We start from the raw sequence: 57,671 nt of genomic DNA on the forward strand, positions 1-57,671 counted from the left end.
GGGTGAAAACCGTCAGTTCCCTCTCCTGGAGGAGAGGGCTAGGGTGAGGGCGTTCTAAGCTAAAACTTAGTTATCAATACCTTTACTGCGCAGGTAATCTTCATAGCCGCCGGTAAAGTCAACCACACGCTCTGGCGAAATTTCAATCACGCGGGTGGCCAGCGAGCTCACAAATTCACGGTCGTGAGAGACAAAGATCAGCGTGCCCGGGTACATTTCCAGCGCCATGTTCAGCGATTCAATGGATTCCATATCCAGGTGGTTGGTTGGTTCGTCCATGACCAGAACGTTCGGACGTTCCATCATCAATTTACCAAACAACATACGGCCTTTCTCACCACCGGACAGCACCTTCGCAGGCTTTTTGATATCGTCCTGGCTGAACAACAGACGACCCAGAATGCTGCGCACCGCTTGCTCGTCGTCACCTTCTTGCATCCACTGGCTCATCCAGTCGAACACGGTCAGGTCATTTTCAAACTCGTATTCGTGATCCTGCGCGTAATAGCCGATTTGCACATTCTCAGACCATTTAACTGTACCTGCGTCTGGAGCCAGTTCGGCAACCAGCGTTTTAAGCAGAGTGGTTTTACCCACGCCGTTGGTACCCAGAATGGCGAGTTTCTCACCCACTTCCAGCAGCATGTTAACGCCTTTGAACAGCGGGCCGTTGTCAAAACCTTTCGCCAGTGATTCCACTTCAAGCGCATTACGGAACAGTTTCTTGTCCTGCTCGAAGCGAATGAACGGGTTCTGACGGCTGGAGGCTTTAACTTCGTCGAGTTTGATTTTATCAATCTGACGCGCACGAGAAGTCGCCTGGCGAGATTTCGAGGCGTTGGCACTAAAGCGGCTAACGAAGGATTGCAGGTCAGCAATCTGCGCTTTTTTCTTCGCGTTATCAGACAGCAGACGTTCACGAACTTGTGTTGCCGCCGTCATGTATTCGTCGTAGTTACCTGGATAAACGCGCAGTTCGCCGTAGTCCAGGTCCGCCATGTGCGTACAAACCATGTTCAGGAAGTGACGGTCGTGCGAAATGATGACCATGGTGCTGTTACGTTCGTTGAGAACCGTTTCCAGCCAACGAATGGTGTCGATGTCGAGGTTGTTCGTCGGTTCATCGAGCAGCAGGATATCCGGGTTTGAGAACAGCGCCTGCGCCAGCAGCACACGCAGTTTCCAGCCTGGAGCGACTTCGCTCATCGGGCCGTAATGCTGTTCAACAGGGATCCCTACGCCAAGCAGTAATTCACCGGCACGCGCTTCGGCGGTGTAACCGTCCATTTCGCCGTAGAGAACTTCCAGATCGGCAACTTTATAGCCGTCTTCTTCGCTCATCTCTGGCAGCGCATAAATGCGGTCGCGCTCTTCTTTTACAGCCCACAGTTCGGCATGGCCCATGATGACCGTATCGAGAACGGTGAACTTTTCAAAGGCGAACTGATCCTGACGCAATTTACCGATGCGCTCGTTAGGATCGAGTGAAACGTTACCCAGCGTTGGCTCTAAATCGCCACCGAGGATCTTCATAAAGGTAGACTTGCCGCTACCGTTGGCGCCGATCAAGCCGTAACGGTTGCCGCCGCCAAATTTGACAGAAATATTTTCAAACAACGGCTTACTGCCGAACTGCATTGTGACGTTACTGGAAACTAGCACAGAGATGTCCTGATAAAATTGTAATATGTGAGATCGGGCACATTATGCCATAACTCAACGTGTAGATCGCTCTGCTTGTGCGCTGGTGATAAAATAATCAATATGCAAAAAAGTGTGATTTAATCCACATCTGATTTCCCTGTCTGACAGAATGCACATATAATGCGCGCTTAAATCGCTCCGTCTCTTCACTAACTAGCCTGCATGGCCATAAATACTTCGCATAAAATGAATATGAAACTACGCACAATTTTACTGGCATTTGTGGCTGTCGTGGCTTTTAGCAAAACAGCTTCTGCCGTGACTTATCCTCTGCCAACCGATGGCAGTCGTCTGATTGGTCAAAACCAGGTTGTTACTATCCCTGAAGGTAGCACTGCACCGCTGGAAGAATATGCGGCGCGTTACCAGATGGGCCTTTCCAACATGCTGGAAGCTAACCCAGGTGTAGACCCTTATCTGCCAAAGCCTGGCACCATCCTGAACATTCCTCAGCAGTTAATTCTGCCGGATACCGTTCATGAAGGTATCGTGATTAACAGTGCTGAAATGCGCCTTTACTACTACCCGGCTGGCACCAACACCGTTATCGTGTTGCCAATCGGTATCGGCCAGTTGGGTAAAGATACTCCGCTGAACTGGACCACTAAGGTAGAACGTAAGAAAGCAGGCCCGACCTGGACACCAACGGCGAAAATGCACGCAGAATATATTGCTGCCGGTACGCCGCTGCCAGCCGTTGTACCAGCCGGTCCGGATAACCCAATGGGTCTATACGCGCTGTACATTGGCCGTCTGTATGCGATTCACGGCACCAACGCCAACTTTGGTATCGGTCTGCGAGTGAGCCACGGTTGTGTGCGTCTGCGTAACGAAGACATCAAATTCCTGTTCGAGAAAGTGCCAGTCGGTACGCGTGTTCAGTTCATCAACGAACCGGTGAAAGCCACCGTTGAGCCTGATGGCACGCGCTATGTAGAAGTGCATAACCCACTGTCTACTACTGAAGAGCAGTTTAACTCAACTGAGATCGTGCCAATCGCGCTGAAAAGCAACGTGACTGCCATTACCGCTCAGCCAGACGTTGACAGCACCGTGCTGGATCAGGCGATTCTGAACCGTTCCGGTATGCCGGTTCGTTTGAACTAATCGAACTTTCGAGCATAACTAAGCGACCTACGGGTCGCTTTTTTTATGCCTGCAAAATGGGATTTGGCAGATTGCCCAAAACATTCTGGAACGTTCCAATTTGGAATATTTGGTATGCTCATAATTCATGATGTGATCGGTAGCACATTTTCAGCTTTAATTGTATGATGAATGCGTTTCTTAAAGGGTCATCACCATGCGTAATTCGCTCACCGTAATTTGGCAGTACCTGCGTTCATTTGTATTAATTTACATATGCTTATATGTGGGCATTGCTATTGCATCGCTGTTGCCGATCACCATTCCTGGCAGCATTATCGGCATGTTAATTCTGTTTGTTTTGCTCTCTCTGCAAATCCTGCCAGCGAAATGGGTTAAACCAAGTTGCCACCTGCTGATTCGTTATATGGCGTTGCTCTTTGTACCGATTGGTGTGGGCGTCATGCAGTATGTTGATGTGATAAAACAGCAATTTGGCCCGGTGGTTGTCTCCTGCTTTATCAGTACCTTAGTGGTATTAGTTATCGTGAGCTGGAGTTCTCATTTGGTTCACGGCGAACGTAAAGTCGTGGGTGAAAGCGAGGGTGAAACAAAATGATGCATCATATCTGGTGGTCTTTACCTTTAACGCTGGTGACCTTCTTTCTCGCCCGCCAAATCGGAATGCGTTATAAGTCGCCGCTGCTGAACCCGTTACTGGTTTCGATGATTGTTATCATCCCTATTCTGGTGTTTACCGGAACGCCCTATGATCACTATTTCGCTGGCAGTAAAGTGCTGAACGATTTGCTACAACCGGCGGTAGTTGCCCTCGCATTCCCACTGTATGAACAGCTTCACCAGATTCGTGCACGCTGGAAATCCATTATCACTATCTGTTTTATTGGCAGCATGGTCGCGATGATTACCGGTACATCGGTTGCATTATTAATGGGTGCCACACCACAAATCGCCGCGTCAATCTTGCCTAAATCTGTCACCACACCGATTGCCATGGCTGTGGGCGGCAGTATAGGCGGCATCCCGGCAATTAGCGCCGTCTGCGTGATTTTCGTGGGGATTCTGGGCGCGGTATTTGGCCATAGCATTCTGAATCTAATGGGTATTAAAACCAAAGCGTCGCGCGGCCTGTCGATGGGTGCTGCCTCTCACGCCCTTGGGACTGCGCGTTGTGCTGAACTGGATTTCCAGGAAGGCGCATTCAGCTCACTGGCGCTGGTGATTTGCGGCATTATTACGTCGCTGGTTGCCCCATTCTTATTCCCGGTGATTTTGGCTGTATTTGGTTAAAACTTGCGAGAGATCGCGCAATTTCATTCTTTATTTCATAAGTTGCATTTGTAATTAGAGAAAGATCACATATAAAGCCCATACAGAACCGTAAACTACGGTTCAATTACTTGTTATGAGGCTACGATCCATGCGCTCACGTTTTCAGGCTGCTCTCGCACAACTCCCGGCTTCACTGCAAGCCGCTTTGCAACCCTTGATTGCTGATGCCCACTTCCCGGCGATGTTTAGCGCTACTGAAGTGGAATCATTGAAAACCCAGACCGGGTTTGATGATGACGCGCTGGCATTTGCTTTGCTGCCGCTTGCAGCAGCCTGTGCCCGCGCGGATTTGTCGCAGTTCTATGTGGGTGCGGTAGCGCGTGGCGTCAGCGGAAATCTCTATTTCGGCGGCAATATGGAGTTTCTTGGCTCCACCATGCAGCAAACCGTTCATGCCGAGCAAAGTGCAATTACCCATGCGTGGATGCGTGGCGAAAAAGCCCTCGCCGCGATTACCGTCAACTATACGCCGTGTGGCCATTGCCGCCAGTTTATGAATGAACTGAACAGCGGCGTGGCATTGCGCATTAATTTGCCGGGCCGCAAGCCTGCAACTCTTGGCGACTATCTGCCAGACGCATTTGGTCCGCGTGATTTAGAAATCAAAACGTTGCTGCTGGATGAAATGGATCATGGTTTTACGCTGCAAGGCGATGAACTCAGCCATGCCGCCATCACGGCCGCAAACCGCAGCCATGCGCCTTACAGTAATGCGCCTTCGGGTGTTGCGCTGGAAATGCGCGATGGGACAATTTTCACCGGTAGTTATGCGGAAAACGCCGCATTCAACCCTTCCCTACCCCCGCTGCAAGCTGCGCTGAATCTGTTGAGCCTTTCCGGCTACGATTACAATGATATCCAGCGCGCGATTCTGGCTGAAAAAGCCGAAGCGCCATTGACACAATGGGACGCGACAGCCGCCACGTTAAAAGCGTTGGGCTGTATGAATATCGACCGCGCACTGTTGAATTGATGAAACCAATGCGGGCGCAAGAGCGCTCGCATTGGCGATTTTTAGTCCAACCAATTCCGCGAATCTTGCTCTTAACCACCAGGTAAAGTAGCCTTGGATAAAATTCCATCCCTTTATTGAGCCGCAAGTCCATGTTGAAGCGCTTGTTTTATAGCCTGTTGGTGATAATCGGCTTGGCTGTGGTGGCTGCGCTTTGTCTTGACCGCTGGATAAGCTGGAAAACTGCACCTTACGTTTACGACGAACTGCAAGATTTGCCCTATCGCCAGGTTGGTGTGGTGTTGGGTACCGCCAAGTATTACCGCACCGGTGTGATTAATCAGTATTATCAATTCCGAATTCAGGGTGCATTAAATGCCTATAACAGCGGCAAGGTAAACTACCTGCTGTTGAGCGGCGATAATGCGCTGCAAAGCTACAACGAACCCATGACCATGCGTAAAGACCTGATTGCCGGTGGTGTCGATCCAGCCGATATCGTGCTGGATTACGCAGGTTTCCGTACGCTGGACTCTATCGTTCGTACGCGAAAAGTCTTTGATACCAATGATTTTATTATTATCACTCAGCGTTTTCACTGCGAACGCGCCCTCTTTATTGCCCTGCATATGGGCATTCAGGCGCAGTGTTACGCCGTCCCTTCGCCAAAAAATATGATGACAGTGCGTATCAGGGAGTTTGGTGCGCGTTTAGGTGCGCTGGCAGATTTGTATATCTTCAAACGTGAGCCGCGTTTCCTGGGGCCGCTGGTGCCTATTCCTGCCATGCATGAAGTGCCTGAAGATGCGCAAGCTTATCCGGCAGTCACACCAGAACAGTTGCTGGAATTGCAGAAGAAAGAGAAGAAATAGAGTGCATAAAAAAACCCGCACATATCGTCCTGTGCGGGTCTTGGTAAACCGTAGAGATTACTTCTTACGAGCGTATTTCAGTGAATCCAGCGCGACCGCGAAGATAATAATCGCGCCCTTGATAATGTACTGCCAGTAAGGGTTCACGCCGATATACGTCAGGCCGTAGTTGATCACCGTAAAGATGATAACACCAGTTACGACACCTACCACCGTTCCCACACCGCCGCTGAATGACACACCGCCAACCACGCACGCCGCAATCGCATCCAGTTCGTACATAAAGCCGAGGTTGTTGGTCGCAGAACCGATACGGCCCGCTTCTAACATCCCGCCGAACGCGTAGAACACACCAGACAGCGCGTAAATCATGATCAGGTTCAGGGCAACGTTTACACCAGAAACTTTAGCCGCTTCAGGATTACCACCGATGGCGAAGATGTTCTTACCAAAGCGCGTTTTGTTCCACAGTACCCAGACAAAGCCAATCGCAATCAACGCATAGAATGTGATGTACGAGAGCTTAAAGTTACCCATCTTGATAAAGCCCTGGGTAAAGGTCGAGAACCCGCTGTCGAACCCGGCAATTGGCGACGCACCAACAAAGTCGTAATACAGGGAGTTGATACCATAAACGATAATCATGGTGCCCAATGTGGTGATAAACGGCGTCACATTCAGGTAAGCGATGATAATACCGTTAACCAGACCAATGATGGCGCCAATCGCACAGACGATCAGGATAACCACCGGAATAGGCATGGTGCTCATTTCAGGGAAAACTTTGTTCACGTTTTCCATGGACTGCAAAAGCGTTGCTGCAACGACCGCAGCCAGGCCAACCTGACGACCCGCCGAAAGGTCAGTACCCTGGGTCACAATCAGCCCCGCCACACCCAGTGCAATAATAATACGCACTGATGATTGGGTCAGAATGTTACTTAAGTTCATCAAGCTTAAAAACGTGGGATCCTGGAAAATAATAATCGCCAGCAAGACCAGCAAAACGACATAAATGCCGCCTTCTTTCAGATAAGTTAGAAAACTTTTCTTATTTAACGCACTCATTTTTAATAGCCCCTAAATTATCAAAGGTGCACAGACGCAAGACGTAATATTTCGTTCTGCGTGGTTGTTTTAGTGTCTACAATTCCGGCAACAAGACCATTGCTCATGACCAGAATACGATCTGTAATCCCTAACAACTCCGGCATTTCGGACGAAATAATGATGATTCCTTTCCCTTTCTTGGCAAGCTCAGCGATTAACTGATAAATTTCAAATTTAGCGCCGACATCAATCCCACGGGTTGGCTCATCCAGCATTAAAATTTCTGGCTGTGTTAATAACCAACGTCCAATAATAACTTTCTGTTGATTACCACCGGACAGCGAACCAATAGAAGTACGATGACCAGGTGTTTTTACACGCATTGAGTCGATTACCCATTGGGTATCGCTTTTCATGCGCGAATTATCTAATAAACCAACTTTGTTTTTATAATTACGAATATTAGAAATCAGCGAGTTAAAGCCGATATCCAGGTACGCATAAATACCGGTTGAACGACGCTCTTCTGTGACCAACGCAAAACCGTGGTTAATCGCTTCATTCGCCGAATGGTTATTAATTTTTTTGCCGTGCAACATAATGGTGCCGTCAGACTTCTCACGGATACCAAATAACGTTTCGACAATATCAGTACGTTTTGCACCGACCAGACCGGCAATGCCGAGAATTTCCCCTTTATGCAAATCAAAGGAGACATCACGAATCGAAGGCTGGCGCAAAGAAGTGAGGTTGCGCACTTCCAAAATCACTTCACCCGGCACGTTTTCTTTTGTCGGGAAACGTTGGTTCAGGGAACGGCCAACCATCATGGAGATAATTTTATCCATGTCCAACCCTTCTAAAGGTTGGGTGGCAATCCACTGTCCGTCACGCAAGATGGTGATTTCATCACACAACTGGAAGATCTCTTCCATTTTGTGAGATATATAAACAATGCCGCAGCCGCGCTCTTTTAACTTACGAATGATTTTGAAAAGGTGATTAACTTCCTTTTCTGTCAGTGAGGATGTTGGCTCATCCATAATGACGATTTTGGCATTGTAAGAAAACGCTTTAGCGATTTCGATCATCTGCATTTGCGATACTGACAAAGTGCCCACGCGAGCTTTAGGGTCAATATCAATATCCAGTTCATCGAAGATGTGTTTGGTATCGCGGTACATTTTGTCTTGATCGACAAATACACCTTTGGTTGGGTAACGCCCCAGCCACATGTTATCCATTACGGTGCGTTGTAAAACCAGGTTTAATTCCTGATGCACCATGGAGATACCATTTTCCAGCGCCTCTTTAGTGCTGGAAAAGTTAACTTCTTGTCCCTGAAAAAGAATGCTGCCGGAATCTTTGCTGTAGATCCCAAAAAGACATTTTAATAATGTTGATTTGCCTGCGCCGTTCTCACCCATTAATGCGTGAATGGAATGAGGACGAACTTTTAAATTAACATTATCCAGTGCCTTAACGCCGGGGAATGATTTATTAATGTTGGTCATTTCCAACAAATATTCCGACGACTGATTTGTATTTGTGTCAACCATAGTTATACCTGTGTGGCTGATTATCATGCCTGATACCGGGCGAAAATTCGCCCGGATTCGACACACTTAAAGCCATATCCTGAACGGGATACTTATTTACCGACGAATTGAGCCAGGTTGTCTTTATCAACACCAACGTAAGGAATACGGACAATTTTGTCTTCGATTTTCCAGTTAGTGCCTTCTGCTGCTGGTTTGCCAGCGGCCAGGTTTTTCACCAGATCGAAGGTTGCTTTAGCCTGGTTGTTCGCATCGTTCAGAACAGTACCGGCCATTGCGCCAGATTTAACCATTGCCAACGCTTCTGGCAGGGCATCCACACCGAAGACTGGAATAGAAGATTTGTTATGTGCTTTCAACGCTTCTACAGCACCCATTGCCATCGCATCGTTGTTGGCGATAACCACTTCGATTTTGTTAGCATTCGGGCCAGACAACCATGCGTCCATCTTATCTTTCGCCTGAGCGGTGTCCCACATTGCGGTATCTAACTGCAGTTGTTGGGTTTTCAGACCTTTGTTGTTCAGCTCTTTGATAACGTAAGTGGTACGAGCTTCAGCATCCGGGTGGCCTGGCTCGCCTTTGAGCAGAACGAATTGAACCTGACCATCTTTGTTCAGATCCCACGCTGGGTTTGCTGCCCAATGTTTAGCAATCAGGTCGCCCTGAATAACACCGGATTCTTTAGAGTCGGTACCTACGTAGTAAGCTTTATCGTAGCTATCCAGCGCTTTACGAGAAGGCTCTTTGTTGTAAAACACGATTGGTACGTTCTGACCACGGGCTTTTTCGATAACAGTGCCAGCAGCAGCAGGGTCAACCAGGTTGATTGCCAGACCTTTCACGCCTTTTGCCAACAGCACGTCAATCTGATCGTTCTGCTTGGATTGGTCGTTCTGGGAGTCGTTCATCAGCAGTTCTACATCTGGAGATGCTTTTGCGTCTTTTTCGATTGCCTTGCGCACGACCGACATAAAGTTATCGTCGTATTTATAAATGGTCACACCAATACGGGTATCAGCTGCATGAGCGGCTGCGCCAAACAACATGCAGGACATAATGGCGGACAGGGTCAAAACCTTCTTATTCATGGTATCTCCGGTTTTTTTGCAGGGTAGTTCAGTGGTATTCAGGCAGGCAGCATTGTTAAGAAAACGTTACTGAGTGCCGAAAATTTTTCTCTGTTAAAAAAACTCTTCCGTGTTTCGTAACGATCCATAACTGCTTTTTTGATAGTTTTGGCTTAATACCTATACGTAAACTGATTAATCACCGTTACATATAGTTTCAGCTTATAAAACGCTGACATCATAGTCATCGCAATGTTAATTAACTGTGAATTTACTCACAAATTGAAACCGGTTACATAAAAGACTTTATTCAGAGAGTGATCGGTGCCGCAATTTGGCGAGGAGCCACTGAATGACGGCGGACTAATGTCGGCATAAAACAGTGTGTTGCACCATTATCGAGCGTCCCTGCGGCGCCCTGTAACGCCAGTTCAGTCGCCAGACGTGCCATTGAAACAATGGGGTAACGCACCGTTGTGAGTTGCGGATCGGTGTAACGCGCGATAGGAATATCATCAAAGCCAATGATGGATACATGGTGCGGCACGACAATCCCGTTATCTTTCAAGGCAGTTAACGCACCTGCGGCCATGCTGTCGTTGTAGGCAAACACCGCACTGAGTTGCAAATTGCGCCCAAGCAGCTCCACCATCGCCGCTTCGCCACCCTGCATATCCGGCGAACCGACGCCAACCCAGCTTTCCGGCGGGGTGATCCCCTGCTCGGTCATGCCCCGCATCCACCCTTCCCGGCGTTGGGCGTTATCTTCAATTGCGTGACTTGAGGCCAGATAACCAATGCGCTGATGGCCCTGATTAAACAGCATTCGTGTTGCCATTAAGGCACCGCTGACGTTATCCAGCCCCACGCAGCGATGCTCATAACCTGGCACAATGCGATTGACCAAAACCATGCCTGGAATTTGATCAAGGAATTCACCCAGCTCTTGATCGCGGAGCGCTTTAGCATGAACAATCAATGCGTTACAGCGCTGACGAATCAACACTTCAATGGCATGACGTTCTTTTTCTTCCTGGTGGTAGCTATTGCCAATCAGAACGTATTTGTTGTGCTGCTGCGCCACAACATCCACGGCTTTGACCAACGCACCAAAGAACGGATCGGAAACATCCATGACCACCACGCCGATGGTGTCGCTCACCTGCGTGGCTAACGCCTGGGCGTTGGCATTCGGGCGATATCCCAGTTGCGCCACCGCCTGCATTACAGTTTCACGCGTGTCGGCGCTGACTAATGCGCTGTTATTGAGTACGCGGGATACTGTCGCCACGGAGACGCCGGCGATTCGGGCAACGTCACGAATGGTGATCATAGGTATCGACCTGACGCTGGAGGAATAAGTCTCATGGATGCACCCTGTATTTGGCAAGGTGGCTATTTTGGCAGTGAGTTGTGAATGACTACGTGAGGATGATCACATCAATGAAAACGGTTACATACATATCGTTAACGTTTGTGATGTATATCATTATCTTGCTGGATGTTTCAGTGATACCCCTGCGGCCCGTGCGGTGAGTTGCCGCCACAGCCATTCAACAGGCCCCTGGCGGAAGAAACGCAGCCAGAGCATAGAGAAGAGAATGTTAATAACCCACACGGCAGGCACCACGGCCAGCAGGGATAAACGATCAAACTTCATGAACCAGCCCATGCGGAAGAAGAGCGTGGTGCAAATCACCGTTTGCAGTAAATAGTTTGATAGCGCCATGCGCCCAACATGCGCCACGGCATTCACCAGCCACAAACGTGAAAGCTGTGGCCAGTAGCCAAATGCCAGCGCTGCATAACCTACGGTCTGGAACGGCGCGCTCAACTCTCGCGGGGCTTGCAACAAGAAAGCACACCAGCGATACATCCAGCCCACATGCCACTGGGCGTAAATCGCCGGAATGTTAATTAACATGCCCACCACAATCAGCCACAAACCCGTGCGACGATAATGATGCAAACTAAACTCGCCACGCAGCCAGCCGCTGCGCATTAATGCCGCGCCCATCAGCATCATGCCCGCCAGCTGCCAGCCATACTGTGCGCCTAGCGCCACTAAATTCGAGGAGAGAAGATCAATGCGATTACTGATTGCCTCGGTGCCACCGTTTAGCTTCCACCACTGCTCATATTGCAAGTTGGCCGCATCTGGTATCCACGAACGGTTTGGCGCGTCGCCGGAAATAAAGCCCAGCAACAACAGTACGCCCACCCCGGTGAGATAAAGCATCACGCCGGTATTAAACAGGGAACGAATCCCCGGAGCGTCGCGGATCAGCCGCCAGCACACCAGCCCAACCAAGCCGTAAGCCAGCAGAATATCGCCATCCCACAGCAAAATGCCGTGCATAAAGCCGAGCAGAACGAGTAGCGTCAGGCGTGACTGGATCCAGCGTTTGCCGCGATGTAACAACATCTGCAAACCTGCACCGAATAGCAGCGCAAACAACGTGAGGAATTTGACCTGAGCGAAAAGGTCGAGAATCGCCCATGTCCAGGCGTCGCTGTCGGTGACAGAGCCGGACCAGGCTGGATTGAGATACGCCGCCTTCGGTAAACCGAAGGCCACGATATTAAGCAGCAGGATGCCGAGAATAGCGACGCCACGGACAAAATCCAGCGTGATATTTCTCTCCATACACCCAGCTCACTTAATGATTAGTTATGACGCACAGCGCGCAGAAATTCCTGGCGAGTGTTTTGGCTGGATTTAAACAATCCACCCAACGACGTGGTCGTGGTCGCACTTGTCGCATCCTGCACTCCACGCGCTTTCACACAATAATGGACCGCATCAATAGATACCGCCACATTGTTGGTGCCAAGCAGGGTTTGCAGAGCAATCAGGATTTGCTGAGTTAAGCGCTCCTGAACCTGCGGGCGCTGGGCAAAGAACTGCACAATGCGGTTAATTTTCGACAAACCAATCACCGTGTCTTTCGGGAGATACGAAACGGTCGCTTTCCCGTCGATAGTCACGAAGTGGTGTTCGCAGGTGCTGGTCAACGTAATGTTGCGCACCGTGACCATTTCATCAACCTTCATCTTATTTTCGATGACGGTGATTTTCGGGAAATTGGCGTAATCGAGACCGGAGAAAATCTCATCGACATACATTTTTGCGATGCGATGCGGGGTTTCCATCAAGCTATCGTCGCTCAAATCGAGATTGAGCAACTGCATGATTTCCGTCATATGTTCGGCAATCTCGCGCTTGCGGGTTTCGTTATCCAGCTCACGCACAGGTGGGCGCAGCGGGGTTTCTAAACCGCGAGCAACCAATGCTTCGTGAACCAGTGCGGCTTCTGGACTGAGTGATGACATGTTGTTTTCTCCTGCAGGTGTGGCTGACCCCTGCCCTCATAGGGGCAAAGTGTGCGCTCATTGTGCGTGAGCGCGGTCGCATAATCCAGTAGTGCGAACGATAATTATTGAAATCGTCAATACCTTCGCCACACGAGGCCACCGCTAATCAATAACGCAAAACCGGCGACATATAATGCAGGCTCAAGCTGCCCGGTCAGTGACGTCGATAATGCCGAGAGCATCGGCCCAACTAACTGCCCCATCGCATAACCGGTGGTCAGTAATCCTGCCATATAGCGGGTATGTTTTGGTGCCAGCTCGCGCCCGCAGAGTAGCGATAATTGCACCGCACACAAGAAGCCCCCGCCCACCAGCAACGAACCTAACACCAGCCCAAACATACCGGGAATCATATCTGAGGCGAATACCCCAAGGGCTTGTAGCCACAGAACCAGCGCCAGGCGTTGGTGACTTTGCAACAAATGACGCGCAGCAATACCGAGCAAAATACCGCACACTGCCGCGCCACCGAATATCGGCCAGACGAACTGCGCAAACGCGCTGCCAGGGAAACGTGCGCTGGCCATTTGCGATAAAAATGTCGCGGGCAGAATGTAGCCAAATCCCGCCAGGCTATAACTCCAGACCAGGCGTTTAAGCGGCGGCGTTAAAACCAACGGCTCTGGTGCGGTTTCCGGGCGATGTAGTTCGCCTTTGCGCGGCAAGTTGCGGGCGATTAACACAATAAATAGCAGCGCTAAAACGCCATAAACCAACCACGCATGGCTGGCCGATAACCCGTAGCTGTGAATTGCAACCGCCAGCAAACCGCTGATAAATATTCCGGCCCCCGGCCCTGCAAATACCGCAGCGCTTAATCCGGGTTTACCTAAATGCGCCAGTTGTTCGTTCGTCCAGGCCGCAATTAATACCATCGCCCAGCCGCTGGCACACCCAATCAGAAAACGAATTAACGCGTGCCACAGTGCGGAATCTACGGTGGCTGAAAGCAGTGTTAAAATTACCGCCCCCCAGACGCCAGCCATTAATCGCAGCTCGACACGCCGGTGCGCCCGCATGGCATCCCACGCGCCAACCAGATAACCGAGGTAGTTAATCGCTGCTACCAAACCCGCGCTGGTTAGGGTAAGTTGCCCTTCTGCTATCATCAACGGGACTTGCGGCGTGAATGCAAAGCGGCCAATGCCCATTGCAACGACTAACACTAAAAATCCCGTCAACGCGATACGTGCCGCCACACAACCCCCGATTGTTACGATTTCGTTGCCAGCATGATGCAGCATGACTAGACTGGGGAGAAGTGAAAGTTATTCATCGATCTTGAATATAAATAAGGACCTCTGGATGGAACTACTAGAAGAACACCGATGTTTTGAAGGCTGGCAGCAGCGCTGGCGCCATGATTCCACAGTATTGAAATGCCAGATGACGTTCAGTATTTTTCTACCAACGCCGCGCACCACTCCTCCACCGGTTCTCTATTGGTTGTCTGGTTTAACCTGTAACGACGAAAACTTCACCACCAAAGCCGGCGCGCAGCGTGTCGCTTCTGAATTGGGAATTGTGCTGGTGATGCCAGATACCAGCCCACGCGGTGAAAACGTGCCTAATAGCGAAAGTTACGATCTCGGCCAGGGCGCAGGGTTTTACCTGAATGCCACTGAAGAACCGTGGGCCGGGCATTTCCGTATGTACGACTACATTAATGAAGAACTGCCCGCGTTGATCGCTGATAACTTCAGTATTAGCGACAAAGCATCTATTTTCGGGCATTCGATGGGTGGCCATGGTGCATTGAGCATCGCGTTGAAAAACCCAGGCCGCTACTGTTCCGTTTCTGCCTTCGCACCGATTGTGAACCCAACGCGTGTGCCATGGGGGCAAAAAGCCTTTGCGGCCTATTTAGGTGCTGACGAAGCGAAATGGCGTGAATGGGATAGCTGCTGCTTGCTGATGCAGGCTGACGAGAGCAAGTCTATTCCGGTGCTTATCGATCAGGGGGATGCCGATCAGTTCCTGGCCGATCAATTGCAACCGGCACAGTTTGCGGAAGTGGCGCGGCAGAAGAACTGGCCGTTAACGCTCCGCGTCCAGCCGGGTTACGATCACAGTTATTATTTCATTGCGTCGTTCGTTGAAGACCATCTGCGTTTTCATGCGGAGCATTTGGCTTAATATTTTCCCCCCTCACCCCGGCCCTCTCCCAAAGGAGAGGGAGAAAACCGGATGTCCCCTCTCCTTTGGGAGAGGGTTAGGGTGAGGGCAAAAACTTAGAACGTGTAATCCACCGCCATAAAGTAACGACGACCATCTTCGTTGTAACTGTAATCGTCACGACTCAGGTCTTTGTCACCCAGGTTCAGCACACCCGCACGCAGTTTAACGTTTTTCGTCGCCTTCCACGCTGCACCGGTATTCCACACTACGTAACCGCCAGGCGTGGGTTCGCTGCTGGTTGTCGCACGCTGCTCGCCGGTATAGTTGGCAGAAACGTAGAACGACCAGTCATCCAGTGGTACCCAGTCCAGCGTACCGTTTGCGGTATGGAATGGCAGAGAAGACAACGGCTTGTTACCACCATTACTTAAATCACGACCATCGTTATAGGTGTAGTTCAACGTCAATTTCCATTGATCGTTAAACGGCACTTTCACCTCGGTTTCCACGCCGCGAATACGCGCTTTATTGACATTGTAGTATTTGAAGATAGGGTTCCCCGCACTGTCAAAACCCACAAAATTCGAATAGGACGGTGCCAGCGCACGGTTAGCGGTACGGTTGATATCAATCATATCTTCCAGATCGTTCTGGAAGGTGGTGATACTCCCGCTTACGCCATCCAGCAGGCCTTCATCACCGGCGTAATACAGGCCAAGTTCGAAGCTTTCGCTGGTTTCAGGTTTCAAATCGGAGCTGCCGACAATCTTACAAGAGCCACGGCAAGAGTTGCTGGTCCAGTCCGGGCTTAACTGTAATAAAGAAGGCGCTTTAAATGCGGTCGCCCAACCACCTTTTACTGTGACGGTATCCGTCGCGCTATAAACGAGATAGGCTCGCGGGCTCCAGTGGTCGCCGTATGTTTCGTGGTCATCCATACGGATGCCGGTAGTCAACGCCAGCGGCTCGAAAATCCGCCATTCGTCTTCCAGGAACAGTGCGTACTGGCTGGCGGATGTTTCGGAACTGCTGCCACCAGTCAGGTTTACCGGGTCACTTAACTTATCGTGACGCCATTCACCGCCGAAGGTCAGCAACTGGTTGATCTCGCCTAATGGCAGCACCAGTTTGCCGTCGAGGCTATTATTGCGTGAGGTGATTGGCGAGCTATTGCCCGGATTGAGGTTATCAATTTTGTCGCCATAAAAACGCAGCTCGGTATTGCCATAATCCCAACGGCCATTGTGGGAAATGGAGTAATCCTGGCGTTCCATGCGGTTTTTATTCAGCGAGTCAGAATCCCTGTCCTGGCGGTCAAACCCGTAACCGAAAGTCATATCCTGGTTTTCGGTTGGGGTCAGCGCAAATTCGGCGCTGCCGCTCCGCGACGTGAAGCCTTCGATGCGTGGCGTTTCACCCGTGGCGCTGGTATTGGAAGATTCTTGTTTGTCTTTCTCGCGCTTGCCGAGGTTGCCGTAAACTTTCACCCCGAGCAGGTCGTCAACGATGGGGCCGCTGACGAAGAAATTACTGTTATAAGAATCACCCCGATCGCGTTTTTCCTGAATCGTGGTGTCCGCTGTGATGGTGCCGTGCCAGGCTTTGCCGACTTTACGCGTGATAATGTTGACCACGCCGCCCAACGCATCGGAACCATAGAGCGAGGACATCGGCCCGCGCACCACTTCGATACGTTCAATCGCATCGACTGGGATCCAGTTAAGGTCGAAATCATTGTGACGGAATACGGCATTGCGCGAATTCACTCGTTTACCATCCACCAGAATCAGCGTGTAGCTGCTACTCAGGCCACGAATACTGACGCCCTGGCGGTTATCCCCTTCGTTGGTGAGCTGCACACCGGGAACTTCCTGCAAGACATCTTTCAGGTTCTGGATCGGTTTCTTTTTCAGATCTTCTTGAGTGATAACGCTAATACTGGCAGGCGCATCTTTGAGGCTTTGCTCGCTAGCAGACGCAGTCACAACCACGGTGTCTTCGTATTCAGTAGCAATAACTGGAAACGCAGCACTGATTATTGACGCGCAAAGTCCTCCCCGGACGATGGGATTCAACCTTAACATTCCTTTCTCCATGAGGTGAATGGCAAACAATATTTAACAAATAGATTGCGCTCACATTCCTAATGCGACGCTTGCTACATTGGCAAGCGACTGCAAGCTTTACTCACCAACATCCAGCCGGGGTAAAGTGTGGCGACACCATAAAATAAACGAGAATAGTTATCAATCAAATTGTTAAAATTTGTAATGTTTGGCTACTGCATTCAGGGGAAGGGAATGAAATGTTATTGACTGCCAAAAGCAAAAAGGGCGCGATAATCGCGCCCTTTTCGTTTTACTTTGACTTTTACTGCTCGTTTTTAAACGTTTTCGGGAAAGTCATTTCGCTGTATTTCACGAAACGCGTTCCTTTAGTAATTTTGTAGCCCCACCAGATCGCCAGGAACAGCGGAATACCGATGTAAGTGGCAGTCACGCCAGCCCAGTCGATTTTATCGGCCAGGAATGCTTCGTAGTTCTGACCCAAAGTAATGATAAGGCACAGGACGAAAGCAAAGATTGGCCCCAGCGGGAAGAAGCCAGAAACATACGGCAAGTCTTTGAGATCAAGCCCTTGCTTCACATAGCCACGGCGGAAACGGTAGTGGCTAATGGCAATCCCCAACCAGGCGATAAAGCCCGTCATACCGGAAGTATTCAGCAGCCACAGGTAAACGGTCTGGTTCCCGAACATAGATGTCAGGAAGCACAGGCCCGCGACAACAGTTGTTGCGTACAGCGCATTACGCGGCACACCGCCACGGGAAAGCTTAGAGAAAATGCGTGGCGCTTTGCCGTCGCACGCCAGGGTGTAAAGCATACGCGTTGATGCGTACATCCCGGAGTTACCCGCAGACAGTACCGCCGTCAGAATAACCGCATTCATGACAGCCGCCGCAGACAACAGACCCGCGTGCTCGAAGACCAGCGTGAATGGGCTAACGCCGATGTCTTTCACATCATTACGCAGCAGGCTTGGATCGGTGTAAGGAATGATCAGGCTGATAATCAGAATCGCGAACACATAGAACAGCAGGATACGCCAGAATACCTGACGAACCGCGCGTGGAATATTTTTACCTGGATCTTCAGATTCACCCGCTGCAACACCGATAAGCTCAGTCCCCTGGAAGGAGAAACCGACTATCATCGCCACGCCTATCATCGCCGAGAAACCACCCGCAAATGGCGCATCGCCAATTGCCCAGTTACTCCAGCCCGCAGGTTGTGCACCTTTAAAGATGCCCAGAATCATCATCACGCCGACGGCGATAAACACCACCACGGTGACGACTTTAATCAGTGAGAACCAGTATTCTGCTTCACCAAAACCTTTAACGGAAATGTAGTTGAGCAAGAACATGATGCCAAGGAACAGCGCACTCCAGATCCAGCCTGGGGTGTCAGGGAACCAGTAGTTCATCACCAGTTGTGATGCCACCAGGTCAACCGCGATGGTTACCGCCCAGTTGTACCAGTAGTTCCAGCCCAGTGCGAAGCCGAAGCCTTCTTCAACGTATTGCTGCCCATAGGTGGCGAAAGAGCCAGAAACCGGCATATAAGCCGCAAGCTCGCCCAGGCTTGTCATCAGGAAGTACACCATCAGACCAATCAGCATATAGGAGAGCAGCGCGCCGCCTGGGCCCGCTTGAGAAATGGTTGCACCAGAGGCAACAAATAGCCCGGTACCGATGGAACCGCCGATGGCGATCATCGTTAAGTGGCGCGCTTTTAGCTCACGACGTAAGCCAGGCGCTTGTGTTGTTTTATCTTGAGAAACCATAGAAAATTGCGGTCCTTCCTAAAAATGAGGCGAGATTGTAGCAAACCAGTCTCATACATATAGAAGAAATACGCTGTTATAAGAGAGCTTCATGATCCGGGCCGGATTATAAGTAACGCACTTATGATACAGGCCAGAGAAAGGGTTATTGGGCGGGTTACGATGTGAGGGAATCCCTTCCCCACTGAGTTCGAAAGGGTTACTTAAAATCGACCTTCATCAACTCCGGAATACTAAAGTCGCGGGTGATTTCCACGCAGCGGTTAATATAGTCAACAAAACGAGGCGGCGGTGACATCCCCAAATCCAGCAGTTTTTTATTTGAGAAACGCACATTCAGCATTGAGAATTCACCGTATAAACGCATCGCTCTGAGCATGAGCCGTTCATTACACGGGCCATAAATAGTCTTGAATTCGCGGCGACCTTTAACCAGTTCACTGTAATCCACTTGTTGGTAGTGGGAAGAAACAGGTTGCTGATTCAATGCTGCGGCCATGGCTTTGTCGATTTCGATAAACTGCGTGCTGCCGGTATCGCCTGCGGAAATATGGTAAACCGTTTCACTCAGTACCGCGCTTTTGGTTAATAACAGCAAGGCTTCGGCGCAATAATCGACGGGGATAACGTCAATCTTATCTTCCAGAGAGCACATGAATTTCCCGAGCATCAGCGCCATGCGGAATACCCAAAAAATACTGCTCGATGGACGACAGCCTTCTTCACTGTGACCGACGACAATAGACGGATGGGCAATCACTAAAGGAAGCTGTGGGCACTGTTCAATCATCAATTGTTCAATGGTAGATTTTGACCAGGTGTACTGGACCAGATGCTCTACCTCAGGCTTGCGAGTCATGCTTTCAGTGACCAGCGTTCCGGCTTCAGGAACACATGACATTGCGGTTCCGACGTGCACAAAACGAACTAAGCCCGCCACATCGGCCATGCGTTTAACGAACTTCAACGTGCCTTCGACATTCACCTTCCAAATCAGTGCGTTATCGCCAAAGGAGGCGACTGCCGCAGAGTTAATAACATGAGTCACGCCAGAAAGTCGGTCGTCATTCAAAAAGTCTTCTGAATAAGCTAAATCGCCGAGTAAAATATTTCGTTCGTTTATTTTTGTGAGTAAGGTTTCACTGCAACCAAATTTAGCGAGGTTATTTCTGATTCTTTCTACGCCCTCTTTTGGAGAGTTTGCCCGAACCAGTAACAAAATGGATTCAATAGATGTATCGGAAAGTGCGCGTGCTAATACAGCTCCGCCCAAAAAACCGGTGGCACCGGTAATAAACAGACTCTTCATGATGAAAACCCTTGAGTTTAAAAACGCCATCCTAAAGGTCGATATATAAACAATGAGTCAATCAAATTGCTAATAAAAAACTTAATGAGATAATTAAAGCCAGTATTAATCACTGGCTTTATATTTTATTTAGAGCAATATACGCGGGCTTCACGCGGGGTATAAATCCCGAGCGTGACAACACGCAACAGCACATCCATTCCGGATTCCTGAACTTCAGTACGAACCACTTTATCCGCGCCACCACAGACCTGAGCGGCATCAATCGTCTGCGTTTGCCCTAAACCCTGAACAAAGAATGCCTGTTTAACTTCCTGAGTCGGCTTTTCAGCAATATCATGTTTGATGGTAAAGGTTTGTTGCGCACAACCGGCTAACGCCATAGAAGCAACGACTGCAATAAGTAACTTTTTCATAACAACCCTATATATTATAATTGAATTCCGGCACAGCTTCGCATTGCACTTTTATATATGCAATACGAATAATAGCGACTTATCTGTTATTTAAATACCGTTTGAAATTCGTTTATATATGAGCAGCCATAAACAATAATTCCGTTATACCGGAGTGACGGTAATGATACTAACAAGTTAAATATCAATCATTAAATAATAAAGTTAAAAAATGAATAAACCTGCCAACCAAGTCAGGCTTATTCTTATGATTCCAGATATTAATCTGCTAAAAATAACTATTCATCGCAATACTTCAAAAAACGCAGCAATGCATTAGAAATGTGTTTCTGGCGATGATGAATACGATATAACGTGCGCACCAGGCGCGGTAGCGGCACCGGAACTTCCACCAGCGAACCGCTTTCCAGCTGTTCGGCAATCACTCTGCGCGATAAGCAACTAATCCCTAAGCCATGGCGCACCGCGTGTTTAATCGCTTCTGAATTTCCCAGCTCCATGCCGAGATGAAACTGCGGCAAATGCGAAAGCAGCAGATAGTCCACGATTTCGCGGGTGCCAGAGCCTTTTTCACGCAGGATCCACGGCTGTTTTGCCAGCGTGTCCAGCGTGACGGGTTGTTGTAATAACGGCGCATCTGGTGGCGCAAATACCACTAACTCGTCTTCCAGCCACGGCTCTGTCACCAGTTCGGTCATGTGGCTTGGGCCTTCAATCAGGCCGATATCAACCCGGAAATCCGCCACGGCGTTAATCACGTCCTGGCTATTGCCGACGCTCATTTCGAGGGGGAGCGTGGGAAAATCACGGCGATAATGGGCAATCATTTCCGGCAGTATATAGTTGCCGATAGTGCTACTGGCAAAAACACGAATCGCGCCGTTGTCTTCTTTAAATAGCTGTTCGACTTCGATTGCCTGCTCCAGCAAACCCACCACGCGCGGATACAACAAGCGGCCATGTTCGTTGACAACCAGTCGCTTACCGACCCGGTCAAATAATTGCACGCCCAACTGCCCTTCAAGATCCGACAACGCCGCACTCACCGCTGACTGCGACAGCGCCAGCATTTGCGAAGCCTGAGTAGTGGAACCGCTTTTGAGCACTTCGGCGAACACTTCAAGTTGCCGTAGGGTGATATGCATATTAAGCACGCCTTAACACTTATTCAGATTAATTATAAATATATAATCAATTTTATTTTTAAACCAGCAGGACTTATTCTTTTGCCAATAGAGCCAAAATAATTCGAGTTGCAGGAAGGCGGCAAGCGCGAGAAACCCGCTGAGCTTACGCCGGTAAGTGATTCGGGTGAGCGCGTGCAGCCAACGCACCTGCGACTTGAAGTATGACGGCTATACAAAGGAGAAGGTTATGGCTACGTTATCAATTCCCACTCATCGACATACATTGTGGCACTTTCTGCCAGGGCTTGCGCTGGCAGGGGCAATTACAGCGTTGGCTCTGTGGCTGGGCAATATTCCGTCCGTTGCGGCACTTGGCCTGGGAGCACTGACGCTCGCTATTTTGTGCGGGATGGTGATTGGCAACACGCTTTACCCGAAAATCTGGCAGCACTGTGATGGTGGCGTGCTGTTTGCCAAGCAGCATTTATTGCGCCTGGGGATCATTCTGTATGGTTTTCGACTGACGTTTTCACAAATTGCCGACGTCGGTGCCAGCGGCGTGATCATTGATGTTCTGACATTAACCAGCACTTTTGCCCTCGCCTGCTGGCTGGGTCAAAAAGTGTTCGGGCTGGATAAACAAACCAGTTGGTTAATTGGTGCAGGTAGTAGCATTTGCGGTGCGGCAGCGATTCTGGCCACTGAACCGGTGGTTAAAGCCGAAGCCAGTAAAGTGACGGTAGCCGTCGCAACGGTGGTGATTTTCGGTACGCTCGCTATCTTCATTTATCCAATGATCTATCCGTATGTCACACAGTGGTTCACACCGGAAACCTTTGGGATTTACACCGGTTCGACCATGCATGAAGTGGCGCAAGTGGTGGCGGCGGGCCATGCTATCAGCCCTGAAACTGAAAACGCAGCCGTGATTGCTAAAATGCTGCGCGTAATGATGCTGGCTCCGTTCTTGATTTTCCTGGCAGCGCGCGTTAAACAGCTCGCTCCAGCCGGTCAGGCACAGAAAAGCAAAATCACCATCCCATGGTTTGCAGTGCTGTTTATTGTGGTGGCAATGTTTAACTCGCTGCACTTGTTGCCAGCATGGGCAGTTAATGCCCTGATTACACTGGATACATTCTTGCTGGCGATGGCGATGGCGGCGTTAGGTTTGACCACGCACTTCAGCGCGCTGAAAAAAGCCGGTGTGCGCCCGCTGCTGATGGCACTGGTGCTGTTTGTCTGGCTGATTGTCGGTGGCGGCGCGATTAACCTCGGCATCCACCATTTAATGGCCTGATATTTCCACCTGAACCCGCTATCATTGTTCGTTTCCCGGTAGCGGGTTTTGACAGGAGGAAGAATGATGAAGTTTATTGGCGCACATGTTAGTGCCGCAGGTGGTCTGGAAAATGCCGCAATTCGCGCACACGAGCTGGAAGCCACTGCTTTTGCCCTGTTCACCAAAAACCAACGTCAGTGGCGTGCAGCACCGTTGACCGAAGAAGTTATCACCCAATTCAAACGCGCCTGTGAAAAGTACAATTACGGTCCAGGCCAAATCCTCCCCCACGACAGTTATCTGATTAACCTCGGCCACCCGGTTGAAGAAGCGCTGGAAAAATCTCGCGAAGCTTTTATTGATGAGATGGAACGCTGCATGCAGCTAGGTTTGACGCTGCTTAACTTCCATCCTGGCAGCCATTTGATGCAAATCCCTGAAGAAGAGTGTCTTGCACGTATTGCGCAGTCGATCAACATCGCGCTGGATAAAACCGAAGGCGTGACGGCGGTGATTGAAAACACCGCAGGCCAGGGCAGCAATCTTGGGTTCCGGTTTGAGCATCTGGCCGCCATCATTGATGGCGTGGAAGACAAATCCCGCGTCGGCGTTTGTATTGATACTTGCCATGCTTTTGCGGCGGGCTATGACTTGCGGACGGAAGCTGATTGCGAAAATACTTTCGCTGAGTTCGACAAAATTGTGGGCTTCCAGTATCTGCGCGGTATGCACCTTAACGACGCCAAAAGTGCTTTTGGTAGCCGTGTAGACCGTCATAACAGCCTGGGTGAAGGGAACATCGGCCACACGCCGTTTGCCTGGATCATGCGCGATAACCGTTTCGACGGTATTCCGTTAATTCTGGAAACCACGAATCCGGATATCTGGGCTGAAGAGATTGCCTGGTTGAAAGCTCAGCAGCACGAAGAAGCTGCCGCGTAGGCATAAAAAAAGCTCCCGGTGGATGCCGGGAGCTTGCTATTTTTGTCGGATGACGCTGCGCTTATCCGACCTTCGGAACTATGCCGGAACTATGCCGCTTTAACCGCTAACTCTGTTTCAGAACGCTTCAGGAAGGCATAAGACAGACCCGCCAGCAGTGTTCCCGCCACAATCGCAATCAGATAACCCACAACCGGGGTAATTGCGCCTGGAATTAACAGCACAAACAATCCGCCGTGTGGTGCCATCAGTTTAGCGCCGACCGCCATGGAGATTGCGCCAGTCACCGCTCCGCCAATGATACAGCACGGTAATACACGCATTGGGTCACGCGCGGCGAACGGGATTGCCCCTTCGGTGATAAAGCACAGACCGAGAACCATCGCTGCTTTGCCGCCCTCTTGCTGCGCTTTGTCGAATTTACGACGCGCAACCAGCGTTGCCAGACCCATTGCCAGCGGTGGAACCATGCCTGCGGCCATAATAGCGGCCATCGGAGCGTAAGTTTGGGTACTCAGTAAACCGACACCAAACGCATAAGCCGCTTTGTTTACCGGCCCGCCCATGTCAGTACACATCATGCCACCGAGGATTGCGCCCAGCAGAACCGCATTCGCCGTGCCCATGGTTTGCAGCCAATGAGTCAAGCCTTCGAGGATTTTCGCAACTGGCGTACCAATCAGGTAAATCATCGCCAGACCGACAATCAGGCTGGAGAACAAAGGAATAATCAGAATTGGCTTCAGTGCTTCCATGCTGGAAGGCAGTTTCAGCTTAGTGCTGATCAACTTCGCAATATAACCTGCGAGGAAGCCCGCAATAATCCCGCCGATAAAGCCAGAACCGGTGCTCACCGCTAACATACCGCCGATAAGACCTGGCGTCAGACCTGGGCGGTCAGCGATGGAGAACGCGATGTAACCAGCCAGAACCGGAACCATCAGTGCAAAGGCTGACCCCCCACCGATTTGCATCAAAGCGGCTGCTAATGTGCCTGGTTCTTTAAACGCTTCGATACCAAATGCAAACGACAGTGCGATACACAGGCCACCCGCGACAACCATCGGCAGCATGAACGAAACGCCTGTCAGCAAGTGGCGATAAGCGCCTGCAGACTCTTTCTTCCCTTCTGTTGCGCTGGCAGCACTCTGCCCGGTCGCTTCGAAAGGTTTCGCTTCCACAACCGCTTTATCCAGCTCTTGCGCCGTTTTCTTCAGCGCTAAGCCAGTTGAAGTGCGATACATCGGTTTCCCGGCAAATTTCGCCAGGTCCACTTCGATATCAGCCGCAACAATCACTAAATCTGCTGCTGCCACTTCTTCCGGAGTAATCGCATTACCCGCGCCTACAGAGCCGCGTGTTTCGACTTTTACCCACCAGCCACGTTTTTTAGCTTCAGTTTCAATGGCTTCTGCCGCCATAAAGGTATGCGCGACACCCGTAGGGCAAGCCGTCACCGCGACAATACGCTTCGGCCCTTTCGCCAGTTCAACCGGGGCTGCATTAGCTGGAGTGGTGTAAGGCTTCGCTTTGTCTTTCGCTTCACCTAAAAACAGTTCCGGGTGCTGAACTGCACGGTCGATATCACCCAGAAAGACCTTTTTGCCATTTAGCGCGCTATCGGCAGGAATGGCGGTCCCTACAACGATGGCCATTTCAGCATCGTTTGGATTGTCGATAATCTGCAAGCGTGCTTTAGCCGCAGCGCTTCCGAGCAGCGTTTTCGCGAGATAAGCGCGAGCTTGCCCAAGACCTGGTTCGATAATCAGCAGCGTTTTCATTGTTCCTCTCCTGCTGTCAGTTAAAAGGTTTCAGATCAACACGGGCCATCATGGCCGCCAGTTGAGGACGGTCGGTGATACCGACATTGCTCTGGCTTACTGCCAAAGCGGCGACGGCGGTCGCAAGGCGTAAGGTATGTTCGCTGGACTCGCGCATTAACAGGCCATAGATAAGTCCGCCCACCATGGAATCCCCGGCACCTACAGTGCTGACGACTTCACAAGCTGGCGGTTTTGCAATCCATTCGCCGGATGCGTTAACCCACAGCGCACCTTCGGCACCCAGAGAAATCACCACGTGTGCAATCCCCTGTTCACGCAGGGCGTGAGCGGCTTCAATCACATCTTTCATTTCTGGCAGTTTACGACCCGCCCAGATTTCCAGCTCGCGGCGGTTGGGTTTCACTAACCACGGAGCGGCTTTCAGGCCAGCGACTAATGCTTCGCGGCTGCTGTCGAAAATGATGCATGGGCACTGGCTGCGCAGACGCTTCATCCAGTCGGTGAACGCTTCTGGAGATACACCTGCTGGCAAGCTGCCGCTGACGCAAACCATGTCAAACTGGCCGAGCCAGCTCAGGGAATCTGCAACAAAGCGCTCCCAATCTGACGGGGTGACTTCAAAACCAGAGAAGTTAAAGTCGGTGACTTCGCCGTCTTTTTCCGTCAGTTTTACGTTGATACGGGTGCGACCCTGTACCACCTGGAAACGGTTGGCAATGCCCAGTTCACTGAACAACTGCTGGAATCCGTCCTGGTTATCTTTACCGAGGAAACCACCCACGGTGACGTCGATGCCTAAATCTTTCAGTACCTTAGCAACGTTAATACCTTTACCGGCGGCATGCAGGCCGGTAGTACGCACCAGATTCACTTCCCCGCGTTCAACTTCCGGGGTGTAACCCACTAAATCGTAAGCCGGGTTCAGAGTAATTGTTGCGACGCGACGACTCATACAGCCCCCTCACCAAGACCGGCGGCAACCGCTTCACCGATAGCTTTCAGCGCAAGTTCAGCATCATCACCCTGAGCGGTGAAACGCAGGTGGTGGCCTTTTTTCACGCCCAACGCGACGACTTTCATCAGGCTACGACCATTGGCCGGTTTCCCGCTGCCATCAAGGTTTGTCACGGTAATCTCACTATTAAACTGTTTGATGGTATTCACCAGCACCGTACCAGGACGGGCGTGTAAACCATGTTCGTTACGAATCTGGAACTCGGCGCTCAGGCTGTTTTGAGTCACGGCTTCATCACTGGTCAGCAGCGTCAGCAACTCTGGCGCATCTGCGTTCAGCAACCGGTCAGCCGTGTTGTTGATCAGCATGTCGCTCAAGCGATTAAGAACTTGCAAAGGTTGGTCGTCGGCCACTGCAACCGTCATCAATAGCGATACCGGTTGGCCTTCAGCTTCAAAAACAGAAGCGGGACGGCTGATTGCTACAGCACTGGCGAGATTGCCTTCGGTGCTGTCGTTCAGCCAGATACCCTGCCCCAGATAGAGCGGTTTGCTGGAAACAACATCACTGACAAATGCAGCACTTGCAGCACCCGCCTGTTTAATACGCCCGGCATTCAATGCTTGCAGCGTCATCAGGTCGGTTGCGGTCACATCCAACGCCAGTAAGGAGTTATCAAACAGTAAAGATGCAGACTGTTTTTCGCCCATCAGCAACGCACGCAGTTCTTCTGCTGAAGTTGCCGTTTTGAGTTGTTCAGCAACGTCGTCATCACTCAGCACATGCGTCAGCTGACGCAGTAAACCAAGGTGCTCGTCGGAACTCGCGGCGATACCAATAGCAACATAGGCAGTTTGGCCTTCGCCCCACTCGATTCCTTGCGGAAACTGGAACACTTGCACGCCAGTTTTCAACACCAGATCGCGGGTATCGGTAGTGCCATGTGGGATGGCAATACCGTTGCCAAGGTAGGTCGAAGTTTGCAGCTCACGGGCCAGCATACCTTCAACGTAGCCAATGCTGACGTTCCCGGCCTGCGCAAGCGCAGCGGCAACCTGACGTATGGCTTCTTCTTTATTCCCGGCGCTTGCGCCTGGGTGGATGTCTTGTACAGATAACTGGAACATGGTTCTCCTCTCCTGCTGAATTGAAACGATTCAGCTGCAATGAGAAAAAATGCGCCATCCCACTCCTGATACAAAATAAGACGACGCTGAAACGTTTCAAGGAGTGTGATGATTCCCCGCGAATCAGGCAAGAGTTGTTGTGATTTCGTTACCGAAATTTAGAGGTTACGCACATTTTCGCCGCGTCTAACGCCGCAAAAGTGAGCGACATCACAGTGCCTTAAGCACGCCTTTATTAAGCGTCAGCTTTTGCTGAACACAACAAGGAATGGCGTTTTATCTATTCGTGTCGCTTTTGATTTGAACAACTGTTTATTTACTGACAAGGCGCGTAAACTCCGCGCGTTCATTGATAAGCGACTCCGAGAGAATGCAAAACTCCCCCATAGCGGCAACCCGTAAGCCCCTTGATATCACTTCTTCTGCCTTTTTGATTGTAGCTTTTTTAACCGGAATTGCGGGCGCATTACAAACCCCGACTCTGAGTTTGTTTCTGACTGAAGAAGTGCATGTCCGTCCAGCGATGGTCGGTTTCTTTTTCACCGGTAGCGCCGTCATCGGTATTTTAGTCAGTCAGTTTTTGGCTGGCCGTTCTGACCGTAAAGGCGACCGCAAATCGCTGATTTTTGTCTGCTGCTTATTGGGCGCTCTCGCCTGCGTGCTGTTTGCCTGGAACCGCAACTATTTCGTGTTGCTGTTTGTCGGTGTATTCCTGAGTAGCTTTGGCTCGACCGCCAACCCGCAAATGTTTGCCCTTGCGCGTGAACACGCCGATCACACGGGTCGCGAAGCGGTGATGTTCAGCTCTATTTTGCGTGCGCAGGTTTCGCTGGCATGGGTGATTGGCCCGCCTATCGCTTACGCGCTGGCGCTCGGTTTTGGCTTTACCACCATGTATTTGTGTGCGGCTTTCGCGTTTGTGGTGTGCAGCGTGATGGTACGGATGTTATTACCGTCGATGCGTAAAGAGGGAGTGGCGAAAACCACCAAACTTGAAGCGCCACGCCGTAACCGTCGCGATGCCCTGCTGCTGTTTGTCGCCTGCACCATGATGTGGGGCTGTAACAGTCTCTACATCATTAATATGCCGCTCTATATCATTAATGAATTACATCTGCCGGAGAAACTGGCGGGCGTGATGATGGGAACCGCTGCCGGGCTTGAAATCCCAACGATGCTGATCGCCGGATATTACGCTAAACGCTTTGGAAAACGTTTCCTGATGCGTATTGCGGGCGTCGCTGGCCTGCTGTTTTACATTGGGATGCTGACGATCCACAACGAATATATGCTGCTCGGCCTGCAACTGCTGAATGCGATTTTCATCGGTATTCTGGCCGGTATCGGCATGCTCTATTTTCAGGATTTAATGCCTGGCCAGGCCGGTGCCGCAACGACGCTTTATACTAATACCACGCGTGTCGGCTGGATTATCGCAGGCTCTATGGCAGGTGTGGTAGCAGAGATCTGGAATTACCACACGGTGTTTTATATCGCGCTGGGCATGATAGCTATCACCGCGTATTGCATGGTGAGAATAAAGGACATTTAAGGCGTGGTCGCCGCTTCGAGATAAATCAGGTAATCCATTGCCTGCTGACGGGTGGCGCCGCACATTTCGCGCGAGGCTTGCAGGCTGGCGCATACCTTTGGCCGCAACGGCGAAGTAAAGATTTTACAGCGCATGTCCGCGCCGAGCTGAACGCAAATTGTATTGGCAGGTTTGCCATTGGGCATGCCCGGAATCGGGCTTGATACAGAAGGCGCGGTACAACACGCGCCGCAATCGGGACGGCAGTCCATCATTAATGCTCCGGTGGGCTGACAAGAGCCTGGACTGTAGCAGTAGTGACGCAGCTTTACTATGTCGATTTATCCATTAAATCCGCTTGCCTGAAATGCGCCTCGCGAGTAATTTGACGCAATATTTTCGCTCCTCAATTTTTTACAGGAAACTTCGATGCCAAGAGCTAACGAAATCAAAAAGGGTATGGTACTGAATTACAACGGCAAGCTGCTGATTGTTAAAGATATCGATATCCAGGCACCTAGCGCCCGTGGCGCAGCAACGCTTTATAAAATGCGTTTTTCTGATGTCCGCACTGGCCAGAAAGTTGAAGAGCGCTTCAAAGGCGATGACATTGTCGACACCATCACTCTGACCCGCCGTTACGTTGACTTCTCTTACATTGATGGCAACGAATACGTGTTCATGGATAAAGAAGATTACACCCCGTATATCTTCACTAAAGATCAGATTGAAGAAGAGCTGCAATTCATTCCTGAAGGCGGCATGCCAGACATGCAGGTTCTGACATGGGATGGCCAACTGCTCGCACTTGAACTGCCGCAGACTGTGGACCTGGAGATTGTTGAAACGGCCCCTGGAATCAAAGGTGCGTCAGCAAGCTCCCGTACCAAGCCTGCAACGATGTCTACTGGCCTGGTGATTCAGGTTCCAGAATATATGGTGACGGGTGAGAAGATCCGTATTCATATCGCTGAAAAGCGCTCTATGGGTCGCGCAGACTAATCAGTGTTTTGCGGTTTAACCTACAGATATCAAACCCGCTGCGGCGGGTTTTTATTTTGGGCAAAATTATTTCTGCTGTTTCTTAATCGGATAGCTAACCAGCGGTTTGATCTCCTTGAGCACAAACATACTCTGCATCTCTTTAATCCCCGGTAAACGACGTACTACTGACATGGCAAAATCCGCGTAAGAATCCAGGTCGCGCGCCACGACCTGCAATAAGAAATCGGCATCGCCACCGATGCTGTAGCACGCAACCACATCCTCAAGTGCGGCGACTTCTTCTTCAAACTTCTTCGCTTCTGATTCACTGTGGCTGTCTATGGTTACACGAACGAACACCATGACTGCCAGGCCGATTTTGCGACGGTTAATTACTGCGCGGTAACCCTGAATCACTTCGTCTTCTTCAAGCTTGCGTATTTTTCGCCAGCAAGGTGAAGCGGATAACCCAATGGAATCGGCCACAGACTGGTTCGTCATGCGAGCATCGCTTTGTAACAGAGCCAGAATCTTTACATCTGTTGTGCTTAAGGCCATTAGGTCAGATCCTTTTAATTTTAGGTATTAATTGGGTCAATCCTGCCTTATTACGTGCATTTTTCAAGCTATTTAGACAGCAATTTCCCGCGAGCTTCCTGCATTATATTGACCGCAAAGAGCGACTCTATGAGCCATTCCAGATTCCCCTGCGAGGATAAAATATGAAGTTCGACGCCAGCCAACATCGAAGCACAATTATTATTGATAAAGACCTAAGCCCTGGGCTTGCCATCAACGCCGCCAGCGTTATTGGTATGAGTTTCGGCCATACGGTGGAAAATCTGGTGGGTCCTGATATGCAAAGTGCAGATGCCGTCAATTATCCAGGCGTTATTTATGCCCCTTTGCCGATTCTGCTGGCACCCGGAGCTTATATACAGGAGTTGCTCAACATTGCTGAAGCTGACGAAGAGATTTATACGATACCCTTCAGCGCTCTGGCGCAGTCATGTAAGACATATGATGAATATGGGGAACGTATTGCTGCTGTGTCGAGCAATAACATTGAACTGGTCGCAATCGGGTTAATTGGGCCGAAGAAAAAATCACCAGGCTCACGGGTAACCTGGGTCTGTATAAATAGGTCGATATTGCAGCCATAAAAAAACGCGCCAGAAGGCGCGTTTTTTATCAGGCTTTACAACTTACTTCAGCAGATCCGGGAACATCGTCTGTTTCAGAGCCAGTTCCACACCACGTACTTCAGCCAGACCTTTCAGGCGGCCAATCGCTGAGTAACCAGGGTTGGTTTTCTTGTGCAGATCGTCAAGCATCTGATGGCCGTGATCCGGACGCATTGGGATTGGACGCACGTCACCGGCGTTTTTACGACGCTGTTCTTCAGTCAAAATCGCTTTCACTACCGCAACCATGTTCACATCACCTTGCAGGTGTGCGCCTTCATGGAAGGTTTTCGGGTTATCTTCACGGCACGTTGCGCGCAGGTGAGTAAAGTGAATGCGATCGCCGAAGGTTTCAATCATCCGCACCAGATCGTTATCAGCGCGAACGCCGTAAGAACCAGTACACATGGTGAAGCCGTTATAAATGCTGTCGACGGTTTCTTTCAGCCACTGCATATCTTCAATGGTTGAAACGATACGCGGCAGACCCAGAATCGGACGCGGTGGATCATCCGGGTGAACCGCCAGACGCACGCCAACTTCTTCGGCTACGGCAACAATCGCACGCAGGAAGTACGCCATGTTTTCACGTAATTGATCTTTGCTGATGCCGTCGTATTCCGCCAGGCGTGCACGGAATTGGTCAAGGGTGTAACCCTCTTCCGCACCAGGTAAACCGGCAATGATATTGCGGGTCAATTTTTCTTTTTCGGCATCGGACATATTGTTGAAGTAGTCCAACGCCTGACGCTGCTCTTCTTCGCTGTAATCCGCTTCAGCACCTTTGCGCTTGAGGATGTGCAGCTCAAACGCCGCAAAAGCAATCTGGTCAAAACGCAGGGCTTTTGAACCGTCTGGCAATTGGTATTCCAGGTCGGTACGCGTCCAGTCCAGAATCGGCATGAAGTTGTAGCATACGGTGTCGATGCCGCATTCAGCCAGGTTACGAATGCTCTGCTGGTAGTTGGCGATATGCTTATCGTAGTCACCGGAATGCGTTTTGATTTCTTCATGCACCGGAATGCTTTCTACCACGGACCAGGTTAGCCCTTTCGCTGCCAGCACAGCCTGACGCTCTTTGATGTCGGCAACCGGCCAGACTTCGCCATTTGGGATGTGATGCAGAGCAGTAACGACACCGGTCGCGCCCGCTTGACGCACATCATCCAGAGATACCGGGTCTTTTGGGCCATACCAACGCCATGTTTGTTCCATCGACAGTTCCTCAGTTAAGTTGTCATACCAATTCATAAATACTGTATTGCTTACTACCATACCGGATTCTTCTATCCGGTCAAATTTTGCGGTGATATTGGTTGATCCAGCTCACATTAAAGGGATAAAGGCAGCACACCAATTTAATTTGTTGTCATATAACTTTAGACTGAGCCATGTTACTAATTGGTTAACCAGGATTTGCATTTTATGAACACAATTGCTTCAGTCACGTTACCTGCCGACATTCAACAGCCTGGTTATGACCGCCAGGCTTTAAAAACCCGTATCGTCCATTTTGGTTTTGGTGCGTTTCACCGCGCACACCAGGCGCTGTTGACTGACCGGGTGCTCAATAAGTTAGGCGGTGACTGGGGCATTTGCGAAATAAGCCTGTTCAGCGGCGATAAGTTAATGAGCGCGCTGCGGGCGCAGGATCATTTATATACCGTGCTGGAAAAGGGTCGCGACGGCAATCAGGCCATTATTGTCGGTGCGGTTAACGAGTGCCTAAATGCAAAACTTGATGGGCTGGATGCGATTATTGAGAAGTTCTGCGAACCCCAGGTCGCGATTGTCTCTCTTACCGTGACTGAAAAGGGATATTGCATCGACCCGGCAACCGGCAAGCTTGATAGCAATAACGAACGCATTATTCACGATTTACAAAATCCCACCGAGCCCCATTCCGCACCGGGTATTCTGGTTGAAGCCCTGAATCGCCGTCGTGAACGCGGCCTGCGTCCGTTTACCGTGCTGTCCTGTGACAACATTCCCGATAACGGCCATGTGGTGCGTAACGCAGTCATTGGTATGGCGGAAACTCGCAGCCAGGAATTAGCCGACTGGGTCCGCGAACATGTGACCTTCCCAAGTACCATGGTCGACAGAATCGTGCCTGCGGCAACGCCCGAGTCGCTACAAGAAATTACAGATGTGTTAGGCGTTGAAGACCCATGTGCAATTTCTGGCGAGCCGTTTATCCAATGGGTGATTGAAGATAATTTTGTGGCAGGCCGCCCAGCGTGGGAGGAAGTCGGCGTAGAAATGGTCGATGACGTGATGCCGTGGGAGCAAATGAAACTTCGGATGCTCAACGGCAGCCACTCTTTCCTGGCTTATCTTGGCTACCTCGCGGGATACCAGCATATTAATGACTGTATGGCCGACCAAAATTTCCGCCAGGCTGCGCACCGCTTAATGATGCAAGAACAGGCACCGACTTTACGTGTCACCGGCGTGAGTTTGCCGCAGTATGCGCATAACTTGCTTGAGCGCTTTGATAACCCGGCGCTGAAACACCGCACCTGGCAAATCGCGATGGACGGCAGCCAGAAGCTGCCCCAACGCATGCTGGAGAGTGTCCGCTGGCATCTGCAACAGGGCGACGAGTGGCCATGCCTGGCGCTGGGAATTGCCGGATGGATGCGCTATGTCAGCGGCAGCGATGATGCCGGGAACGAGATTGATATTCGCGACCCGCTGGCGGTGAAAATCAAATCGCTGGTCGAAAACAGCACCGATGATGAACGCGTCAACGCCCTACTCGGCCTGCACGAAATCTTTGGCAGTGACTTGCCATTGAATGAGGAATTTGTAACACGTGTCACTTCCGCATGGAATGAATTATCAGCCAACGGCGCGCGCGCAGCTGTAGCAAAACTAGTCGATTAATATCATCAAAATGTCTTCATAAGGACATGAAGACCGTTCACGCTTCAATTTTTGGTCAATGTCGTTCAGGATAGGGAAACTTAAAGATTCAGTTAACCTGTCCGGAGCGCCTGTGACTAAAACCAACTTAATTACCGGGTTCCTCGGTAGCGGAAAAACCACCACGATTTTGCATTTGCTGGCCAATAAACCAGAACATGAAAAATGGGCGGTGCTGGTCAACGAATTTGGGGAAGTCGGCATCGACGGCGCGTTGTTAGCCGACAGCGGCGCATTATTAAAAGAAATCCCCGGCGGTTGCATGTGTTGTGTGAACGGGCTGCCGATGCAGGTCGGCCTGAATACGTTGCTGCGCCAGGGCAAACCTGACCGCCTGCTTATCGAACCCACCGGCCTCGGTCATCCGAAACAAATTCTCGATATGCTCACCGCCGAAGTTTACCAACCGTGGATTGAGCTCCACGCGACACTGTGTTTGCTGGACCCACGCCAGTTGCTGGACGAACGCGCAGTCAAGAATGACAACTTCCGCGACCAGCTCGCCGCCGCCGATATCATCATTGCTAATAAAGAAGACCACGCAAGCGAAGTGAGCCGGAGCGCCCTGAGCGAATGGCTACAACGTGAAGGCGGTGAACGTGAAGTTATCCATGCGCAGAACGGCAACATTGATATCAGCCTGCTCGACAAACCGCGGCTGAACCTGCGGGAACTGCCATCCAGCCCGGAACATAACCATAGCCATGCTGCGGCGCGTGGGCTTGCCGCCCTCAGTTTACCTGAGCATCAACGCTGGAGACGCAGCATTAATAGCGGCCAGGGCTATACAGGCTGCGGCTGGATTTTTGATGCAGACACACTTTTTGACACAGTGGGTATTCTGGAATGGGCTAGACTTGCTCCCGTTGAACGCGTGAAAGGAGTCCTGCGCATCACTGAAGGCTTAGTGCGCATTAATCGCCAGGGACAGGATTTTCATATCGAGACGCAGAACGTTGCTCCGCCAGATAGCCGTATAGAGTTGATTCATAGCGGTGAAGTGGACTGGAACGCGTTACAAAACTCGTTGTTGAAGCTACGTTTAAGTTTGTAAGTCTACCCTTTCACCTTTGTTAATGATTTTGTGGTTTTGCATGAATAATATTCGACTCCCCTCGATTCTGGTGCTAAACGCCCTGGGTTTAGCATTATTTTTTAGTTGGTATCTGCCCGCGGGCCATGGTTCATGGTTCGTACTTGATTCCACAATCTTCCATTTCTTCAACCAGGCACTGGTTAAAAGCCGCGCCTTTCTGGAACTGGTGGCAATAACCAATAACCGGGTGTTCGATGGTATTTCACTCTTAGCCATGGGTTCATTGTTTTTCTGGTACTGGCGCAAAGAGTCCGCAATCGGTCGTCGTCGCATGGTTATCATGGGAATTGTGATGCTATTTTGCGCAATTATCATTAATCAGCTCGGCCATTTAATTCCGGAATCTCACGTCAGCCCGACGCTTTATTTCACCGATATTTATCGCGTCAGCGAATTGCTGCATTTCCCCACTAAGGATGCTTCATCAGACAGTTTCCCTGGCGATCATGGATTAATGCTTCTGATTTTCACTGGTTTCATGCTGCGATATTTCGGCAAAAAAGCGTTTGCTATTGCGGTGATAATTTTCCTGATCTTCATGTTGCCGCGCGTGATGATTGGTGCGCATTGGTTCACCGATATCTTCGTTGGCTCGTTATCTGTGGCGCTTGTCTGTTTACCCTGGGCATTATTAACCCCACTAAGCGACTGGTTAATTAGCCTGCTGGATCGTTATTTGCCGGGCAGAAAGAAATAAGCAAGCAACATCATATAAACATCATTTCCCGTTAAACATCAGGGTTCGGAAACGTTCACTGATGTTTTTTTATCCAACACTGCAATAGGCTAATATTTAACCTTTCACCTTCTCCAGGCAAATGAATCACCTGCATATATAAACACCAGCAATGGTTAACAATTGTGCAATATTTCTTGTTGTCTTTTAACATCACAATTTCTTATAAAAAAACCTTCAAAAGCTCTCGCCACGCCAGTGTTGATAGGGTAACCTCGGATACGTTTTGTGCTTTTAAGCCAATACATTCGCAGTGTGAATAAATTTGTGCGTCATGCCACAGTTTTGCTCTTAAGCAATTGTTTCATGGAGCCCAGATAATTAGTCTCGTCACGTTGGCATTTTGTATAACGATATTTATCGTTAAGGACACCAAGGGATAACAAACATAATGGTCAAATCTCAGCCTATTTTGAGATATATCTTGCGGGTGATTCCCGCCGTTGCTGTGGCAGTAATGCTGTCAGCATGTAGTTCGACAAACACAGCAAATATGCATTCTGAGCAGCATGCAGTCGGCAATAAAGATGGTTTTTTACTGCAAGCTTCTCAGGATGAATTCGAAGAGATGGTCCGTAATGTAGATGTGAAATCACGTCTCATGGATCAATATGCAAGCTGGAAAGGCGTTCGTTATCGTCTTGGTGGCAGCAACAGAAGTGGAATTGATTGTTCTGCATTCGTGCAGCGTACATTCCGCGAACAATTTGGTTTAGAATTGCCTCGTTCAACGTCTGAACAGCAGGATTCAGGTAAATCAATTTCACGTAGTAAATTACGTACGGGTGATTTAGTTCTGTTCCGCGCAGGTTCAACGGGTCGACATGTTGGTATCTACATCGGTAATAATCAGTTTGTACATGCTTCCACCAGCAGTGGTGTGACGATTTCAAGCATGGACGAACCGTATTGGAAAAAGCGTTATAACGAAGCGCGCCGTGTATTGAGCCGCAGTTAATGCACTGACTGCAGACAGTTACTCCCTTGGCTGTGCTGCAAAAAAAAAGCAAAACAACGAGACGATAAAATAACGCTGCCCAGGCAGCGTTTTTTGTTGCCTAAATTTTGGCTTAGAATTCATTCGCTTATCCGTTTTAACAATATTTATAATTTACGTTCGAAACTTTATGACGCAGTTGCAACTTTTGCGTTATAGTCGGAAAAAATACTTATAAACAATAAGTCTCTTGCTCATGCAGGAACCATTTATCCATGTTTTCGAAAATACTTTTTTCACGATACTTCACCTCAGTCCGGCAAATCGCCGCCTTCAGTATTTTGGCTGGTGTACTTACCGCGCTGCTGATCGGTGGAATAACCAGTCTGACGCTACACAGTAAGCGGGAGGCAAGCTATGACACGCTTTCCACCGATATCCGCGATTATCTGAGTAACTTTTTTCAAGAACTTCAATCCACGACTAGCGGTATTCAGCCATTAACCCTTTCTGATTGCCACCAGGTTTCGGGCGAGCTGACCTCAAGCGCTGCTTTTAACGCTAACGTTCGCGCTTTTGTTTTAGTTCGTGATGGTTTTGCTTACTGCTCTTCTGCAACGGGCGGCATGATGCTCGATATGCACGAGCTTGTCCCTGATATAGACATCAACGCCGATATCGATATTGATATCTTACATGGCACTCCCATGATGCCGGGAAAACCCACGATTGCCGCATGGTTTAAAAACCCGGTGATTCAAGGGAAAGGTGTTTTCGCGACGCTGAATGTGAACCTCACACCTTATTTACTGTTCTCCACCCGCCAAAGTGATGTGCTATCGATGGCGATAATCGCTGGCGACAAAGCGCTGACTACCCTTTCCAGCAATGTGATGAATGTATCTGAGCTGCCGCAGCATCCCACTCGCGTGGTCTCCATCAAAGGCTATCCCATCAGGATAGCGTTGTACGGCAAAACCTGGCCCGTCGAAGATATTCAAATCTCCATCCTGACCGGGCTTGTCTTCGGTATTCTTGGCGTAGCGTTATGCGCCTGGTTACTGACGGTACGATTACGCTCAGGTAAAGAAATTCTCACAGGGATTAAACGCGGGCAGTTTTATGTCGTTTATCAACCGGTTGTGAATGCCAAAAACTTGAAAATGTCCGGTGTTGAAGTCTTGATGCGCTGGAACCACCCTATTGCCGGATCTATCCCACCCGATGCATTTATTGCTTTTGCAGAAGCACAGCAACTGATTGTTCCTCTCACACGCCATTTATTTGAGTTAATTACGCGTGATGCCAGAAGGCTGCAACAAGTTTTACCCGCAGGGGCGCGACTCGGTGTCAATCTGGCTCCCAGTCATCTGCACTCTCCCACTTTCAAAGAAGATATTCAGGCTTTTGCTGCCTCATTACCCCCTCATCATTTTCAGCTAATTTTTGAAATCACGGAACGCGATATGGTTAAGGAAAACGAAGCCAGCTGCCTGTTCCACTGGATGCACGAGCAAGGGTATGAAATTGCGGTTGATGATTTTGGAACCGGACACAGTGCACTGATTTATCTTGAGCGTTTCAAACTTGATTATCTCAAGATAGACAGAGGCTTTGTGAATTCTATTGGCCTTGAAACAGTCACTTCTCCGGTGCTTGATGCGGTGTTAACGCTTGCCCGAAAACTGAGCATGACCACCGTTGCCGAAGGTGTTGAAACGCCAGAGCAAGCCAGATGGCTAATGGAACAGGGTGTTAATTACTTGCAGGGCTTCTACTTCGCACGCCCTCTCACCTTCGAGCAATTGAAGGAATGGGAAGAGGAAACAAAAACGTACGATGAGCTTAAAGGTGCGGGTTTTTCAGAGTAACTCCTGACGTCTGACAAAGATGCGGCTTGAAGTATCGTGGGTATAACTTATGATTCATCATCATGACGTTACAAGGATTGGCCCATACGATGTTAGCTCGCGCCTTCGCTCTGCTAAGCCTTTGCCTGATGACTTTCCAAAGCCAGGCCGAAAACATCAAGGAAAGTTATTCATTTGCCGTTTTAGGTGAGCCTAAATACGCCATCAATTTCACCCATTTCGATTACGTCAATCCTGCGGCCCCAAAGGGCGGAAATATCACGCTCTCGGCGATTGGGACCTTTGATAATTTCAACCGTTATGCTTTGCGTGGCAATGCGGGTGTGCGCACTGAAACTCTTTATGACACGCTGTTTACCACTTCCGATGATGAACCCGGCAGCTACTACCCGTTAATTGGTGAAATGGCGCGTTACCCTGACAACTTTGCCTGGGCTGAAATCGAAATTAATCCTCGGGCGCGTTTTCATGATGGCACCCCGATTAAAGCCAGCGATGTTGCCTTCACTTTTAATAAATTCATGACCGAAGGTGTACCGCAGTTTCGGCTGATTTATAAAGGTGCGAAGGTCAAAGCTATCGCGCCTTTAACGGTGCGCATCGAGCTTGCAGAACCGAGCAAAGAACGAATGCTGGGGCTGTTCTCTCTGCCAGTGTTCCCTGAGCAATTCTGGAAAGACCATAAGCTCAGCGACCCGCTTTCAAAGCCACCTCCAGCCAGCGGCCCTTATAAAATTACCGCGTGGCGTATGGGGCAGTACATCACCTATTCACGCGTCAGAGATTACTGGGCCGCCAATTTGCCCGTCAACCGTGGGCGCTGGAATTTTGACTCCATCCGTTATGATTATTATCTTGACGATAATGTCGCCTTCGAGGCCTTCAAAGCCGGTGCGTTTGATTTTCGCAACGAAGCATCGGCCAAGAACTGGGCAACCCGTTACATCGGTAAAAACTTCGCTAATCATTTCATCGTCAAAGAAGAACAACCTAACGAAGCGGCGCAAGATACGCGCTGGCTGGCTTTTAATGTCCAACGCCCTATCTTTGCAGACCGAAAAGTCCGCGAAGCCGTTGGCCTGGCATTTGATTTTGAATGGATGAACAAGGCGCTTTTTTATAACGCCTACAGCCGTGCCAACAGCTATTTCCAGAACACCGAGTATGCCGCTCGTGATTACCCTGATGCCGATGAGCTGACTTTACTGGCCCCGATGAAAAAAGACTTACCGCCAGAAATCTTCACGACTGTCTACAACCCGCCAAAATCCAGCGGAAATGGTTTTGATCGTGACAATCTACTCAAAGCTCTGGCGTTATTCAAAGAGGCTGGATGGGAACTTAAAGACCAAAAACTTATCAATGTTAAAACGGGGAAACCCTTCACCTTTGAATTACTGACGGCCACTACCGGTAATACACAATGGATTTTACCCTTCCAGCATAACCTGCAACGACTGGGGGTCACGATGGAAATTCGCCAGGTCGATAACTCGCAACTGACCAACCGCCTGCGCACCCGCGATTATGACATGATGCCAACACTCTACAGCGCAATGCCTTACCCCAGCGCGGATGTACAAATCGCGTGGGCATCCGAATATGTCGATTCCACCTACAATGCCCCTGGCGTAAAAAACCCGGTCATCGACAAACTGGCCTCTGAGATTGTGGCTAATCAAGGTAATAAACAGAAACTGCTGCCGTTAGGCCGCGCGCTGGATCGTGTTCTGACGTGGAATTATTACATGATTCCCATGTGGTACATGGCCGCAGACCGCTTTGCCTGGTGGAGTAAATTCTCAAAACCTGCGATTCATCCGTTATACACCACCGGATTTGATACCTGGTGGTATGACGTCAACAAAGCCGCTCAACTACCAGAAAACCGACGTTAAGGGCACACATGGGAAGTTATCTGTTACGTCGCTTGCTGCTAATCATCCCCACGTTATGGGCGATCATCACCATCAATTTTTTCATTGTTCAGATAGCGCCTGGCGGCCCTGTTGATCAGGCTATCGCCGCCATACAGTTGGGTCACGGCGTCGGCGTTCCTGGGATGGCAACAGATACCATGGGCAGCGGCCATGCGCGAGTTGGCGTAGCTAACGCAACTGACAGCCAGTATCGCGGTGCTCGCGGCCTCGACCCGGAAGTGATTGCCGAAATCACCCATCGCTACGGCTTTGATAAACCCATTCATGAACGCTACTTCAAAATGCTCGGCGATTACCTGCGTTTTGATTTTGGCAACAGCCTGTTTCGCAGCGCATCGGTGTTAAACCTCATCAAAGAAAGCCTGCCGGTTTCTATCTCGATTGGTCTGTGGAGCACCTTAATTATCTACCTGGTGTCGATTCCGCTAGGCATACGAAAGGCGGTCAGCAATGGCAGCAGTTTTGATATCTGGAGCAGCACTTTTATTATTATTGGCTATGCGATCCCAGCCTTCCTGTTCGCTATTTTGCTGATTGTTTTGTTTGCCGGCGGCAGTTATCTGGACTGGTTCCCGCTGCGTGGTCTGGTTTCTACCAATTTCGATACCCTGCCGTGGTACGGGAAAATCATTGATTATCTTTGGCACATCACGCTGCCAGTATTAGCTACCGTGGTTGGCGGTTTTGCGACGTTAACGATGCTGACGAAAAACTCATTTCTCGACGAAATCCGCAAGCAATACGTCGTTACGGCTCGAGCCAAGGGGCTGGATGAAAATAAGATTCTCTACCGGCATGTGTTTCGCAACGCCATGCTTTTAGTGATTGCCGGTTTTCCTGCCACGTTCATCAGTATGTTTTTTACCGGGTCGCTGCTGATCGAAGTAATGTTTTCACTTAACGGACTGGGATTGCTCGGCTATGACTCGACTATTTCTCGCGACTATCCGGTGATGTTTGGCACACTTTACATTTTTACCCTGATTGGTCTGCTGCTTAATATTCTGAGCGACATTACTTACACGCTGGTTGATCCGCGTATTGATTTCGAGGGGCGAGGATGAGCCGTTTAAGTCCCGTTAATCAGGCCCGCTGGGCGCGTTTACGCCAAAACAAACGTGGCTATTGGTCGCTATGGGTGTTCGGCGTTCTGTTCTTGCTCAGTCTTGGATCTGAGTTGATAGCCAACGATCGTCCGCTCATCGTGCATTATCAGGAGCGTCTCTATTTTCCTTTCCTCACCAATTACAGTGAAAGCGATTTCGGCGGCCCGCTGGCAACCCCTGCTGATTATCAGGATCCGTGGCTTGCGCAACGCCTGAACCAAAATGGTTGGGTGCTGTGGGCGCCGATCCGCTTTGGTTCTAATGCGATTAACTTTGCCACCACGGTTCCTTTTCCTTCCCCCCCGAGCAGCCAGAACTGGCTTGGAACAGACGCTAATGGCGGCGATGTGCTGGCGCGTATTCTTTACGGCACGCGTATTTCAATCCTCTTCGGCCTGATGCTGACGCTATTTTCCAGCGTTATTGGCATTCTTGCAGGCGCGGTACAAGGCTATTACGGCGGGCGGGTGGATTTATGGGGGCAGCGTTTTATCGAAGTATGGTCAGGAATGCCGACGTTATTCCTGATAATCCTGCTTTCAAGCGTCATTCAGCCGAATTTTTGGTGGCTGCTGGGTATTACCGTTTTGTTTGGCTGGATGAGTCTGGTGGGCGTGGTACGCGCTGAGTTTCTCCGTACGCGAAACTTCGACTATATTCGCGCCGCGCAGGCTATGGGCGTGAGTGACAGGTCAATCATCCTGCGTCATATGCTGCCCAACGCCATGGTGGCTACGCTGACATTTTTGCCGTTTATCCTTTGTGGTTCCATTACCACTCTCACCTCGCTGGATTTCTTAGGCTTCGGACTACCGCTTGGTTCTCCGTCCCTCGGTGAATTACTGTTACAAGGGAAAAATAACCTTCAGGCTCCGTGGCTTGGGATTACCGCATTTTTCTCTCTGGCCATTTTGCTGACGTTACTTATTTTTATTGGCGAAGCAGTGCGCGACGCCTTTGACCCGAGCAAGGCGCACTGATATGACGACTCCACTGCTGTCCATTAAGAATTTATCCGTAGCTTTTCGCAGCGGCGATACCATCAGGCAAGTGGTGGATGATTTATCACTTGAGGTGAACGCGGGCGAAACGCTGGCGCTGGTTGGCGAGTCCGGTTCCGGAAAAAGCGTTACGGCGTTATCGGTTTTGCGCTTATTGCCAGCACCACCGGTGCTTTATCCCGCTGGCGAAATCTTCTTTAAAGGCCAGGAATTGTTACACGCGCCTGAACGACTGCTTCGTACCGTGCGCGGAAATAAAATCGCCATGATTTTCCAGGAGCCAATGGTTTCGCTCAATCCGTTACACAATATTGAAAAGCAGCTTTATGAAGTGTTATCACTGCACCGTGGCATGCGCCGTGAAGCGGCACGTGCAGAAATGCTGACTTGCCTCGATAGAGTCGGCATTCGCAATGCGGCAAATCGTTTAAGTGACTTTCCGCACCAGCTTTCTGGTGGCGAGCGCCAGCGCGTAATGATTGCAATGGCGCTGCTCACCCGCCCGGAGCTGTTGATTGCCGATGAGCCAACGACCGCGCTGGACGTGACCGTACAGGCACAAATTCTGCAACTGCTCAAAGAACTCAAACAAGAGTTAAATATGGGGTTGTTGTTTATCACTCATAATCTGAGCATCGTCAAAAAGCTTGCAGATAATGTGGCGGTCATGCGCTACGGCAAATGTGTTGAGCAAAACTCGGCGGTGAAATTGTTATCTGCGCCGCAACATACCTACACTCAGCAACTGCTGGCGGCAGAACCTTCTGGCAGCCCGCGTCCGGTTGACGAGTCGAATCCTCCCCTACTCAAAGTTCATGATTTACAAGTCGCCTTCCCCATTCGTCGGGGCCTGCTCAAGAAAACCATCGGCTACAACTATGGGATTAAAGATCTGAGTTTTTCGCTTCGTGCCGGTGAAAGCATCGGCCTGGTTGGGGAGTCGGGTTCGGGGAAAAGTACCACTGGCCTTGCGTTGTTACGGCTCATTCATTCCAGCGGTGAGATTTGGTTCGATGGGGTGGCGTTGCATGAACTTAACCGCAAAAAGCTGCTGCCGTTGCGCCGTCGTATTCAGGTCGTTTTTCAGGATCCCAATTCGTCGTTAAATCCGCGACTGGATGTTTTACAGATTATTGAAGAGGGTTTGCGCGTCCATCAACCTGCGTTAAGTGCTGCGGAACGCGAGCAGAAAGTGATCGTTGCCATGCAGGAAGTGGGATTAGATCCGGAAACGATGCACCGCTATCCAGCGGAGTTTTCAGGCGGGCAGCGACAGCGCATTGCGATTGCCAGGGCGCTCATTTTGCAGCCAGAGTTGATGATTCTTGATGAACCGACCTCTTCGCTCGATCGCTCAGTCCAGGCGCAAATTCTTGCACTGCTGAAGTCATTGCAGGAAAAACATCAGCTGGCCTACATTTTTATCAGCCATGATTTGCGAGTGGTGAAGTCTTTATGCCATCAGGTTGTGGTGCTGCGGCAGGGTGAAGTGGTGGAACAAGGGGCATGTCAGCAAATTTTTGCCGCGCCTCAGGCGGAATATACACGTCAGTTACTCGCACTTGCCTGATGAATTTAAGCGTTAAAATGGATTAGCGCTGGAGAAAGACTCAGCAATCGCGACGCCAAAGTTTTTCAGGCGGCAGGTTGCGGTTTGTTCATCCTGGCGATTAACAAACAGACAAGGCTGACCTTCACACTCGACAACCGCAGAATCCACTTCAATATCTCGTAACGCGAGGCTTAATTTTTGCATCGTCGGCCAGGCTGAATCACTGTTACTGTCGCTCAGCAATTTAAGGCCAATCAGACAATTTTCAGCGCCCTGCCCATTTTGCGGAATCGGTTCAACTCTGGAACCTGCAAAACCTGCCAGCCAACGATAGCTATGTGGTAAGCGATGAACGATGGAAAGCTGTAACGTATTCACTGTGGTATCCCCAAAAAAATCCAAAATTATTTCACAAACGGTTTACATAAAGGTTAACACAATGTTGGTTAATTGTGTGTAAACAACCTGGAAACCGCTTACATCCGTTGTAATTATTTGTCTACCATTTCACATTTAACGTTTTATTTTTGTGGAGCTGCACACGTTTCGGCGCTATATGTAACGCTTTCTGCGATGTAACTCAACCTTTTTAACTACAAGAATGTGACTTTTTGTTGTTGATGCGTTTACATTTGAGAAACAAATTGTAGGCTTTTGTGGGGGATTTTCGTTGATTTGGATTAAAGAACGGGCATCTGGCGATACCCGTTTTATGACTTTAGGATTATTTCGTCGCTAAGCGAGGGCGACTGGCATAGACATAGAAAACGATTGAACACGTAGCGCATACCGCAATCGACCAAATCATAGGCCACGCGGTGTTAAAGGTCGCAATCGAGAGCAATGCGCCCGTTAATGCGCCGATGCCAAAGCGGAATGTCCCTGCCAATGAAGAGGCGGTTCCCGCCATATGGGGAAATTCATCAAGAATAACCGCCATCGCATTCGAAGAAACCATCGACACGCAGCCGACAAATACCGCAATCCCCAGCACCATCGACCAAAAGCCGAGATCCAGCCCAGTGCTCACCACCAACCAGATTGCCATAGCAAACTGCACTAACAGCCCGAAGCGGAACATTGCCAGTGGGCCAAAATGGCGCACAAAGCGACTGTTAATCAGCGTCATGATGATCAAGAAGACAATGTTAAGCGCGAAGTAGTAGCCGAAATGCTGCGGCGCGACATGATTCAGCTCGATGTAAACAAACGGCCCAGCGCTCAAAAATGAGAACATTGCCGCAAAGCTGAAACCGCTCGCCAGCATATAACTCAACACACGTTTGTGGCGGAACAATGTGGCGAAGTTACCGATCGTCGTACGCAAATGAAACTTCTGGCGACGCTCAACCGGTAGCGTTTCGTGGATCAGGAAGAAAATCATCCCTGAAGCCAGCAGGGCTGCCAGCGCCAGAATCCAGAAGATGGCGTGCCAGCTAAACCACACCAGCACCGCGCCCCCAACCATTGGCGCAACCAGCGGCGCAATGGTTGTTATCAGCATGACGAACGACATCATGCGTGAGAACTCTTCTTTCGGATAAATATCGCGCATCAGGGCATTGATCACGACACTTGCAGCGGCAGCCGACAGGCCATGAAGAAAACGCATCGCAATCAGGTGATCGATCGTCTGTGAAAGCGCACAAGCAATTGCCGCCGCGGCAAAGATGAGCGTCCCCCCGAGCACCACAGGCTTACGACCAATGCTGTCAGCCATCGGTCCATAAAATAGCTGGCCGATAGCGAAACCGAGAATATAGGTGCTTAGCGTCATTTGCGCGCTGCCAGCCGGCACGCCAAATTCCGAGGCAATAACTGGCAAAGCCGGTAAATACATATCGATGGACAGCGGCATTAACATGGCCAACAAGCCAAGTATCACCACAATACCAATTGACGAGTTTTGCTTACTACTCAACACATCCTCCGGGGATTAACGTGGCGGCATGCCAAAGCTTGCAATTTCTTCTTCGGTTAAGCGGCGATATTCACCTGGTGCGAGACTGGCGTCCATTGCAACAGCGCCAATACGCTCACGATGCAGGCCTACAACATGGTTCCCCACTGCGGCGAACATGCGTTTTACCTGGTGATAACGCCCTTCTTTAATGGTCAAACGCACCTCAAGCGGCGTGATGACTTCCATTACCGCTGGTAACGTCAGATCTTTTTCATTATGCAATTGAACGCCTGCGGCGAATTGTTCTGCCGTGTCATCGGAGACAGGATTTTCCAGCGTCACCAGATAGGTTTTTTCACAATGATGACGCGGAGAAGTAATGCGATGCGACCATTGCCCATCATCGGTCATCAGCACCAGCCCGGTGGTATCGATATCCAGGCGCCCTGCAGCATGCAGTTTGTGCGCCATCGGCTCATCCAGGAAATAGAGCACGGTCGGGTGATCCGGATCTTCGGTGGAACAGACATAACCCTGCGGCTTATTAAGCATAAAGTAGCGAGGGCCATTTTCCTGAGTCAACGAACGGCCATCAAACTCAACCTGATGTTCCGGGTTCAGTTTAAAAGAGGCGTCACGCACTACTTCACCATCAATGGTGACACGGCTGGCACGGATTTCACGGCCAGAAATAGCGCGGCTCACGCCAAGTTGCTGAGAGATAAATTTATCGAGTCGCATTAAAATATTGCCTGTTTCAAAGAGGAGCCAGCACCAAATGGCCAGCAGGGCATTCGCCCATTTTATAAGGAAAAATTGATTTGCCTGTTAATTAGTTTGCCAGTATAGCGGGATAGAAAACTCTCTCAAGCTAAAACCCTGTTTCATGGCATAATCGACGCTGATGTTTCACTTGTGACTAGTTTTATACCCTTTAGATTTCGAGTTACAGGTAGGCGGCAAGAGAGCTTATCCCCAGGAGCTTACTCAAGTAAGTGACTGGGGTAAGTGAGTGCAGCCAACACCCCTGTAGCTCGAAAGATGAAGGGTAGGAGTATCGATGTCCTTTACCTTACGCCCTTACCAACAAGAAGCCGTGGACGCCACGCTCGCCCATTTCCGCAAGCACATCACGCCAGCCGTCATTGTGTTGCCAACGGGTGCGGGGAAAAGCCTGGTGATTGCCGAACTTGCCCGAGTTGCTCGCGGACGGGTGTTGGTGCTGGCGCACGTCAAAGAACTCGTGGCGCAAAACCATGCAAAATATTGTGCGCTAGGGCTGGAAGCCGATATTTTTGCCGCCGGGCTGCAACGTAAAGAGAGCAACGGCAAAGTGGTTTTTGGCAGCGTGCAGTCTGTTGCACGTAATCTTGAGCAATTCCTGGGCGAGTTTTCATTACTGATAGTCGATGAGTGCCACCGTATCGGCGATTCCGACGACAGCCAATATCAGCAAATCCTTGCCCATCTACGCTCTGCGAATCCGAAGCTGCGCCTGTTAGGTCTGACCGCCACGCCTTATCGTTTAGGAAAAGGCTGGATTTACCATTTTCACTATCACGGCATGGTGCGCGGCAACGAAAACGCCCTGTTCCGGGACTGTATTTACGAATTACCGCTGCGGTACATGATTAAGCATGGCTATTTAACACCGCCAGAACGGCTGGACATGCCGGTAGTGCAGTACGATTTCAGCCGCTTGCAGGCGCAATCCAATGGCCTGTTTAGCGAAGCGGATCTTAATCGCGAGCTGAAACAGCAAAAACGCATTACCCCGCATATCATCAGCCAGATTGTTGAGTTTGCCGCCGACCGGCGCGGCGTAATGATTTTTGCCGCCACTGTCGAACACGCTAAAGAAGTCACCGCGCTGCTACCCTCTAACGATGCCGCGTTGATTACGGCTGATACCCCAGGACCAGCGCGCGATACATTAATTGAAGCCTTCAAAAATCAGCAATTCCGTTTCCTGGTGAATGTTTCGGTGCTCACCACGGGCTTTGACGCGCCACACGTCGATCTGATTGCCATTTTACGCCCGACGGAATCCGTCAGCCTTTACCAGCAAATTGTGGGTCGTGGTTTGCGCCTGTCGCCTGGCAAAAAAGATTGTTTAATCCTCGATTATGCAGGCAATCCCCATGACTTGTTCACGCCGGAAGTCGGCGCTGCAAAAGGCAAAAGTGACAACGTGCCCGTGCAAGTCTTTTGCCCTTCCTGTGGTTTTGCCAATACTTTTTGGGGCAAGACCACCAGCGACGGCACATTGATTGAACACTTTGGCCGCCGCTGTCAGGGATGGTTTGAAGATGACGATGGCTCCAGGGAGCAGTGCGATTACCGTTTCCGCTTCAAAAATTGCCCGCAATGTCATGCTGAAAACGATATCGCTGCACGTCGCTGCCACCAGTGCGATCACGTTCTGGTCGATCCTGACGATATGTTAAAAGCCGCGCTGAAATTAAAAGACGCGCTGGTTCTACGCTGCGGGGGCATGACGCTTCAACACGGGGGCGACGATAAAAGTGACTGGCTGAAGATCACCTATTTTGATGAAGATGGCGCAGATGTCAGCGAACGGTTCCGCTTACAAACGCCAGCCCAACGCATGGCATTTGAACAGCTGTTTATTCGACCGCACAGCCGTGCGCCAGGCGTGCCGCTGCGCTGGATAAACGCCGCCGATGTCGTCGCCCAGCAATCGGCACTGCGCCATCCGGATTTTGTCGTTGCACGCAAAAATGGCAACTTCTGGAACGTGCGGGAAAAGGTATTTGATTACGAAGGCCGCTTCCGCCGCGCGAATGAATTGCGCGGTTAAAGGTTCTTTTCATTGAAGCCGAGGCCAGATATGGCTATAATCCCGCCCGCTTTTGCATCCGCAAAGCAGATCACTTACCTGTTGCTGGGTCGCCTGTAACAGGATTATTTAAGAGAGAAACAGTTAATGTTTACTATCAATGCAGTAGAACGCAAAGAGCAGGGCAAGGGTGCGAGCCGCCGCCTGCGTGCAGCTAACAAATTCCCGGCAATCATCTATGGTGGTTCCGAAGCTGCGATCTCTATCGAACTGGATCACGACAACGTAATGAACCTGCAAGCTAAACCAGGTTTCTACGAAGAAGTTCTGACTCTGGTTGTAGACGGTAAAGAAGTTAAGGTTAAAGTTCAGGCTGTTCAGCGTCACCCGTTCAAGCCAAAACTGAGCCACATCGACTTCGTTCGCGCTTAATCGCGAATTTAGCTCGAAAAAAAACCCGCTTCGGCGGGTTTTTTTATGGCTATTTTCCAGAACTGCGGCGTTGTAACTGGTCGCGCAGATTCGGTGGCGTGCCCTTAATGGTCAGCGTGTCAGTCGCTGGATCCCAGTAAATACGCTCGCCTAATAACATGGCGTCAAAGCTAATCGTTAACCCACCACCGCTACCGGCGAACTTGGTTAACTGGCGCAGCGTGCTGCGATCGGCCGGGAAGCTCTCTTCCAGTTCATAGCCTTTATCGGCTGTAAACTGCTGGAAGTTTTTATCATCAACCGCCCACGGTAGCTCATCAGCCAGCGAAGAAAGCTCAATCTCTTCCCCAGACTGGAGTTGCTCGTTGCAGTATGCATAAACCTGCTGACGCGCGGCCTGACGCTCATTTTTATCCAGTTGCGCTTCGTTGGTGAAGTCGTCCAACGCTTGCAACAAGCCTTTGTTCTGCGCTTTGGCGTTCAAACCTTCGCTTGCACCGAGGAAATCCATAAAAAAGTCAGAAACTTTGCGCCCTACTCGTCCTTTCAGGAACGTCAGATAACGCGTGGATTCTGGATTGGTTTCCCATTCGGTCAGATCAATACGCGCCACGATATCGGCGTGGTTGATATCCAGGTGATGCGTTGAACTGATATCCAGCTCTTCGTTGACGCGCATACTGCTTAAATTATTCAGTACCGCCACCAGCAAATATTCCACAGCCAGGTAACGATATTGGCAAAACAGCACGATGCCGCCATCCGCAAATGGATATTTCGCCAGTTCATCACGCAGTCGGCCAGTGGCTGCGCGGCTGAATGCGAGGAAATCCTCATCGCCTTTACGCTGCGAGCGTAGCGCTTGCGCCAATTCACTCTCTTCGCTGAACAGACCATAGGCTTTATTTTTTGCGCTGTAGACGCGATGCAATTCAGCCATCATCTCTTCTACGGCGCCGTTCGTTGCCAACAGAGAATCGCGCAACACAACTTCAAGTGTCTGCTCGCCGCGCTTGATTAACTGGTGTAAGGCAATCTGGTCGATATCCAGACTCATGATAAACTCTCCTTTTAGACTCGGCGGTATTCAACCATTGCCTGAAGCCATGTGCAACATCACCTAAATAATTCAAGAAAAATAGGTCCTGCTACGGTAAGATAACGCCCTTTCCTGAATCTAATTGATTGTTAATTTATGCCACAAATATCCCGTTATAGTGACGAACGCGTCGAAGAACTGTTGAGTGAACTGGCAAGCGTGCTGGAAAAGCACCAAACGCCAACCGATCTTTCCCTGATGGTACTGGGAAACATGGTCACCAACTTAATTAATACCAGCGTAGCTTCTGCTCAACGCCGCTCGTTGGCTCGCTCTTTCGCTGAGGCGTTGCAAGCCTCCGTGAGCGAAGACAAAGCTCATTAAGGGATCGTAGTTACACGTTATGGTGACTAACCGTCAGCGCTACCGCGAAAAAGTTTCCCAGATGGTCAGCTGGGGACATTGGTTCGCCTTGTTCAATATCCTGCTGGCAACACTGCTGGGTAGCCGCTATTTGTTTGTCGCCGACTGGCCGACAACGCTCACGGGTCGTATTTATTCCTGGCTGAGTGTTATCGGTCATTTTAGCTTTGTGGTGTTCGCCACCTACTTGCTGATTCTCTTCCCGCTAACGTTCGTTGTGATGTCACAACGCCTGATGCGCTTTGTCTCGGCAGCGCTCGCTACCGCAGGCATGACGCTGTTGCTTATCGACAGCGAAGTCTTTACTCGCTTCCATCTCCACCTTAATCCGATTGTCTGGGAACTGGTGATTAACCCCGACCAGAGTGAGATGGCGCGCGACTGGCAACTGATGTTTATCAGCGTGCCGGTGATTTTATTAATTGAAATGCTGTTTGCGACCTGGAGCTGGCAGAAACTGCGCAGCCTGGGGCGGCGCAAACACTATGCAAAACCTGTGGTCGTGCTGTTCTTCGTCGCCTTCTTCAGTAGCCATATTATGTATATCTGGGCCGATGCGAATTTCTATCGCCCGATAACCATGCAGCGCGCCAACCTACCGCTGTCTTACCCGATGACGGCCCGCCGCTTCCTCGAAAAACATGGCCTGTTGGATGCAAAAGAGTACCAACGCCGCCTCGTGGAGCAAGGTAGTCCTGAAGCGGTATCGGTGCAGTATCCACTGAGCGACCTCCAATTCCGCGATATGGGCACGGGTCACAACGTATTGCTGATTACGGTCGACGGCCTGAATGCTGAACATACGCAGAAAGATTTGCCGAACCTGAGCGAGTTTGCGGCGGGCAATATCAACTTTACGCAGCATATGAGTGCGGGCAACGGGACCGATAACGGTATCTTTGGCCTGTTCTACGGTATCTCGCCAGCCTACATGGATGGCGTGTTATCCGCCCGAATTCCTGCGGCTTTAATTACGGCATTGAACCAGCAAGGCTATCAACTGGGGCTGTTCGCCTCCGATGGTTTTGACTCGTCAATGTATCGCCAGGCCCTGCTCTCAGACTTCTCTTTGCCTTCAGCAAAAAGCCAGTCTGACGAGCAAACAGCGACGCAATGGGTTAACTGGCTAAACCAATACGCGTCCGAAGATAACCGCTGGTTCTCCTGGGTTGCTTTTAATGGCACCAATATTACAGCAGACACCAATCAGCAGGCCTTTGCTCGTCGTTATGCTCGCGCAGCGGTTAGTGTTGATGAGCAAATCAAACGTGTACTTGATGCGCTGGAAGCCTCCGGGAAGCTCCAGAATACGGTGGTAATTATTACCGCAGGTCATGGCGTGCCGCTGGGTAAAGAGCAGGAATCCTTTGCATGGTCACGCTCACGTATTGAGGTGCCATTAGTTATCCATTGGCCTGGCACACCAGCGCAAACCATCACCAAGCTCACCGACCATCAGGATGTCATGACAACCCTGATGCAGCGCCTGTTGCACGTTAAAAATCCAGCCAACGAGTATTCACAAGGTGAAGACTTGTTTGCCGCGACACGTCGCAATAATTGGGTTGTGGGTGCGGATAACAACAGCCTCGCGGTCACTCTTCCTGACATGACGTTAGTGCTTGATAATAACGGTAACTATCGGATGTACGATTTGCAGGGTGAACGCATCAAAGAAACCAAGCCTCAACTTGGGTTGTTGCTCCAGGTGCTAACCGACGAGAAGCGTTTCATTGCTAACTGATTGTTTATTTATGAACCAGTTAGCAAAAAGCTGTCTTGCAAACGATCGCGAAAAAGGTAGTATTATTTGCACGATCTCGGCACGTAGCGCAGCCTGGTAGCGCATCGTCATGGGGTGGCGAGGGTCGAGAGTTCAAATCTCTCCGTGCCGACCAACATCTCCTTCGAAAGCAGCCTGTTATGGCTGCTTTTTTATTGCCTGTAATTTAACTTATATCAGGTGTACAGATAATCACACCTGAATGCGTAATTTTGAACATTTACCAGAGTTACTTAGCAGTACAAATATTGTTACCCTAGATTAAATATACCCCCAGGACTGTGGGTGTTTAATATTTTTGGCTGGGGTTAGCAGGTTATTAACGATGTTATCAAACTATTGTAAGGCATTTGTTATTTTTCTTGTGCTGGGGTCTGTCTTCTTTATCACTGGATTAGTATCGAAGGTACTGGCTACCTTTGTTATTGGTACCATTCTCGTCGTTGCTTTTATGAGAGGGTGTAATAGTTAAACCACAGATGTCTCTTTGTTATCGAAGTGTATTTAAAAAATAAATTGAAAAGGTATTTAATAATTTAATTATGAAGTAAATATCATTTATTCCATTTTTTAGTCATGCAATTGTCCATTTAAATACAATTATCAATAAGCATACATATTTCAGGTAACTTTGTGAGAAAACTGTGGCTGTACAACAATCTGCTGCATCGTCTGCATAACAGTCAAAGTCGTTTATTAAACAATCGATTTGCTCATGCCATTATTGCCAGCACCATGGCAATTGTCCCTTTATCAATCGTCCGGGGACTCGTCATTACTGCATCAGTCATCTGTGATACCACCGGATTTAATAATGCTGCCATCTGGTTCATGCAGCTCCAGGTTGGTTTTTTAGCGCTGGCACCGTTGGTGATGAACATCTATGTCGCGGTTCACTGGGCTGTCAGAAACCGTCTCTCACAGATTTACTGTATTGCACTAAGCATCAGCACCTTGATGATCTTCCGCCGAATCCTTGATGATAATGCACAGTTCTTCTTAGACATCAGTATCCCCCTGGCGCTGGCTTCTGGAGTCTTCGGCAATTACCTACAAGAAGTGGTGAGCGAGAATCTGCTAAAACTCCGCTTATGGAAAGACAATAGCTATACGAATATCATCTCTTTTTTTGCCACGCTGGGTATTATTGCGCTCTTTAGTTGTGCCATTAAACTGGGTGCTGCCATTTGGCTGAAAAGCGGGATGGATTTTCTCAATAACTTGTCCATGTATTTTTATCCAAAAGATTTTTTACATGGCATTTCATATGTTCTCTTGCGTACGGTGCCATGGTTCTTTGGCCTTCACGGTTATTACCTATTTTTGGATATTGATGTTGCTTTTACTGCGGCACAAAAAATAAATATCAATGACTGGCATACTCTTCATCACCCGCTGAATATCCTTAGCCCTGTATTCTACGATATGTGGTGCAATGCTGGCGGAACGGGTAATACCGTGAGTTTGATAATTTGTATTTTCATGGAAGCCAAAAGCCCCCATCGCCGCTTGTTAGGCGTAGCGGCACCCATGGCAATTTTTAATATCAATGAGCCTCTCATTTTTGGTTATCCGATTGTCCTCAACCCCGTCATGATTATCCCGTTTGTCCTTGTTCCCTTAATGTCTTACCTGGTCGCATACGGCGCAACTTATCTGGACATGGTTCCGCGGATTTCCGAAATCGTCAGTTGGTCAACGCCTTCTCCAGTCAAAGTCTGGCTCGCCAGCGGCCACTCTGTGAGCGCTGTGTTTTTGTATCTTCTGATTATTAGCCTTGGGGTCGTTATTTATCGCCCCTTCGTTACCACTTCACTTAAACAATCGGTTCCCGACAATTCCGACCTGGATTTACTCACGGGTGAGATGAATATGACTCAACCGACAGATTTTGAGATGGTGCCGAATTACAGCCATATTGTTGAAGGGAACAGCTACATTGAAGCCCAAAGACAAATTGAGAAGCTGCAAAACAGCGGCCAGTTCATTCTCTATTTTCAGCCACAGGTGCGTTTATCCGATCATATAATCGTTGCCCTTGAGGTTCTGATTCGCCATCAAAGCGATAGCGGAAAAATAACACCGCCTGTTTTCCTCAAATATTATGAAAGAACAGGGTTGATGCCGGAGATGGACTTCTGGGTAATGGAACATGCATTAGATTATGTTCGGGAGAATATGTCTGATGCAGAAAATATGACGCTGTCCGTCAATATTTCACCTCAGACACTGGTCGATTACAGATTGCTGAATGTGGTTCGCAAAGTGTTAGCAAAGCCACTCCCCACGGGATGGCAGCTGGAATTTGAGATTACTGAATCACAAAAGGTGCAGGAGCCGGTGCGTGTCGCAGAGGTTCTGGAAAAGATGCGAAGTTTGGGTATTAAAATCGCACTGGATGATTTTGGCTCTGGCTATTCAACCCTGCATTATCTGACTCGTTATCCTCTGGATAAAATAAAATTAGATAGATCAATGGTGTTGGGCCTCGCCAAACCCGATGGATTTAACTTCCTGCGACAAGTGGTGAAGTTATGTATGGTAGTTAAATGTGAAGTTCTTATTGAAGGCGTTGAAACGCAAGACGAATTAGCTCAAGTACAAATGGCGGGTATTGAGTTTTGCCAGGGTTATTTTTTCCATCGCCCATTACCTGGCAATGTGGTGTGCCAGCTGTTAACGGAACAGCATAAGAAAATGAGCCTCTCACATGCTCCCCGATTTAACCCTCAACAAATCTGAAAGCCGGGTCGTATAACGCGGTGACAACATCGCTCTTTTCATCTGCCACGGCTGCTCAATCCCCTGCCCCACAAAATAAATCGTCCCTTTGCCTTTCTTCTTATTAATGTCGTCTATCACCTGCATCAGCATTTCGCTGTTGGCTCGCGGCGGGTTTTCATCAAAGAGATTGAGCTGTGCGATACCCTGGCTGAAAAAGTCACAAAGCATCACCCCTGCTTTTTGATAGTGGTGCCCACCTCTCCAGATGCTATTCAGGCAGCGTGTCGCCGCATCAATAATATCTCTGGTGTCCTGCGTTGGGGTAAGGAGTTTCACCATCGCCTGGTTGCCGTAGTAAGGTTCATTCACCGTGAAAGGGGATGTTTTAACAAAAGCAGAAATATGACGACAATACTGGTGTTCGCCCCTGAGCTTTTCTGCGGCACGTGCCGCATAGCTGCAAATAGCCTGACGCATATGTTCATACTCAGTCAGCCGCTCCCCAAATGAGCGCGAGCAGATGATTTCCTGTTTCGTGGGAGCAAACTCTTCAAATCCCAGGCAAGATTCCCCACGCAGTTCACGAACCGTGCGCTCGAGCACGACACTGAAATGTTTACGTATAAAACGGATATCCGCATCAGCCAGTTGCAGGGTCGTTTTAATCCCCATCGCTTCAAGCTTTTTACTGATTCGATGACCAATTCCCCACACTTCGCCAACCGGGAACGCTGCCATTAATTGGCGTTGCCGCTCCCGGCCAGACAGGTCGACAACACCACCCGATTCCAGCGGCCACTGTTTTGCTGCGTGATTAGCGAGTTTGGCTAAGGTTTTTGTCTGGGCAATCCCCACGCCTACCGTTAAATGCGTGCGCTGCGAAAGAGTAGAACGGATTTCCCGGCCAAGATCTTTCAGATTTCGGCAATGACTCACGCCAGAAAAATCACAAAAAGCCTCATCGATTGAATAGATCTCAACCCGGGGGCAAATTTCCTCCAGCGTCATCATGACGCGATGTGACATATCAGCATATAACTCGTAATTACTGCTAAAAGCGGTCACGCCTTGTTGGCGGAAGAGATCTTTCTGCTTGAAATACGGGCCGCCCATTTGCACACCACAGTTCTTTGCCTCGGCGTTTCGCGCAATCACGCAACCATCGTTGTTACTTAAAACCACCACCGGTTTGCCTTTCAGGTCCGGCCTGAATATGGTTTCGCAACTTGCGTAAAAACTGTTTACATCAACCAGGGCAAACATAATTACCTCGTTGATTTCACGATATAAGTCACCACGCCAAACACCTCAAGCGCCTCATCTGAACCGAGATGAATAGGTTTGCAGGCGCGATTAAGCGGCATGAGCTGAATAACGGGTCTGAGTTGCAATTGTCTGACGACGAATTCGCCATTCACCGCCGCAATCACAATATCGTTATGGACCGCCGTTTTGGCGCTATTAACCACCAGCAAATCGCCATTGCTGATACCCCCTTCAATCATCGAATCGTCCGATGCCCGCATGTAGTATGTGGCAGTCGGATGTTCATCCACTAATTGACGAATATCGACGCTCTTTTCTGCATAATCCTGCGCTGGTGATGGAAATGCGCCCATAGTTACGCTCCGTAACCTGTTGATGAACAGAAAATAAAAAGAGTTAGCGGTGCCATAAAATCCTCACAAAGAATAACTGTATATATATACAGTATCGTTAAATGTGCGTTCCAGGCAAGTCGATTACAGGAAGATTCTTATAACGATTTGAAGGTGTG

General features: G+C 49.8%; 49 protein-coding genes, 1 tRNA gene and 1 pseudogene. 26 read left to right on the plus strand and 25 right to left on the minus strand.

What is annotated here, in order from left to right:
* Positions 1-66 precede the first annotated feature (66 nt).
* Complete coding sequence (locus GBAG_RS13530; RefSeq protein WP_034496977.1) at positions 67-1,662, minus strand: ABC-F family ATPase; 1,596 nt, start codon at positions 1,660-1,662, stop codon at positions 67-69.
* Between the two features lie 228 nt (positions 1,663-1,890).
* On the opposite strand from GBAG_RS13530, the gene ldtB reads away from it, so the two are divergent.
* The 5 genes from ldtB to sanA all read left to right on the plus strand — a co-directional run bounded on the left by ldtB (position 1,891) and on the right by sanA (position 5,967).
* Complete coding sequence (gene ldtB / locus GBAG_RS13535; protein ID WP_034496980.1) at positions 1,891-2,811, plus strand: L,D-transpeptidase; 921 nt, start codon at positions 1,891-1,893, stop codon at positions 2,809-2,811.
* A gap of 196 nt (positions 2,812-3,007) precedes the next feature.
* Positions 3,008-3,409 (plus strand): CidA/LrgA family protein, encoded by a 402-nt coding sequence (locus GBAG_RS13540; protein ID WP_034496982.1) that lies wholly within the window; start codon positions 3,008-3,010, stop codon positions 3,407-3,409.
* Positions 3,406-4,101, plus strand: coding sequence for a CidB/LrgB family autolysis modulator (locus GBAG_RS13545; RefSeq protein WP_034496984.1), 696 nt, complete (start codon positions 3,406-3,408; stop codon positions 4,099-4,101). The genes GBAG_RS13540 and GBAG_RS13545 overlap by 4 nt, the downstream gene beginning before the upstream one ends.
* 130 nt (positions 4,102-4,231) lie before the next feature.
* Positions 4,232-5,116, plus strand: coding sequence for a cytidine deaminase (gene cdd / locus GBAG_RS13550; RefSeq protein WP_034496989.1), 885 nt, complete (start codon positions 4,232-4,234; stop codon positions 5,114-5,116).
* Positions 5,117-5,247: 131 nt separating this feature from the next.
* Positions 5,248-5,967 (plus strand): outer membrane permeability protein SanA, encoded by a 720-nt coding sequence (gene sanA / locus GBAG_RS13555; RefSeq protein ID WP_034496990.1) that lies wholly within the window; start codon positions 5,248-5,250, stop codon positions 5,965-5,967.
* A gap of 57 nt (positions 5,968-6,024) precedes the next feature.
* Here the strand turns inward: sanA and mglC are convergent, their stop codons facing one another.
* From mglC to GBAG_RS13590, 7 genes are all read right to left on the minus strand, one after another.
* On the minus strand, positions 6,025-7,035 hold the full coding sequence (gene mglC, locus GBAG_RS13560; protein WP_034496992.1) for a galactose/methyl galactoside ABC transporter permease MglC: 1,011 nt from the start codon (positions 7,033-7,035) through the stop codon (positions 6,025-6,027).
* A gap of 20 nt (positions 7,036-7,055) precedes the next feature.
* Complete coding sequence (mglA, locus tag GBAG_RS13565; protein ID WP_034496994.1) at positions 7,056-8,576, minus strand: galactose/methyl galactoside ABC transporter ATP-binding protein MglA; 1,521 nt, start codon at positions 8,574-8,576, stop codon at positions 7,056-7,058.
* A 92-nt stretch (positions 8,577-8,668) separates the two neighbouring features.
* Positions 8,669-9,667: a galactose/glucose ABC transporter substrate-binding protein MglB gene (gene mglB / locus GBAG_RS13570; protein ID WP_034496996.1), complete on the minus strand. Its 999-nt coding sequence runs from the start codon at positions 9,665-9,667 to the stop codon at positions 8,669-8,671.
* 289 nt (positions 9,668-9,956) lie between these two features.
* Positions 9,957-10,979, minus strand: coding sequence for an HTH-type transcriptional regulator GalS (gene galS, locus GBAG_RS13575; RefSeq protein ID WP_034496998.1), 1,023 nt, complete (start codon positions 10,977-10,979; stop codon positions 9,957-9,959).
* 156 nt (positions 10,980-11,135) lie between these two features.
* Complete coding sequence (yeiB, locus tag GBAG_RS13580) at positions 11,136-12,293, minus strand: DUF418 domain-containing protein YeiB (protein WP_034497001.1); 1,158 nt, start codon at positions 12,291-12,293, stop codon at positions 11,136-11,138.
* A gap of 20 nt (positions 12,294-12,313) precedes the next feature.
* Positions 12,314-12,979 (minus strand): GTP cyclohydrolase I FolE, encoded by a 666-nt coding sequence (folE, locus tag GBAG_RS13585; protein WP_034497002.1) that lies wholly within the window; start codon positions 12,977-12,979, stop codon positions 12,314-12,316.
* A 116-nt stretch (positions 12,980-13,095) separates the two neighbouring features.
* Positions 13,096-14,220 (minus strand): YbfB/YjiJ family MFS transporter, encoded by a 1,125-nt coding sequence (locus GBAG_RS13590; RefSeq protein WP_034497115.1) that lies wholly within the window; start codon positions 14,218-14,220, stop codon positions 13,096-13,098.
* Positions 14,221-14,326: 106 nt separating this feature from the next.
* On the opposite strand from GBAG_RS13590, the gene fghA reads away from it, so the two are divergent.
* Positions 14,327-15,157: an S-formylglutathione hydrolase gene (fghA, locus tag GBAG_RS13595; RefSeq protein WP_034497005.1), complete on the plus strand. Its 831-nt coding sequence runs from the start codon at positions 14,327-14,329 to the stop codon at positions 15,155-15,157.
* Between the two features lie 95 nt (positions 15,158-15,252).
* Here the strand turns inward: fghA and cirA are convergent, their stop codons facing one another.
* The 5 genes from cirA to yieE form a co-directional block, all read right to left on the minus strand.
* Complete coding sequence (gene cirA, locus GBAG_RS13600; RefSeq protein WP_034497007.1) at positions 15,253-17,223, minus strand: catecholate siderophore receptor CirA; 1,971 nt, start codon at positions 17,221-17,223, stop codon at positions 15,253-15,255.
* A 286-nt stretch (positions 17,224-17,509) separates the two neighbouring features.
* Positions 17,510-18,985, minus strand: a complete 1,476-nt coding sequence (locus GBAG_RS13605) for an amino acid permease (protein ID WP_034497009.1) — start codon at positions 18,983-18,985, stop codon at positions 17,510-17,512.
* Positions 18,986-19,184: 199 nt separating this feature from the next.
* Positions 19,185-20,294 (minus strand): SDR family oxidoreductase, encoded by a 1,110-nt coding sequence (locus GBAG_RS13610; RefSeq protein WP_034497012.1) that lies wholly within the window; start codon positions 20,292-20,294, stop codon positions 19,185-19,187.
* A 125-nt stretch (positions 20,295-20,419) separates the two neighbouring features.
* Positions 20,420-20,710 (minus strand): Bor family protein, encoded by a 291-nt coding sequence (locus tag GBAG_RS13615; RefSeq protein ID WP_034497014.1) that lies wholly within the window; start codon positions 20,708-20,710, stop codon positions 20,420-20,422.
* Positions 20,711-20,988: 278 nt separating this feature from the next.
* The gene (yieE, locus tag GBAG_RS13620; RefSeq protein ID WP_034497016.1) at positions 20,989-21,855 is read right to left on the minus strand and encodes a DNA-binding transcriptional regulator YeiE; all 867 of its coding nucleotides are present in this window, start codon (positions 21,853-21,855) and stop codon (positions 20,989-20,991) included.
* A gap of 229 nt (positions 21,856-22,084) precedes the next feature.
* Between yieE and GBAG_RS13625 the strand changes: the two genes are divergently transcribed.
* Positions 22,085-23,134: a YeiH family protein gene (locus GBAG_RS13625; protein WP_034497019.1), complete on the plus strand. Its 1,050-nt coding sequence runs from the start codon at positions 22,085-22,087 to the stop codon at positions 23,132-23,134.
* 66 nt (positions 23,135-23,200) lie between these two features.
* Positions 23,201-24,058, plus strand: coding sequence for a deoxyribonuclease IV (nfo, locus tag GBAG_RS13630; protein ID WP_034497117.1), 858 nt, complete (start codon positions 23,201-23,203; stop codon positions 24,056-24,058).
* 89 nt (positions 24,059-24,147) lie between these two features.
* Here the strand turns inward: nfo and fruA are convergent, their stop codons facing one another.
* Genes fruA through fruB form a run of 3 tightly spaced genes read right to left on the minus strand, consistent with a single transcriptional unit; the run spans position 24,148 to position 27,924 of the window.
* On the minus strand, positions 24,148-25,839 hold the full coding sequence (gene fruA, locus GBAG_RS13635; protein ID WP_034497022.1) for a PTS fructose transporter subunit IIBC: 1,692 nt from the start codon (positions 25,837-25,839) through the stop codon (positions 24,148-24,150).
* Between the two features lie 16 nt (positions 25,840-25,855).
* Positions 25,856-26,794: a 1-phosphofructokinase gene (fruK, locus tag GBAG_RS13640; RefSeq protein ID WP_034497025.1), complete on the minus strand. Its 939-nt coding sequence runs from the start codon at positions 26,792-26,794 to the stop codon at positions 25,856-25,858.
* On the minus strand, positions 26,791-27,924 hold the full coding sequence (gene fruB / locus GBAG_RS13645) for a fused PTS fructose transporter subunit IIA/HPr protein (RefSeq protein WP_034497028.1): 1,134 nt from the start codon (positions 27,922-27,924) through the stop codon (positions 26,791-26,793). Before fruB ends, fruK begins: the two co-directional genes overlap by 4 nt.
* A 370-nt stretch (positions 27,925-28,294) precedes the next feature.
* On the opposite strand from fruB, the gene setB reads away from it, so the two are divergent.
* Positions 28,295-29,476 (plus strand): sugar efflux transporter SetB, encoded by a 1,182-nt coding sequence (setB, locus tag GBAG_RS13650; protein WP_034497031.1) that lies wholly within the window; start codon positions 28,295-28,297, stop codon positions 29,474-29,476.
* Here setB and GBAG_RS13655 read toward each other — a convergent pair.
* Entirely contained in the window at positions 29,473-29,727 is a 255-nt protein-coding gene (locus GBAG_RS13655) for a YkgJ family cysteine cluster protein (protein WP_034497120.1), read from the minus strand. The two genes, setB and GBAG_RS13655, sit on opposite strands and share 4 nt — an antisense overlap.
* 157 nt (positions 29,728-29,884) lie before the next feature.
* Between GBAG_RS13655 and yeiP the strand changes: the two genes are divergently transcribed.
* The gene (gene yeiP / locus GBAG_RS13660; protein WP_034497033.1) at positions 29,885-30,457 is read left to right on the plus strand and encodes an elongation factor P-like protein YeiP; all 573 of its coding nucleotides are present in this window, start codon (positions 29,885-29,887) and stop codon (positions 30,455-30,457) included.
* Between the two features lie 66 nt (positions 30,458-30,523).
* Here the strand turns inward: yeiP and GBAG_RS13665 are convergent, their stop codons facing one another.
* Complete coding sequence (locus tag GBAG_RS13665) at positions 30,524-30,997, minus strand: Lrp/AsnC family transcriptional regulator (protein WP_034497035.1); 474 nt, start codon at positions 30,995-30,997, stop codon at positions 30,524-30,526.
* A gap of 164 nt (positions 30,998-31,161) precedes the next feature.
* Between GBAG_RS13665 and GBAG_RS13670 the strand changes: the two are divergent.
* Positions 31,162-31,583, plus strand: a pseudogene (locus GBAG_RS13670) (DUF2000 domain-containing protein).
* A gap of 61 nt (positions 31,584-31,644) precedes the next feature.
* Here GBAG_RS13670 and uxuA read toward each other — a convergent pair.
* Complete coding sequence (gene uxuA / locus GBAG_RS13675) at positions 31,645-32,838, minus strand: mannonate dehydratase (RefSeq protein ID WP_034497037.1); 1,194 nt, start codon at positions 32,836-32,838, stop codon at positions 31,645-31,647.
* A gap of 210 nt (positions 32,839-33,048) precedes the next feature.
* On the opposite strand from uxuA, the gene GBAG_RS13680 reads away from it, so the two are divergent.
* From GBAG_RS13680 to yejF, 9 genes are all read left to right on the plus strand, one after another.
* Complete coding sequence (locus tag GBAG_RS13680; protein WP_034497039.1) at positions 33,049-34,512, plus strand: mannitol dehydrogenase family protein; 1,464 nt, start codon at positions 33,049-33,051, stop codon at positions 34,510-34,512.
* 112 nt (positions 34,513-34,624) lie between these two features.
* Positions 34,625-35,605 (plus strand): CobW family GTP-binding protein, encoded by a 981-nt coding sequence (locus GBAG_RS13685; RefSeq protein WP_034497041.1) that lies wholly within the window; start codon positions 34,625-34,627, stop codon positions 35,603-35,605.
* 40 nt (positions 35,606-35,645) lie between these two features.
* Entirely contained in the window at positions 35,646-36,344 is a 699-nt protein-coding gene (locus tag GBAG_RS13690; RefSeq protein ID WP_034497044.1) for a phosphatase PAP2 family protein, read from the plus strand.
* A gap of 430 nt (positions 36,345-36,774) precedes the next feature.
* Positions 36,775-37,341, plus strand: coding sequence for a bifunctional murein DD-endopeptidase/murein LD-carboxypeptidase (mepS, locus tag GBAG_RS13695; protein ID WP_034497047.1), 567 nt, complete (start codon positions 36,775-36,777; stop codon positions 37,339-37,341).
* A 254-nt stretch (positions 37,342-37,595) separates the two neighbouring features.
* Positions 37,596-39,191 carry a cyclic di-GMP phosphodiesterase gene (locus GBAG_RS13700; RefSeq protein ID WP_034497050.1) on the plus strand — a complete coding sequence of 532 codons (1,596 nt, stop codon included), beginning with the start codon at positions 37,596-37,598 and terminating at the stop codon, positions 39,189-39,191.
* 89 nt (positions 39,192-39,280) lie between these two features.
* Positions 39,281-41,089 carry an extracellular solute-binding protein gene (locus GBAG_RS13705; protein WP_034497053.1) on the plus strand — a complete coding sequence of 603 codons (1,809 nt, stop codon included), beginning with the start codon at positions 39,281-39,283 and terminating at the stop codon, positions 41,087-41,089.
* Between the two features lie 8 nt (positions 41,090-41,097).
* Positions 41,098-42,195 carry a microcin C ABC transporter permease YejB gene (locus tag GBAG_RS13710; RefSeq protein WP_034497056.1) on the plus strand — a complete coding sequence of 366 codons (1,098 nt, stop codon included), beginning with the start codon at positions 41,098-41,100 and terminating at the stop codon, positions 42,193-42,195.
* Entirely contained in the window at positions 42,192-43,217 is a 1,026-nt protein-coding gene (locus GBAG_RS13715; protein WP_034497058.1) for an ABC transporter permease, read from the plus strand. The genes GBAG_RS13710 and GBAG_RS13715 overlap by 4 nt, the downstream gene beginning before the upstream one ends.
* A gap of 1 nt (position 43,218) precedes the next feature.
* Positions 43,219-44,808 (plus strand): microcin C ABC transporter ATP-binding protein YejF, encoded by a 1,590-nt coding sequence (gene yejF, locus GBAG_RS13720; protein ID WP_034497060.1) that lies wholly within the window; start codon positions 43,219-43,221, stop codon positions 44,806-44,808.
* Positions 44,809-44,820: 12 nt separating this feature from the next.
* Here yejF and GBAG_RS13725 read toward each other — a convergent pair whose 3' ends face one another.
* The 3 genes from GBAG_RS13725 to rsuA form a co-directional block, all read right to left on the minus strand.
* Positions 44,821-45,168 carry a YejG family protein gene (locus GBAG_RS13725; RefSeq protein ID WP_034497123.1) on the minus strand — a complete coding sequence of 116 codons (348 nt, stop codon included), beginning with the start codon at positions 45,166-45,168 and terminating at the stop codon, positions 44,821-44,823.
* A gap of 346 nt (positions 45,169-45,514) precedes the next feature.
* Positions 45,515-46,711 (minus strand): Bcr/CflA family multidrug efflux MFS transporter, encoded by a 1,197-nt coding sequence (locus GBAG_RS13730; RefSeq protein WP_034497064.1) that lies wholly within the window; start codon positions 46,709-46,711, stop codon positions 45,515-45,517.
* A 15-nt stretch (positions 46,712-46,726) separates the two neighbouring features.
* Positions 46,727-47,434: a 16S rRNA pseudouridine(516) synthase RsuA gene (gene rsuA / locus GBAG_RS13735; protein WP_034497065.1), complete on the minus strand. Its 708-nt coding sequence runs from the start codon at positions 47,432-47,434 to the stop codon at positions 46,727-46,729.
* A gap of 319 nt (positions 47,435-47,753) precedes the next feature.
* Between rsuA and radD the strand changes: the two genes are divergently transcribed.
* Entirely contained in the window at positions 47,754-49,514 is a 1,761-nt protein-coding gene (gene radD, locus GBAG_RS13740) for a DNA repair helicase RadD (protein ID WP_034497067.1), read from the plus strand.
* A 126-nt stretch (positions 49,515-49,640) separates the two neighbouring features.
* Entirely contained in the window at positions 49,641-49,925 is a 285-nt protein-coding gene (gene rplY, locus GBAG_RS13745) for a 50S ribosomal protein L25 (RefSeq protein WP_034497069.1), read from the plus strand.
* A 49-nt stretch (positions 49,926-49,974) separates the two neighbouring features.
* On the opposite strand, the gene yejK is transcribed toward rplY, so the two are convergent.
* Complete coding sequence (yejK, locus tag GBAG_RS13750; protein ID WP_034497071.1) at positions 49,975-50,982, minus strand: nucleoid-associated protein YejK; 1,008 nt, start codon at positions 50,980-50,982, stop codon at positions 49,975-49,977.
* Positions 50,983-51,120: 138 nt separating this feature from the next.
* Here yejK and GBAG_RS13755 point away from each other — a divergent pair, with 138 nt between their 5' ends.
* The 4 genes from GBAG_RS13755 (at position 51,121) to GBAG_RS13770 (ending at position 55,912) form a co-directional block, all read left to right on the plus strand.
* Positions 51,121-51,348: a YejL family protein gene (locus GBAG_RS13755; RefSeq protein ID WP_034458713.1), complete on the plus strand. Its 228-nt coding sequence runs from the start codon at positions 51,121-51,123 to the stop codon at positions 51,346-51,348.
* A gap of 19 nt (positions 51,349-51,367) precedes the next feature.
* Entirely contained in the window at positions 51,368-53,131 is a 1,764-nt protein-coding gene (gene yejM / locus GBAG_RS13760) for an LPS biosynthesis-modulating metalloenzyme YejM (protein ID WP_034497073.1), read from the plus strand.
* A gap of 77 nt (positions 53,132-53,208) precedes the next feature.
* Positions 53,209-53,285 (plus strand) — tRNA-Pro (locus GBAG_RS13765).
* Between the two features lie 518 nt (positions 53,286-53,803).
* Entirely contained in the window at positions 53,804-55,912 is a 2,109-nt protein-coding gene (locus GBAG_RS13770; RefSeq protein WP_034497076.1) for an EAL domain-containing protein, read from the plus strand.
* On the opposite strand, the gene GBAG_RS13775 is transcribed toward GBAG_RS13770, so the two are convergent.
* Positions 55,877-57,157, minus strand: a complete 1,281-nt coding sequence (locus tag GBAG_RS13775; protein WP_034497078.1) for a Y-family DNA polymerase — start codon at positions 57,155-57,157, stop codon at positions 55,877-55,879. The two genes, GBAG_RS13770 and GBAG_RS13775, sit on opposite strands and share 36 nt — an antisense overlap.
* Positions 57,158-57,159: 2 nt before the next feature.
* A complete protein-coding gene (gene umuD / locus GBAG_RS13780; protein WP_051873723.1) occupies positions 57,160-57,513 on the minus strand; it encodes a translesion error-prone DNA polymerase V autoproteolytic subunit in 354 nt (117 codons plus the stop codon).
* Positions 57,514-57,671: the final 158 nt, after the last annotated feature.

This window comes from Buttiauxella agrestis ATCC 33320, assembly GCF_000735355.1.
GTDB lineage: Bacteria > Pseudomonadota > Gammaproteobacteria > Enterobacterales > Enterobacteriaceae > Buttiauxella > Buttiauxella agrestis.

What these genes read in the sequence shown, in the direction of transcription:
- GBAG_RS13655 (WP_034497120.1), bottom strand. Translation starts at nt 29,727, where the DNA reads ATGGACTGCCGTCCCGATTGCGGCGCGTGTTGTACCGCGCCTTCTGTA.
- yeiB (WP_034497001.1), bottom strand. Translation starts at nt 12,293, where the DNA reads ATGGAGAGAAATATCACGCTGGATTTTGTCCGTGGCGTCGCTATTCTC.
- GBAG_RS13540 (WP_034496982.1), top strand. Translation starts at nt 3,008, where the DNA reads ATGCGTAATTCGCTCACCGTAATTTGGCAGTACCTGCGTTCATTTGTA.
- GBAG_RS13775 (WP_034497078.1), bottom strand. Translation starts at nt 57,157, where the DNA reads ATGTTTGCCCTGGTTGATGTAAACAGTTTTTACGCAAGTTGCGAAACC.
- GBAG_RS13545 (WP_034496984.1), top strand. Translation starts at nt 3,406, where the DNA reads ATGATGCATCATATCTGGTGGTCTTTACCTTTAACGCTGGTGACCTTC.
- mglB (WP_034496996.1), bottom strand. Translation starts at nt 9,667, where the DNA reads ATGAATAAGAAGGTTTTGACCCTGTCCGCCATTATGTCCTGCATGTTG.
- GBAG_RS13610 (WP_034497012.1), bottom strand. Translation starts at nt 20,294, where the DNA reads ATGAAGAGTCTGTTTATTACCGGTGCCACCGGTTTTTTGGGCGGAGCT.
- yieE (WP_034497016.1), bottom strand. Translation starts at nt 21,855, where the DNA reads ATGCATATCACCCTACGGCAACTTGAAGTGTTCGCCGAAGTGCTCAAA.
- GBAG_RS13625 (WP_034497019.1), top strand. Translation starts at nt 22,085, where the DNA reads ATGGCTACGTTATCAATTCCCACTCATCGACATACATTGTGGCACTTT.
- setB (WP_034497031.1), top strand. Translation starts at nt 28,295, where the DNA reads ATGCAAAACTCCCCCATAGCGGCAACCCGTAAGCCCCTTGATATCACT.
- GBAG_RS13755 (WP_034458713.1), top strand. Translation starts at nt 51,121, where the DNA reads ATGCCACAAATATCCCGTTATAGTGACGAACGCGTCGAAGAACTGTTG.
- mglC (WP_034496992.1), bottom strand. Translation starts at nt 7,035, where the DNA reads ATGAGTGCGTTAAATAAGAAAAGTTTTCTAACTTATCTGAAAGAAGGC.
- GBAG_RS13605 (WP_034497009.1), bottom strand. Translation starts at nt 18,985, where the DNA reads ATGGTTTCTCAAGATAAAACAACACAAGCGCCTGGCTTACGTCGTGAG.
- fruA (WP_034497022.1), bottom strand. Translation starts at nt 25,839, where the DNA reads ATGAAAACGCTGCTGATTATCGAACCAGGTCTTGGGCAAGCTCGCGCT.
- GBAG_RS13710 (WP_034497056.1), top strand. Translation starts at nt 41,098, where the DNA reads ATGGGAAGTTATCTGTTACGTCGCTTGCTGCTAATCATCCCCACGTTA.
- yejM (WP_034497073.1), top strand. Translation starts at nt 51,368, where the DNA reads ATGGTGACTAACCGTCAGCGCTACCGCGAAAAAGTTTCCCAGATGGTC.
- cirA (WP_034497007.1), bottom strand. Translation starts at nt 17,223, where the DNA reads ATGTTAAGGTTGAATCCCATCGTCCGGGGAGGACTTTGCGCGTCAATA.
- umuD (WP_051873723.1), bottom strand. Translation starts at nt 57,513, where the DNA reads ATGGGCGCATTTCCATCACCAGCGCAGGATTATGCAGAAAAGAGCGTC.
- galS (WP_034496998.1), bottom strand. Translation starts at nt 10,979, where the DNA reads ATGATCACCATTCGTGACGTTGCCCGAATCGCCGGCGTCTCCGTGGCG.
- yeiP (WP_034497033.1), top strand. Translation starts at nt 29,885, where the DNA reads ATGCCAAGAGCTAACGAAATCAAAAAGGGTATGGTACTGAATTACAAC.
- GBAG_RS13715 (WP_034497058.1), top strand. Translation starts at nt 42,192, where the DNA reads ATGAGCCGTTTAAGTCCCGTTAATCAGGCCCGCTGGGCGCGTTTACGC.
- GBAG_RS13700 (WP_034497050.1), top strand. Translation starts at nt 37,596, where the DNA reads ATGTTTTCGAAAATACTTTTTTCACGATACTTCACCTCAGTCCGGCAA.
- uxuA (WP_034497037.1), bottom strand. Translation starts at nt 32,838, where the DNA reads ATGGAACAAACATGGCGTTGGTATGGCCCAAAAGACCCGGTATCTCTG.
- GBAG_RS13680 (WP_034497039.1), top strand. Translation starts at nt 33,049, where the DNA reads ATGAACACAATTGCTTCAGTCACGTTACCTGCCGACATTCAACAGCCT.
- fruK (WP_034497025.1), bottom strand. Translation starts at nt 26,794, where the DNA reads ATGAGTCGTCGCGTCGCAACAATTACTCTGAACCCGGCTTACGATTTA.
- GBAG_RS13615 (WP_034497014.1), bottom strand. Translation starts at nt 20,710, where the DNA reads ATGAAAAAGTTACTTATTGCAGTCGTTGCTTCTATGGCGTTAGCCGGT.
- GBAG_RS13690 (WP_034497044.1), top strand. Translation starts at nt 35,646, where the DNA reads ATGAATAATATTCGACTCCCCTCGATTCTGGTGCTAAACGCCCTGGGT.
- mglA (WP_034496994.1), bottom strand. Translation starts at nt 8,576, where the DNA reads ATGGTTGACACAAATACAAATCAGTCGTCGGAATATTTGTTGGAAATG.
- rplY (WP_034497069.1), top strand. Translation starts at nt 49,641, where the DNA reads ATGTTTACTATCAATGCAGTAGAACGCAAAGAGCAGGGCAAGGGTGCG.
- GBAG_RS13705 (WP_034497053.1), top strand. Translation starts at nt 39,281, where the DNA reads ATGTTAGCTCGCGCCTTCGCTCTGCTAAGCCTTTGCCTGATGACTTTC.
- ldtB (WP_034496980.1), top strand. Translation starts at nt 1,891, where the DNA reads ATGAATATGAAACTACGCACAATTTTACTGGCATTTGTGGCTGTCGTG.
- cdd (WP_034496989.1), top strand. Translation starts at nt 4,232, where the DNA reads ATGCGCTCACGTTTTCAGGCTGCTCTCGCACAACTCCCGGCTTCACTG.
- rsuA (WP_034497065.1), bottom strand. Translation starts at nt 47,434, where the DNA reads ATGCGACTCGATAAATTTATCTCTCAGCAACTTGGCGTGAGCCGCGCT.
- sanA (WP_034496990.1), top strand. Translation starts at nt 5,248, where the DNA reads ATGTTGAAGCGCTTGTTTTATAGCCTGTTGGTGATAATCGGCTTGGCT.
- yejF (WP_034497060.1), top strand. Translation starts at nt 43,219, where the DNA reads ATGACGACTCCACTGCTGTCCATTAAGAATTTATCCGTAGCTTTTCGC.
- folE (WP_034497002.1), bottom strand. Translation starts at nt 12,979, where the DNA reads ATGTCATCACTCAGTCCAGAAGCCGCACTGGTTCACGAAGCATTGGTT.
- fghA (WP_034497005.1), top strand. Translation starts at nt 14,327, where the DNA reads ATGGAACTACTAGAAGAACACCGATGTTTTGAAGGCTGGCAGCAGCGC.
- radD (WP_034497067.1), top strand. Translation starts at nt 47,754, where the DNA reads ATGTCCTTTACCTTACGCCCTTACCAACAAGAAGCCGTGGACGCCACG.
- fruB (WP_034497028.1), bottom strand. Translation starts at nt 27,924, where the DNA reads ATGTTCCAGTTATCTGTACAAGACATCCACCCAGGCGCAAGCGCCGGG.
- GBAG_RS13665 (WP_034497035.1), bottom strand. Translation starts at nt 30,997, where the DNA reads ATGGCCTTAAGCACAACAGATGTAAAGATTCTGGCTCTGTTACAAAGC.
- mepS (WP_034497047.1), top strand. Translation starts at nt 36,775, where the DNA reads ATGGTCAAATCTCAGCCTATTTTGAGATATATCTTGCGGGTGATTCCC.
- nfo (WP_034497117.1), top strand. Translation starts at nt 23,201, where the DNA reads ATGAAGTTTATTGGCGCACATGTTAGTGCCGCAGGTGGTCTGGAAAAT.
- yejK (WP_034497071.1), bottom strand. Translation starts at nt 50,982, where the DNA reads ATGAGTCTGGATATCGACCAGATTGCCTTACACCAGTTAATCAAGCGC.